The organism is Parabacteroides sp. AT13 (assembly GCF_002272965.1).
GTDB classification, from domain to species: Bacteria; Bacteroidota; Bacteroidia; order Bacteroidales; family Tannerellaceae; genus Parabacteroides; species Parabacteroides distasonis.
The window spans coordinates 2,635,172-2,691,372 of sequence record NZ_NQMH01000001.1; the positions used below are offsets into that span (position 1 = coordinate 2,635,172).

The following is a 56,201-nucleotide window of genomic DNA, read 5'->3' on the forward strand; positions in this document are numbered from 1 at the left end:
CGAGATCGTGCGCGAGAAATATTTGGGAAAAGACTTTGTGCTGCGTAAGAAAGACTTATAGCAGTCGTTTCAATCGCCTGTTTACCAGTATGAACAGCAGGAAAGATAAGGCGGCGATAAGACAAAAGTCCAAAAGATGCTCGGCGGGAATATCGCCTGTGATAAACTCGTTATCCTTGAGACGACTGTCCGACATCCCTATTACGGCGAAAGCATTATTGACAAAGTGGGCGAACACCGGTATCCAGATGCTCTTGCTCCAATAGAGTAGATAGCCGAAATAGGCTCCGAGTATCATCCGGGGCAAGAATCCGTAAAATTGTAAATGGAAGGCGCTAAATAGTATGGCGGCGACCCATATGATCGTATGAGGGTTGGAGGTCCATTTCCCGATCACTCGTTGCAAGGCTCCTCTGAACAGGAACTCCTCGGTTATCCCGGCCGTAACGGCGATAACGATAAGGTTGGCCAGGATTACCCAAACGCTATCGCTGGATAACAGGATCGTCGTCAGTTGTTCGGCGAGGGTTTCTTGCGCCCGCATCCATTCCTCGATAGGAGCCATAAACGCGGGTAACTCCATCTGCTTGTTGAGCAATCCTAGCAAATTGATAACCGGAGAAAATAAGAACACGCAAACTAAGGTGAGAATCCAGATCCTGCCGTCTGTGATTTTCTTGACTGATAGATAATGGCGGGGATTGTCACTACATATCCAAGCCATGGCGATAGATGGTAGCAAAAAGGTACAGATCGCCGAGATGAACTGAATGAGCCTCATTAAATTAGCGTCTTGGGTTATATCAGCCTGTAAACCGTGGGTCGCAAGTAATAAGCCCGTGGATATAATAGATGATAAAATGGCTCCAGCCAATAAGAATAGCAAGAGGATCAAAAGTTGGATTATCGCCGGACGGGTAGCATATATTCCTTTTATTCTCATAATGATTCATTCAAAGGGTAAATAATTGCCGCCAAATATAAACAAAAGAATAAAAACAGATCAAAATTTGCACGATTAAAAGAATAAGTCTAATTTTGCGACCTAAAATTCGATACGACTATTAATTAAATAAATCATTCAGAATGAACGTTTCGCTTAAAAACAATGATGCCGTAAGCGGTATCGTGAAATTAGAAATAGTGAAAGCTGACTATGCTGATCAGGTAGACAAGAGCCTGCGTAGCCTTCGTCAGAAAGCCAATGTACCGGGTTTCCGTAAGGGCATGGTTCCTATGGGCATGGTTAAAAAAATGTACGGAAAGCACGTGCTGGTAGAGGAGATAAACAAATTAGTTTCTGAGAATCTGTTCAAGTATATCCGTGAGAACGATTTGCATATCTTAGGCGAGCCGATGCCTAACGAGACTGAGCAAAAGCCGTTGGATTTCGATAAGGAAGAGGATTTCGAATTCTGTTTTGACGTGGCTTTGGCTCCGGAGATCAATATCGAGTTGAGCAAGAACGATAAACTTCCGTTCTATCAAGTCGCTATCGATGAAGAAATGCTAAATAACCAAGTAAACGCTTATCGCTCAAACTTCGGTTCTTACGACAAGGTAGACGAGGTTGAGGAAAAAGATATGGTAAAAGGTACGGTAGCCGAGCTTGAGAATGGTGCCCCGAAAGAAGGTGGTATCGTTGTTGAGGATGCTGTCTTGATGCCTATGTATATCAAGGATGAGGAAGAAAAAGCTAAATTTATCGGTGCTAAAGTAAATGCCGTAGTGGTATTCAACCCGAATAAGGCTTACGAGGGTGCTGAGGCAGAGATCGCTTCTTTCTTGAAGATCGATAAAGAGAAAGTGGCTGAGACTACAGGCGACTTTAGCTTTGAGATCAAGGAGATCACCCGTCATAAAGACGCAGAGATGAACCAAGAGTTGTTCGACAAGGTATTTGGCGAGAACGTGGTTACCAGCGAGGAAGAATTCAAGAACAAGATCAAGGAAGCTTTGGCAGAGCAATTCGCTCCTCAGAGTGACTTCAAGTTCTTGACGGATACTCGTGATATGTTGGTTGAGAGAGCTGGCGAGTTGAATTTCGCTGACGATTTATTGAAACGTTGGTTGCTTGCCGCTAACGAGAAGAATACGAAAGAGAAGATCGACGAGGACTTCCCTCAGATCCTTCAGGATTTGAAATATCAGTTGATCAAGGAGAACTTGGTTAAGAAGAACGGCTTGAAGGTTGAGGACGCTGACATCGAGAACTTCGCTAAACGTGTGGCTAAGGCTCAGTTCGCTCAATACGGCATGTTGTCTGTACCTGAGGACGTACTTGACAACTACGCTAAAGACATGTTGAAAAATAAGCAAACACTTCAGAACATCATCGACCGTGCGGTTGAGGAGAAATTGGCTGCTTGGTTGAAAGAGCAAGTGGAACTTGATGTTAAGGAGGTAACCGCTGACGAGTTCAACAAACTTTTTGAATAAAAAGATCTTTACTCGGCCTCTTAGGAGGTTGTTTTATATCAAAAAAGGGATTTCTCTCTAAAAATATCTTAGCGGATAGCGAAATAAATTGTTTCTTTCAGAAATTTATTTATAACTTTGTTTTTCCGTTAAGTCACAGAGGGAAATCCCTTTTTACGTCTTCTCGGTAAATAAAAGATAGGAGAAAATATGGAAGATTTTAGAAAGTATGCTACAAAGCATTTAGGTATGAGTGGTACGGCTCTGGATAGTTATATGAACATCTCCAGTAGCTATATCTCCCCGACAATTATAGAGGAACGACAGCTGAATGTCGCTCAAATGGATGTCTTCTCTCGGTTGATGATGGACCGTATTATTTTCTTGGGCACGCAAGTGGATGATTATACCGCTAACGTGATTCAAGCGCAGTTGTTGTATCTGGATTCCAGTGATCCCGGAAAGGATATCTCTATTTATATCAATTCGCCGGGTGGCTCTGTATATGCGGGCTACGGCATTTATGACACGATGCAGTTTATCTCCAGCGACGTATCTACGATTTGTACGGGTATGGCCGCCTCTATGGCGTCTGTCTTATTGGTGGCGGGAACCAAGGGAAAACGTTTCGGCTTGAAGCACTCCCGTGTAATGATCCATCAACCGCTTGGCGGCGTACAAGGACAGGCTTCAGACATCGAGATTACCGCTCGCGAGATCTTGAAGGTTAAGAAAGAACTGTACACCATAATCTCGGATCATTCAGGTAGACCCTATGAGGAGATCGAGCGCGATGGCGACCGTGATTTCTGGATGACCGCGGAGGAAGCGAAAAAGTATGGCATGATCGACGATGTTTTAACACGTAAATAACAAAAACAACAATAAGAAACTATGGCCAAAACAACAGGCGATACATGTACGTTTTGCGGCAGGAGTAGCCGTGATGTTAATTTGCTTATCAATGGGATCTCTGGTTGTATTTGCGATGATTGTGCCCGGCAGGCGTATGAGATCGTAAAGGAGCAGACAGGAGGTAAGAAAACTTCTTTTGGTTTGAAGCAGAAAGATCTGCCTAAACCGGAAGATATCAAGACTTTCTTGGATCAGTACGTGATCGGGCAGGATGACGCGAAGCGTTATCTGTCGGTATCGGTGTACAACCATTACAAGCGTTTACTTCAAAAGGTTACCGCCGATGATGTAGAGATTGAGAAATCTAATATTATCATGGTGGGCGCTACCGGTACGGGCAAGACTTTGTTAGCCCGTACGATCGCTAAGTTATTGCATGTCCCGTTCGCTATCGTGGACGCTACGGTACTTACCGAGGCAGGTTACGTGGGGGAGGATATTGAGAGTATCTTGACCCGGCTATTGCAAGCGGCGGATTATGATGTGGAGGCGGCCCAACGGGGTATCGTCTTCATCGATGAGATCGATAAGATCGCACGTAAGAGCGATAATCCGTCTATCACTCGGGATGTCAGCGGTGAGGGTGTACAGCAAGGTTTGCTGAAACTTCTAGAAGGATCGATCGTGAATGTGCCTCCTCAGGGGGGACGTAAGCATCCGGAGCAAAAGATGATTGCGGTGGATACGAAGAATATCCTGTTCGTTTGCGGTGGTGCTTTCGATGGAATCGAGAAGAAGATCGCTCAACGCTTAAATACCCGTGTGGTCGGTTATTCGGCTAGTTTGGATACGGCTACCGTAGACCGGAATAATTTACTGAAATACATCACCCCGACTGATTTGAAGTCGTTTGGCTTGATCCCGGAGATTATCGGTCGTTTACCTATCCTCACGTATCTGAATCCGCTGGATCGTGATACGCTTCGTAACATCTTGACCGAGCCGAAGAACTCCATTATCAAGCAATACGTCAAATTGTTCGAGATGGATGGCATTAAGCTGACGTTCGATGAGAAAGTCTATGAGTTTATCGTGGATAAGGCGCTTGAGTTTAAGCTGGGTGCCCGTGGGTTACGTTCAATCGTAGAAGCCGTGATGATGGACGCTATGTACAGTATGCCATCTCAAAAAGTAAAGGAACTCCATGTAACGTTGGAGTATGCGAAAGAGAAATTTGAAAAATCGGACGTGAACCGTTTACAGGTCGCGTAAACGTAGGCGGTTTACTATAAATAATACGAAGTATGGCAAAGAAGGATCATTTAACAGAAGAGCTAAATCGGCACTTTGGCTTCGGTACCTTTAAGGGGAACCAGAAGGCTATTATTGAGAACGTGCTGGCCGGGAAGGATACTTTTGTATTAATGCCGACGGGGGGAGGTAAATCTCTTTGTTATCAATTACCATCCATACTAATGGAAGGAACCGCGATCGTGATATCTCCGTTGATCGCTTTGATGAAGAATCAGGTGGACGCGATGCGGAATTTCAGTGAGGAAGATGGGGTCGCCCATTTTATCAATTCCTCTTTGAATAAGTCGGCTATCGACCAGGTGAAATCGGATATATTATCAGGACGTACCAAGTTGCTGTATGTAGCACCGGAGTCCTTGACCAAGGAAGAGAACGTGGATTTTCTGCGTCAGGTAAAGATCTCTTTCTATGCGGTGGACGAGGCGCATTGTATCTCGGAATGGGGACATGATTTCCGTCCGGAATATCGAAGAATCCGTCCGATTATCAATGAGATCGGTAAACGTCCGTTAATCGCTCTGACCGCTACCGCTACACCTAAGGTGCAGCACGATATCCAGAAGAATCTGGGTATGATAGACGCTACAGTCTTTAAATCATCCTTCAACCGCTCTAATTTGTATTATGAGGTTCGTCCGAAAGGAACGAATATAGACCGCGAGATCATTAAGTATATTAAAGCCAACGAGGGTAAATCGGGTATCGTATATTGTTTGAGCCGTAAAAAGGTGGAGGAATTTGCCGACATCTTGAAAGCCAACGGGATAAAGGCGTTGCCTTACCATGCGGGAATGGATTCGCAAGTACGTTCCGCCAATCAGGATGCCTTCCTGATGGAACAGGCGGATGTGATCGTGGCTACGATCGCTTTCGGTATGGGTATCGACAAGCCGGATGTCCGTTATGTGATTCATTACGATATCCCGAAGAGCCTAGAAGGTTATTACCAGGAAACCGGTCGTGCCGGTAGGGATGGCGGAGAAGGCCAATGTATCGCTTTCTATGCTTATAAGGACTTGCAAAAATTGGAGAAATTCATGCAAGGAAAGCCCGTGGCCGAACAGGAAATCGGCAAACAGTTGCTTTTAGAGACTGCAGCCTATGCCGAGACTTCCGTCTGCCGGAGAAAAGTGCTATTGCATTATTTCGGTGAGGAATACCTGGAAGATAATTGTGGTAATTGTGATAATTGTTTGAACCCAAAGAAGCAGGTGGAAGCGAAGGAATTGTTAAGCGCGGTACTGGAGGTTATCAGTACGTTGAAAGAAAAGTTTAAGGCAGATTATATCGTAAATATTTTGGTAGGTAACGAAACCTCCGAAATCCAAAATTACAAGCACAATGAATTAGAGGTCTTCGGTTCCGGACAGGACGAGGATGATAAAACTTGGAACGCCGTTATTCGTCAGGCTTTAATCGCTGGCTATTTAGCGAAGGATATTGAGAATTATGGTTTGCTGAAAATCACGGAAAAAGGTAAGGAGTTCATGAAGAAGCCGGTATCGTTCAAGATTACCGAGGACAATGAATTCGAGGAAGAGGAAGAGGAAGTTCCGGTTCGTGGGGGCGCCTCTTGTGCGGTAGACCCGGTTCTTTATTCCATGATGAAGGATTTGCGTAAGAAATTATCCAAGCGGTTGGAAGTTCCGCCTTTCGTGATTTTCCAAGATCCCTCTTTGGAGGCTATGGCTACTACTTATCCGATCACGTTGGACGAGTTGCAGAATATCCCGGGAGTGGGCGCTGGTAAGGCGAAACGTTATGGCAAGGAGTTCATTGAGTTGATCAAGAAACATGTAGAGGAGAACGAGATTGAGCGTCCGGAGGATTTGCGCGTACGTACGGTCGCTAATAAGTCCAAGTTGAAGGTCTCAATCATTCAGCGGATCGACCGTAAGGTGGCGCTGGACGAGATCGCGTTGACTAACGGACTTGAGTTCACCGAGCTTTTGGATGAGATCGAGGCGATCGTATATTCCGGTACACGTATCAATATCGATTATTTCTTGAATGATGTGATGGATGAGGATCATATCGAGGATATTTACGAGTATTTCAAGGATTCGGAGACCGACGGTCTGGAAGACGCCATTGAGGAATTAGGCGGTGACTATACGGAAGAGGAGATTCGCTTGGTCCGTATCAAGTTCTTGTCTGAAATGGCAAACTAATGGGAGGGTGGCCCGGTTCCACTCTAAAGAAAAAACAAATAAAGAAGCTTATTGTTCCTTCCGAAAGAGATTTATTTTTCCTTCGGAAGGAATTTTGTTTTCGTTCGGATGAAAGTTTATTTTCTTCCGAATCGAATTTTTAATTTCTCCCGTATCGATTTATTGCGTGAAAAGTCGTATATTTGCGCGCAATAATTTTTAAAGCATAAGTTCTATGTCATTTATTGCAGACAGGGTAGTTATGGATGGGTTAACGTTTGACGATGTATTGTTAATCCCAGCTTATTCGGAAGTTCTTCCTCGTAATGTCGATCTCACGACAAAGTTTTCACGTAATATCACATTGAATATACCGATGGTGTCGGCCGCTATGGATACGGTTACCGAGGCCAAGTTGGCTATCGCTATCGCCCGTGAGGGAGGTATTGGTGTGATTCATAAAAACATGACGATCGCCGAGCAGGCAAAGCAGGTCCAGACCGTTAAACGTGCGGAGAATGGAATGATCTATGATCCGGTGACTATCACGAAGGGCAAGCGTGTGGCGGATGCCTTGGCAATGATGGCTGAATATAAGATTGGCGGTATTCCCGTGGTGGATGAAGGCGGGTATTTGGTAGGTATCGTGACAAACCGTGACTTGCGTTTCGAGAAGGACATGAACCGTTCTATCGACGAGGTGATGACGAAAGAGAATTTGGTCGTAACCGGACAATCTACGGATATGGAGGCCGCCGCTCAGATCCTTCAGGAACATAAGATCGAGAAGTTACCGGTGGTCGATAGCCATAATAAGTTGATCGGCTTGATTACCTATAAAGATATAACGAAAGCGAAAGATAAACCGAAGGCTTGCAAGGATTCGAAAGGTCGTTTGCGTGTAGCTGCCGGTGTAGGCGTTACGTTCAATACCTTCGAGCGTGTAGCCGCTTTGGTGGATGCCGGGGTGGATGCTTTGGTGATCGACACGGCACATGGTCACTCAAAAGGTGTGGTGGATGTCTTGAAACAGATTAAGGCGCAATATCCGCATATTGATTGTGTGGTCGGTAATATCGCTACGGGCGAGGCTGCTAAATATTTAGTGGAAGCCGGGGCGGACGCCGTGAAGGTAGGTATCGGTCCGGGTTCGATTTGTACAACTCGTGTGATCGCTGGTGTGGGTGTTCCCCAGTTGTCGGCTATTTACGATGTGGCGAAGGCGTTGGAAGGAACTGGTGTGCCTTTGATCGCCGACGGTGGCTTGCGTTACTCCGGTGATATCGTGAAGGCGATCGCCGCTGGTGGATCTTCCGTGATGATGGGATCTCTGTTGGCGGGTGTAGAGGAGTCGCCGGGCGATACGATTATCTTCAATGGCCGAAAGTTTAAGTCTTACCGTGGAATGGGGTCGTTGGAAGCTATGCAAAAGGGGTCCAAGGATCGGTATTTCCAAGATGTGGAGGACGACGTGAAGAAGCTGGTTCCGGAGGGAATCGCTGCCCGTGTTCCGTTTAAGGGTTCTTTGTATGAGGTCATTTACCAAATGGTAGGTGGTTTACGTGCGGGAATGGGTTATTGCGGGGCTCATAATATCGAGGAGTTGCATAAAGCTCGTTTTACTCGAATCACCAACGCAGGTGTGCAAGAGAGCCATCCGCATGACGTAGCGATCACGCAAGAGGCTCCGAATTATAGCCGCGGTGAATAGTAATACAAGTTTTACGTTTTATAAAAAACACTAATTTAATGGGATAGCATACTTTTCTTGTCGGCTCTCCGTTAGATTAGTGTTATTTTTGTAATGTATATTCGTGCTATGGTAAAAGAATTTTTGATGAAAAAGTTACTTATTTCATTAGGGGTATTCGCTTGTGTGACAGTTAACGCTCAAACCGCATCCGATTCGGTCGTTATGACGGTCGCTGGAAAACAAGTGCCTTTATCTGAATTTATTTTTATCGCGGAGAAGAATGGAGAGGTGGATTTATCGAATACAAAGTCCGTCAAAAACTATGTCGAGCTATTTAAAAATTTTAAGCTAAAAGTAGCGGAGGCGGAATCTTTAGGGATCGACCAGACATCCTCATTCAAAAGTGAGCTGGATGGATACCGGGCTCAGTTGATCGATAGCTATATGTCGGATAAGGAGGGTGAGAAAGCGGCTGCCCGTGCGGTATATGACCGTGGGGATCACTCGGTAGAGTTGACCCACATCTTATTCCGTTTGCCGGAGAAGACGGTCTCCAAAGATACGGTAGCTGTATATCAAGAAGCCATGCGAGTATACGAACGTCTCCAGAAAGGAGAGGATATGGAAACAGTCGGAAAAGCTTTGGCCGAGAAGGATAAGGAGCATGTCGCTTGCGAATATGTACGTTGCTTGCTCCCGATGCAATCCCTAAAAGTGTTTGAGGATGCCGCCTATTCCTTGCCGATTGGCGTGGTGTCTGAACCGGTTCGCACGAAATTAGGATTTCATTTGATAAAAGTCCATAGTCGTAAACCCAATCCGGGGCGGATACATGTCGCTCATATCTTGATCGCCTTCCCGAAAGATTCCGCTATTCAGGACTCATCGGCTTTTCTGGCAAAAGCGCAAGCTATCTATAAGCAAGTACAAGAGGGAGCTGATTTTGGCGAGTTAGCGAAAGAATATTCTGGGGATGCTGCTTCCGCTAAGAAAGAGGGAGTATTACCTTGGTTTGGGGTAGGCGAGATGGTCCAGCCTTTTGAGCAAGCCGCTTTTGCGTTGAGCAAGCCGGGTGATTTATCCGAGGTGGTGGAAACTCGTTTTGGTTACCATATCATTAAGTTGATCGATAAGAAGGGACGCCCTTCGTTTGAGGAAGAGGAAAAAGCTTTGTCGAGACGTATGGGGCAGGGTGAACGTAACTTCGAGTTATATAAAGCTTTCGACGATCGTATGAAAAAAGAATACGGATACGTTTTCTATCCGGAAGCCTATGCGGAGCTGCAAGCGTTATGTAATGATTGTTTCCCCACGGACGAGGCGTTTTATGAGAAAGCGAAGGATATGAACAAGACGCTTATGCAATTGGATGGAAAGGATTTCCCGCAAGCGGAGTTCGCTTATTATATCCAACGTTGTCCGTTCTCGACAAAAACGTATGCGGGTGATTTTATGCAAGAGATCTATGATTTGTTTATCCGCGATATCGTAACGACCGCCGAGCGTAAGAATCTGGAGACAAAACATCCGGAGATCCCTCATTTGATGCAGGAGTACCGGGATGGGATTCTGTTGTTTGAGGTCAGCAACCGGGAGATCTGGAGCAAACCCTCCGCCCAGCAGAAGGTGTTGGAAGCGAAGTGGATTGCGGATTTGAATAAAAAATATCCGGTGACTGTCAACTGGAAATTATTGAAGAAACTAAAGAAATAAAATAAAGATAGATATGAGGATAGTCTTCATGTTCCTAACGTTCGTTGTGTTGTTGGGTGCCTGTAAAGGTTCTCAGCCAGCTGATACTACGGATGTCTTGGTTAGCGTGAAAGGACGTACCCTAAATCGTTCGGAGGTGAATAAGCTAATACCCCGGGGGATTTCCTCCGCAGATAGTCTGTTGCTGGCCGAGGGCTTTACCAAGAAATGGGTAAAGGATGTATTGGTGTACGATGTGGCTTTGCGTAACTTAGGGGATGAGAAAGAGGAGGTCGATAAATTGGTAGAGGAGTACAGGCGTTCCTTGGTTCGTTACCGTTATCAGGAACGATTGGTGGAGGAGAAGCTGAAAACTGATATCCGGGAAAGTGATAAATTAAACTATTACGAGGAAAACCAGAAAAAGTTTATCTTGGATAAAGGCTTGATCAAGGGATTATTCTTGAAAATCCCGGTTGATGCCCCGGGACTTACCGATGTCAAAAAGTGGTACAAATCCACAGATGTGGCCTCTTTAGAAAAAATTGAGAAGTATAGTGTGCAAAATGCCACGATTTATGAGTACTTTTACGACAAATGGGTTGATTTCGATGAGGTAATGGATAATATACCGATCCATGTGTCGAATCCGAATGCGTTTCTGAAGGCGAATAAGTATGTTGAGGTGGCGGATAGCAGTTATTGTTATCTGTTGAATATCAAGGAATATTTACCTTCCGGCAGTGTGGAGCCATATGATTATGCCAGTTCGCACGTCACGGAAATGCTGGTCAACCAACGAAAAGTTGAATTCTTGAAAAAATTTGAAGACGAGTTATATAACGATGCGATCCGGAGCGGTGACGTGGAATTCCATTCCGAGCCGTGATCTCTAATTTTATAAATGGGTAGACATGATGAAAAAGATTTTAAGTGTATTCTTTCTTGCCTGTTGTTCTTGCATTGTAATGGCGCAAGACAATGTGATCGATGAAATTGTGTGGGTGGTAGGAGATGACGCTATTTTACGTTCGGATATTGAGACGCAGCGTTTGTATAATCAAAACGAGGGGGTCCGTTTGGATGGCGACCCGTATTGCGTGATCCCGGAGCAGATGGCGATACAGAAACTATATCTGAATCAAGCTAAGATCGATAGTATTACCGTGAACGAGAACCAAGTGATCCAGAGCGTGGATCAATGGATGAACATGGCTGTGAACCAAATCGGGTCTCGCGAGAAATTGGAGGAATATTTCGGTAAGAAATTTTCCCAGATCAAGGATGAGCGTAAGGAGATGGTGCGGGAGCAGCAGGTAGTGCAACAGATGCAGCATCAATTGATCGGCGAGATCAAGCTGACACCTTCCGAGGTGCGTAAATATTTCAGCCAGTTGTCTCAGGATAGCCTGCCGAACATCCCTACGACTGTAGAGGTGCAAATCGTTACCTTGGAACCGAAGATTCCGTTTGAGGAAACAGACGCCATCAAGGCCCGCTTACGTGATTTCACGGAGCAAGTTAATTCCGGTAAGATGGAATTCTCTACGTTGGCTCGTTTGTACTCGGAAGATCCGGGTTCGGCGTCTCGAGGAGGGGAGTTAGGTTTCATGAGCAAGACACAGCTGTTGCCGGAGTTCGCGAACGTTGCGTTCAACTTGAAAGACCCGAAACGTGTCTCCCAGATCGTACAGACGGAGTATGGTTACCATATCATCCAATTGATCGAGAAGCGTGGAGACCGTATCAACTGCCGCCATATCTTATTGAAACCGAAGGTTTCCGATAAGGAGTTGGCGGATGCTACCACTCGTCTGGATTCATTGTACAATGATTTGCAGGCGAATAAGTTCACGTTTGAGGAAGCCGCTACATTCGTCTCTTATGACAAGGATACACGTAATAATAAGGGTTTGATGGTAAACCAAGATTACGAGAGCAGCAATATGGGAACCCCTAAGTTCGAGATGCAAGAACTTCCGCAGGAAATCGGTAAGGTGGTATATGGCATGAAAGTCGGAGAGATCTCCAAGCCTTTTACCATGTTGACGAACAAGCAGAAAGAGGTAGTAGCTATTGTTAAGCTGAAAGCTCGGACGGAAGGACATAAGGCGAATTTGGCCGATGACTTCCAAGCTTTGAAAGCGATCGTAGAGGCTAAGAAACGTGAGGAATTATTGAACGACTGGATCACGAAGAAACAAAAATCAACCTACGTGCGTATTAGTGACGGTTGGAGGAATTGTGATTTCAAATATCCGGGTTGGATTAAGGAATGAGACTAATTAACAGGTTATTTCTAGCGCTCTTATCGTGTGCTTTATCGGTTGGCGTATTTGCGCAAACGCAAGATAGCACGGTGGTAGCCGCCAAAGATAGTGTCGCTCCCAAGAAGACGAAGGTCTTTTTGGAGCATGCGAATACGCTTTCGTTCGATAAGGAGAGGAACGCCGAGGCTCAAGTACTGAATGGTGATGTTTGTTTTCGCCATGATAGTTCGTATATGTATTGCGATAGCGCATATTTCTTTGAGCAGACCAATTCCTTGGAAGCGTTTAGTAATGTCCGGATGGAACAAGGGGATACCTTGTTCGTGTATGGAAATTACCTGTTTTACGATGGAAATACCCAGATCGCTTATTTGCGGGAGAATGTCCGCATGGAGAATGGGCAGGTTACCCTGTTTACGGATAGCTTGAACTATGAGCGAATCCCGGATATCGGATATTATTTCGACGGAGGTCTGATTGTCGATTCCTTGAATCAGCTCTCTTCTTTTTATGGGCAATATTCGCCTAGTACGAAATTGGCTATCTTCAATGATAGCGTCCGTCTGGAGAATGAGCAATTCACGTTGTATTCCGATACCTTGCATTATAATACGGACTCGAAGATCGCCACGATCCTCGGACCATCCATAATCGTCTCGGATAGCGGCACGATCTATTCTTCCAGAGGTTGGTACGATACCGTGAATAATACCTCTTTGCTATTGGATCGTTCTCAGGTGGTTTCCGGCGACCGTATCTTGACGGGCGACTCTATCGCCTACAACCGGGAACTGGGTTTTGGGGAAGCGTTCGGTAATATGAGTCTGCAAGACACGGCGCAGCATGTCATGCTGGAAGGCCAATATGGCTTTTACAATGAGAAGAGCGAGTATGCTTTCGCTACGGATAGCGCCCGTTTCTTGGAATTCAGCCAAGGGGATACATTGTTTCTGCATGGTGATACCTTGAAGATGACTACGGTGGACTCCCTTTACCGGGAAGTAAAAGCTTATTACGGCGTCCGTTTCTATCGGACGGATATGCAAGGTGTTTGCGATTCGATGCAGTTTAATACAAGAGACTCTATATTATATATGTATACGGACCCTATCGTTTGGAATGAACAGTATCAGATCTATGGGGATACGATCTTGATATTTATGAATGATAGCTCGATCGATTTCGCTCACGTGAAGCAATTCGCTTTCGCAATACAGCAAATCGATTCTACCGCATTCAATCAATTAAAGGGAAATGACTTGAAGGCTTATTTCGAGGGACAGGTCGTGAATCAGATCGATGTGTCGGGCAACGCCGAATCTATATTTTTCCCCTTGGAGAAGGACGGTTCGATGGTCGGCATGAACGAGACCAAAAGCGGTTTCCTTACGATCTGGCTAAAAGACAATAAGTTGGATAAACTGAAAATCTGGCCGACTCCAACAGGTGCGATGACCCCTATTCCTGATTTGAAGCCCGACCAGAAATACTTGAAAGACTTTTATTGGTTTGATTATATCCGTCCTAAAGACAAGGATGATATTTATCAGGTCGTGAAAAGAAAAGCTCAAGATGCTCCGAAAAGAAGCAATAAATTCGTACATTAGCGTCGTATTCATAATTAATAGGTAAAGCTATGGCACTTTTCTCGTTTTATAACATGCGCAAGCCGCGTCAATTTGATCATAAGCCTATTTATTGGGACCCCCATAAGGAAGCCTTGGAGGAACGTATAAGCAAGGTCAAACGTGAAATGGGTGTAGAGGAGCCGTTGGAGGAATATAAGCCGCATATCAAGGGAACTTTCATTGAAGGTACCTCGCATCTGAAGAAAAGCGTGGGGCGAGGCGAGGATTCCCGGGCTCGTAGGTATAAGAATGTGAAACTGGCGGTGGCCTTGGCGGTCTTGGCTGCTTTCTTTTGGTATTTGTTCTGGTAATGAGCGATATCATTCATTTACTTCCGGACCATATCGCCAATCAAATTGCGGCGGGAGAGGTGATTCAACGTCCGGCCTCTGTCGTTAAAGAGTTGGTCGAGAATGCGGTGGACGCTGGCGCTTCCAATATCCAAGTGAACATTAAGGATGCGGGTAAGACATTGATACAGGTGATCGATGACGGGAAAGGTATGTCCGAGACGGATGCTCGCATGGCTTTTGAGCGGCACGCTACTTCTAAGATTTCTACGGCCGAGGATTTATTCTCTTTGCATACGATGGGTTTCCGAGGTGAGGCATTGGCCTCTATCGCCGCTGTCGCCCATATAGAGTTGCGTACCCGGGCTAGAGGGACCGAGCTTGGCACTTGCCTATCCATCGCGGGTTCCAATCTGGAGAGTATCGAGCCGGAGGCTTGTAACGAGGGAAGTATCTTCTCGGTAAAGAATCTTTTCTTTAATGTTCCCGCCCGCCGGAAATTCTTGAAGTCGAATGAGACGGAATTCCGGAATATCATCAATGAGTTCGAGCGAATCGCCTTGGTGAATCCGCAGGTGGGTATGTCTCTTTATCATAATGATGCGGAGATATTCAATCTGCCCGAGTCGGGGTTACGTCAGCGCATCATTAATATATATGGTAAGAGTTTAAACCAGAAGTTGCTCTCTCTGGATGCCCAAAGTTCCATGGTGACTATTTCCGGTTTCGTGGGGCGTCCGGACTCGGCGAAGAAGCGAGGGGCATTGCAGTTTTTTTTTGTGAATGGTCGTTATATGAAGCATCCTTATTTCCATAAGGCGATCATGCAGGCCTATGAGCAATTGATTCCTGCCGGGGATATGCCGAATTATTTTGTTTATTTCACGTTGGATCCCTCCTCGATCGATGTCAATATCCATCCGACAAAGACGGAGATTAAGTTTGAGAACGAGCAACCGATCTGGCAGATCTTGATGGCCGCTACCCGGGAGGCGTTGGCTAAATCGAGCGCTATCCCTACGATTGATTTCGATGTGGAGGACGCGATCGATATTCCTGTTTACAACCCGGTCAAGAAAAGTGAGCCTAGTACTTATAAGGCCCCGAAAGTGCAAGTGGATTCCAGTTATAATCCGTTTGACACTACTTCCTATAAAAAACCGGAATTCGATTGGTCTAAATTATATCAAGGGTTTGAGAACGACCGAGTGGCTGTCCAACGGGAGTCCGAGACTTTCGAGGATGCCCCGATCGAGGAATTGCCGGCCGAGGCTTCGGATCCGGAAAAACTGTTTACGGAGGTAAGCAATCCTTGCTATCAATATAAAGGGCGATATATCGTGACATCCTTGAAATCGGGTCTGGCGATTATTGACCAGCATCGTGCGCATGTGCGTATCTTGTTTGACCAATACCTGTCGAATATCCGTCAGCAACAAGGTGTATCCCAACAAGTCTTATTCCCGGAGATCGTAGAGTTTACCGCTGCCGAGGCGGCTGTACTGCCTTCCTTATTGGAGGATTTGTGCTTCGTCGGCTTTGATCTGAGCAATCTGGGAAATGACAATTACGCGATCAATGGCCTGCCCGCCGGTATAGAGAACCTTGATCCGGTAAATTTGGTAAAGGATATCGTGGACCGGGCGATCGAGACCGGATGCGCAGTGCATGAGAAAATCTGCGAGGCCATCGCCTTGTCTTTAGCCAAAGCCGCCGCTATCCGTCCCGGCAAATCCTTATCCTTGGAAGAGATGGATCATCTGATCGCCTCCCTGTTCTCTTGTTCGGACTCGAACCTGACCCCGGATGGAAAGACGATTATCTCCATGCTGACAGATGAGGAGCTGGAGAGAAGATTTAAGTGCTAGGGATGATTTCGATGACATAGGTTTCACGGCTGCATTTACATTTAGGTTTCCCGGACATGCGGCCCGGAAGCAGGCGTGGAACACATCTTCCTCGATCGGACGTTTATAGAAAGCCTCATTCGATCGCATGATCGCCTCCTCCTTTGCGGAGGTGAACCAATGGCGCTCTCCTTTTTGTAACTCGTTTTTCAGCTGGGCGTAGATTTGATCATGCTCGATACCTTCGCAATTAATCTTGCTTTGCACCTCCACGCATAGGAAACGGCGGCTTCCCGTGGGGTCGCTTAATAGGTTCTTCTGGTTCGTAGTGCCAATAAATGAGGCTAGGCGGGGTAGGGGGGGAATGCTTGGCGTGTGCCTTGCGTACGTTCATTCCGGCCATCTGCATCCAATTTTTCAGTAAAGCCATTTTACGGTCGGGCAACCGGTCGAACTCATCGAGGTTGATGAGTCCGAACAATCCAAGCTTCTGCTCCATTTGCGTCGAGGCGCTAAGGTCTACGCTATCCGTGTAATAGCGGACTAGCGAAGAAGGCATCAGCGACTTGCAAAAGGTAGACTTCTGACATCCTTGACGCTCGCTGACTAAAATGGGAGCCAAGCTATTTGCGTGCATTCGGTCCGAACCCATCCATTGCGAGGCCAAGGCGAGCATCCAGCGATGAAACCCCTCCACCCATAACGGTTCTGAGGAGACCCGTCGTGCCAGATCGCTTACCCGGTCTTTCCCGTCCCATTCGGGTAACCACTCCATATATTGCCGGAAAGGATGATACTCTTTTACTTCTTTTGAATATACGAAACGATTCACATCCCGATCCCTGCAATCGATCCCCGTCCGTCTTGCCTCCATGCAAATGCTATTTAGGTCACGTTGCGTCACCGGATAGAAGCGATCCGTTTCCAATTGTTTGTATCGATATTCAGTCTCCTCGCTCAACAAGTTGAAGTGGAATTCGATCCGTTCTTGGAGGAAAGTCTCCAGACTCTTTTGAAGGATAGAGTTGCTGTTGCTCGATCGTTTCGCTTTACCTTCGTTTGGGTGTGGTACGGTGATCGACCCGTCCGGTTTTAAGAAGCGAAGCCATAATTGGCCTAAAAAATCCAATACAGTTTTCATGACGCTATGTTTTAGAGGTTGTTTTTACTGTTTCATTTTGCGGATATAAGCTGTTAACTTGCGGTTTTCCAAATGTTTATATTGTCATTTGAAATAAAAGTAATCTGTGCGAAATACTAGGGAAAACTATTGTTTAAGTGGTATGGATGTAGTACCTTTGTTAAGTGCTTATAATCTTTTCACCTATGTGAAAAGAACGTATCACAATCATGAAACGATCGTTTCACATAGGTGAAAAGATCATATCACCCTTGTGAAATGACTAATAGCATACGATGTTTCGATGAATAACCTTTTAATCTCATACTAGATATATGGCAGCAAAATATGACTTTTACAAGACTCCGGTATCGAAGGACAGCACGAAGCGTCCTCGTTTTCACGCACGTATCGTATCATCCGGCACGATCGATACGGATGATCTGGCCAAACGTATCCATGGACGGTGTACCGTCACGCCGGCAGACGTAGCCGCCGTGCTTATCTCTTTAAGCGAGGTGACAGCGGAATATTTGCGTGAAGGAAAACGTGTACATATCGATGGGTTGGGGTATTTGCAAGTCACGTTGCAATGCCCGGCCGTACAATCCACGCACGAGATACGTGCGGAGTCCATCCGTTTCAAGTCCGTGGCTTTCCGTCCCGAGGTAGAGCTGAAAGATAGCTTGAAGACGATGACGCTGGAACGAGCCAAGTACAAATCCCATTCCCGCCAATTGGAGCCTGATCGTATCGACCAATTGCTCGCGAGTTATTTTGCCGAGCATGAATATATGACCCGTGTCGCCTTCCAGCGGCTTTGCGGCCTGACGAGCAGTACGGCCAGCCGCCGCCTGCATCAATTTGTCGAGGCGGGTAAATTGCGTGATATCGGCACCCGCCACCAGTCGCTTTACGTGCCAGTGAGGTAAATAGAGATAGTGAATGTTAAATATTAATAAATACGGCTAGGGCCTACCTTGCCAAACGGGAACAAATATGTACCTTTGCACCGTTTTTAGTGCGGAGTATACGAAAAAAACAGGCACAACTTATTGATTGTCCGAAAATAATGCGTAACTTTGCGGCTCGAAATAGGAAAAGATTAGATAAATAATAATAACACATTCAAAGTTTAAAAAAAGAAAGAAATGCCTACAATTCAGCAATTAGTTAGAAAAGGAAGGGAAACTTTGGTGGAGAAGGGTAAATCACCCGCATTGGACGCTTGTCCTCAAAGACGTGGCGTTTGCGTACGTGTTTACACTACGACTCCGAAGAAACCTAACTCTGCAATGCGTAAAGTAGCGAGAGTACGTTTGACAAATGGTAAGGAAGTTAACTCCTATATTCCGGGAGAAGGACACAACTTGCAAGAGCACTCTATCGTATTGGTACGTGGTGGTCGTGTAAAGGACCTTCCGGGTGTGCGTTATCACATCGTACGTGGTACGTTGGATACAGCGGGTGTTAACGGCCGTACGCAAAGACGTTCCAAATATGGAGCTAAGCGTCCGAAACCGGGTCAAGCAGCAGCTGCCGCAAAAGGTAAGAAGAAGTAATTAATTACATGCCTTCAAACTGAGATTTAAATTTAAGTATTAAAACAGGTTTGAGTTATTTGGATAGGCTATAAGGTTGAGTAAATGGTTCAGCGGAACCGTTGAAGACAAATTAAAGGCAACCAACGACAAGAACAAATTTTTGAAAACAAAATGAGAAAAGCAAAACCAAAGAAAAGACAGATCCTTCCGGATCCTGTTTTCGGTGATGTAAAGGTTACGAGATTCGTTAACCATTTGATGTATGATGGCAAGAAAAATACTGCCTTCGAAATTTTCTATTCCGCTTTGGAAACCGTTAAGGGCAAATTGCCTAACGAGGAAAAGTCCGCTCTCGAAATTTGGAAAGCTGCGCTTGATAACATTACTCCTCAAGTCGAAGTTAAGTCACGCCGTGTAGGTGGTGCTACATTCCAAGTCCCTACTGAAATCCGCCCGGATCGTAAAGAGTCAATTTCTATGAAGAACCTTATTATCTTCGCTCGTAAACGTGGAGGTAAGACTATGGCTGACAAGTTGTCTGCAGAGATTGTAGATGCTTTCAATAACCAAGGTGGCGCATTCAAAAGAAAAGAAGATATGCACCGTATGGCTGAGGCTAACCGTGCGTTCGCTCACTTCAGATTTTAATTTTTAAGGCAATAAAAAGAATATGGCAAACAACGATAAGCAATTGATGTTCACTAGGAACATCGGTATCATGGCTCACATTGACGCTGGTAAGACAACGACTTCTGAACGTATCTTGTTTTACACAGGTTTGACACACAAGATCGGTGAGACTCATGATGGTACTGCTACAATGGACTGGATGGCGCAGGAGCAGGAGCGTGGTATCACGATTACTTCCGCTGCTACGACTACATTCTGGAACTATTTGGGCAACCGTTATAAAATCAACTTGATTGACACTCCGGGACACGTTGACTTCACGGTTGAGGTTGAACGTTCTCTTCGTGTATTGGATGGTGCTGTTGCTACATTCTGTGCCGTAGGTGGTGTTGAGCCCCAGTCTGAGACTGTATGGCGTCAGGCTGATAAATATAATGTACCTCGTATCGGTTACGTTAACAAGATGGACCGCTCGGGTGCTAACTACTATGAGGTAGTACGCCAATTGAAGGACGTATTAGGAGCTAATCCTTGTCCGATCCAGATCCCTATCGGAGCTGAGGAGACTTTCAAGGGTGTTGTCGACTTGATCAAGATGAAGGCTATCTTCTGGCACGATGAGACTATGGGTGCCGAGTATAGCGTAGAGGAGATCCCGGCAGACTTGCAAGCTGAGGCTGAGGAGTGGCGCGACAAGATGCTTGAGGCTTTGGCTGAGTGCGACGACGCTATCATGGAGAAATACTTCGATGATCCTTCTACGATCACGGAAGAGGAGATCATGGTTGCTATCCGCAAGGGTACGTTGGCTATGCAGATCAACCCGATGACTTGTGGTTCTTCTTTCAAGAACAAAGGTGTACAGACTTTATTGGATGCAGTTTGCGCGTTTTTGCCTTCTCCTGAAGATACTCCGGCTATCGAGGGTACGGATCCTTCAGATCCTGATAAAATAATCACTCGTAAACCTTTGTTCGAGGAGCCATTGACGGCGTTGGCATTTAAGATCGCTACCGACCCGTATGTAGGTCGTTTGTGCTTCTTCCGTGTATACGCAGGTTCTATCAACGCTGGTTCTTATGTGTTGAACACTCGTTCCGGAAAGAAAGAGCGTATCTCCCGTTTGTTCCAGATGCACTCTAACAAACAGAACCCGATGGAGGTGATTGGTTGTGGTGATATCGGAGCAGGTGTTGGTTTCAAGGATATCCGTACAGGTGATACGCTTTGCGACGAAAACCATCCGATCACATTGGAGTCTATGGAATTCCCGGAACCGGTTATCGGTATCGCTGTAGAGCCTAAGACTCAGAAAGACATGGATAAGTTGGGTATGGGCTTGGCTAAGTTGGCCGAGGAGGATCCTACTTTCCGCGTACAGACAAACGAGGAGACAGGTCAGACCGTTATTAGCGGTATGGGTGAGCTTCACTTGGATATCATCATCGACCGTTTGCGTCGTGAGTTCAAGGTTGAATGTAACCAAGGCCGTCCGCAGGTTACTTATAAGGAGGCTATCACGCAGCCGGTTGAGCTTCGCGAGGTTTACAAAAAGCAATCTGGAGGTCGTGGTAAGTTCGCTGATATCATCGTTCGTATGGAGCCGGCTGACGAGAGCTTCGAGGGTACTTTGCAATTCATCGATGAGGTGAAGGGTGGTAACATTCCTAAGGAATTTATCCCGTCCGTACAGAAAGGTTTCGAGAAGGCTATGAAGAACGGTGTGTTGGCAGGTTATCCGCTTGACAAGCTGAAAGTGACTTTGATCGATGGTTCTTTCCACCCGGTAGACTCAGACCAGTTGTCTTTCGAGATCGCCGCTATCCAAGCGTTCAAGAACGCTTCCGCCAAGGCAGGTCCTGTATTGATGGAGCCGATCATGCAGATGGAGGTTGTTACTCCAGAAGAGAGCATGGGTGACGTTATCGGTGACTTGAACAAGCGTCGTGGACAAGTTGAGGGTATGGAGACTAGCCGTACGGGAGCCCGTATCGTGAAGGCTAAGGTTCCATTGGCTGAGACATTCGGTTATGTGACAGCTTTGCGTACGATTACTTCAGGTCGCGCTACATCTTCAATGCAGTTCTCACACTACGCTCAAGTATCCTCTTCTATCGCTAAGCAAGTATTGACAGAGGTGCAAGGTCGCGTTGATTTGATCAAATAATATTTAGAAACATATAATAAATATGAGCCAAAAGATCAGAATTAAATTGAAGTCTTACGATTATTCTCTGGTAGACAAGTCTGCCGAGAAGATCGTAAAGACGGTAAAGGCTACAGGTGCTATCGTTAGCGGTCCTATACCTCTTCCTACGCACAAACGTATCTTTACAGTGAACCGCTCTACTTTCGTTAACAAGAAATCTCGTGAGCAGTTCGAACTCTCTTCTTATAAGAGATTAATCGATATCTATAGCTCAACTGCGAAGACAGTTGACGCTTTGATGAAGCTAGAATTACCTAGCGGTGTAGAAGTAGAAATTAAAGTGTAAGTTTTTAACAATTAGTGAAATGCCAGGATTATTAGGAAAAAAAATCGGAATGACATCCGTTTTCAGTGCCGAGGGAAAAAATCTTCCATGCACTGTTATCGAAGTGGGTCCTTGTGTGGTTACACAGATCAAGACTTTGGAGAAAGATGGCTACGAAGCTGTACAGTTGGGTTTCCAAGAGAAGAAAGAGAAGCACACGACACAGCCTGAGATGGGTCACTTCAAGAAAGCCGGTGTAGCACCTCAAAGACACTTGGCCGAGTTCAAGAATTTCGAAACTGAGTACAAGTTGGGTGACGTGATCACTGTAGATTTCTTGGAAGACGCAGGTTTCGTGGATGTAGTGGGTACATCAAAAGGTAAAGGTTTCCAAGGTGTAGTAAAACGTCATGGTTTTGGTGGTGTAGGTCAGACTACTCACGGTCAGCATAACCGTGCTCGTAAGCCGGGTTCTATCGGTGCTTGTTCTTACCCCGCAAAGGTATTTAAGGGCATGCGAATGGGCGGCCAGATGGGTAACGAACGTGTAACCGTTCAGAATCTTCAAGTGATCAAGGTAATGCCGGAACACAACCTTTTATTGGTAAAGGGATCTGTTCCAGGAGCAAAAGGTTCAATCTTATTAATTGAAAAGTAATGGAACTGAGCGTATTTAATATTAAAGGTGAAGATACCGGAAGAAAGGTAACTTTGAACGATGCGATCTTCGGCATTGAACCCAACGATCATGCTATTTACTTGGACGTAAAGCAGTATTTGGCAAATCAACGTCAGGGAACGCATAAGTCTAAAGAGAGAAGCGAAGTATCTGGTAGTACACGTAAGCTGATCCGTCAGAAAGGTGGTGGTGGCGCACGTCGTGGTGATATTAACTCTCCGGTGTTGGTTGGTGGTGGCCGTGTATTCGGTCCGAAGCCTCGTGATTATGAGTTCAAGCTGAACAAGAAAGTAAAATCTTTGGCTCGTAAGTCAGCATTGAGCTACAAGGCAAAGAACAATGCGATTGTTGTCGTAGAGGATTTCACAATGGAAGCTCCTAAGACTAAAGAATTTATAACAATTGCTAAAAACTTGAAAGTGGCTGATAAAAAGTTACTTATGGTTTTACCGGAGAAGAATAATTTAGTATATTTGTCCGCTCGAAATTTAGAGAAGGCAAGTGTAATAACTGCTTCTGAACTAAATACATACGCTGTGTTAAACGCTGTTAATTTGGTTTTAACGGAAAGTTCAGTCGCTGTTGTTGAACAAAATTTTAAAGCATAAGGAGTAGAATAATGGGAATTATTATTAAGCCTATAGTAACTGAGAAACAAACAGCGATCACAGAGAAATTTCCGAATCGCTATGGTTTTCGTGTTTCTCCTGATGCCAACAAATTGGAGATTAAGAAAGCTGTAGAGGATATGTACAGTGTTACAGTAGTTGATGTTAACACCATCAACTACTCTGGAAAGCGTAAAAGCCGTTATACAAAATCAGGTATCATCAACGGCAAGCAAGCTGCTTTCAAGAAAGCGATCGTAACGTTGAAAGAAGGAGAAACAATTGATTTCTTTAGTAATATCTAAAAAGAGAAATGGGAATACGTAAATTAAAGCCCACGACACCGGGGCAGAGACACAAAGTTATTGGTGCATTTGATAAAATCACTGCAAGTACACCAGAGAAGTCTCTTGTAGTAGGTAAGAAGAGTACAGGTGGACGTAACAACACTGGTAAGATGACAATGCGTTATATCGGTGGCGGTCACAAACAAAAGTACAGAATTATCGATTTCAAGAGAAACAAAGATGGCATTCCTGCGACAGTAAAGTCTATCGAGTATGATCCTAACCGTTCATCTCGTATCGCTTTGTTGTATTATGCGGACGGAGCAAAGAGCTATATCATCGCTCCGAACGGATTGGAAGTTGGCCAAACAGTGGTTTCAGGTAGCGACGCCGCTCCTGAGGTAGGTAATACTTTGCCTATGGCAAATATTCCCGTTGGTACTATTATTCACAATATTGAGCTTCGTCCTGGACAGGGTGCCAAAATGGTACGTTCCGCAGGTGCATTCGCTCAGCTGACTTCAAAGGAAGGCGCTTATGCGATTATTAAGATGCCTTCTGGTGAAACTAGAAAGATTCTTGCGGCTTGTAAGGCTACAATTGGCGCAGTTGGCAACTCAGACCATGCTCTTGAAAAATCAGGTAAGGCCGGTCGCTCTAGATGGTTAGGTCGTCGTCCTCGCAACCGTGGTGTTGTTATGAACCCGGTTGATCACCCAATGGGTGGTGGTGAAGGTCGTTCTTCCGGAGGTCATCCTAGATCCCGTAATGGCTTATATGCTAAGGGCTTGAAGACTAGAGCTCCTAAGAAGCATTCTTCAAAGTATATTATTGAAAGAAGAAAGAAATAATCTGATTAATTAAGTAAACTATGAGTCGTTCGCTAAAAAAAGGCCCGTATATTAATGTAAAGCTTGAGAAGAAAGTTCTGGCAATGAATGAGTCAGGAAAGAAAGCCGTAGTTAAGACATGGGCAAGAGCTTCAATGATTTCGCCTGATTTCGTAGGCCATACTATTGCAGTTCATAATGGAAATAAATTTATTCCTGTTTTCGTAACCGAGAATATGGTAGGCCACAAGTTGGGAGAGTTCTCACCGACACGTACTTTCCGCGGTCACGCCGGTAACAAGAAGAAATAATATCGGTAGTAACAGGAATTCAGGAATCTGAAAATAAAAAGAATCGAATAAAATGGGTGCTAGAAAAAGAATATCAGCTGAAGCAAGAAAAGAAGCCCAAAAGACCATGTATTTCGCGAAGTTGAACAATGTTCCTACCTCTCCTCGTAAGATGCGTTTGGTAGCAGACATGATTCGCGGTATGGAAGTATTCCGTGCGCTTGGTGTTTTGAAGTTTTCTAACAAGGAAGCTGCAGCAAGAGTAGAAAAATTGCTTCGTTCAGCAATCGCAAACTGGGAACAGAAAAATGAACGTAAAGCAGAAGCAGGAGAGTTATGCGTATCTTCAATCAGCGTTGATTGCGCTACTACGTTGAAGAGAATGCGTCCGGCTCCTCAAGGAAGAGGTTACAGAATTCGTAAACGCTCGAACCACGTAACTCTGTTTGTTGATACACTTAGTAAAAACGATAGTCAAAATTAATTTGTAGATGGGACAAAAGGTTAATCCGATTAGTAATCGTTTAGGAATTATCCGTGGTTGGGATTCCAATTGGTATGGCGGTAAGAATTACGGGGATACTTTGCTGGAAGATAGCAAAATCCGTAAATATTTGAATGCCCGTCTTGCAAAAGCTAGTGTATCTCGTATCGTTATTGAACGTACGCTTAAGTTGATCACGATCACTGTTTGTACGTCACGTCCGGGTATCATCATCGGTAAAGGTGGTCAGGAAGTTGATAAGTTGAAGGAAGAGTTGAAGAAGATCACTGATAAAGAAGTGCAGATCAACATCTTCGAGGTGAAGAGACCTGAATTGGACGCTGTTATCGTAGCAAACAACATCGCACGTCAGCTTGAAGGTAAAATCGCATATCGTCGTGCGGTAAAGATGGCTATCGCCTCTACCATGAGAATGGGCGCCGAAGGTATAAAGATTCAAATCTCTGGTCGTTTGAATGGCGCTGAAATGGCTCGTTCGGAAATGTATAAGGAAGGAAGAACTCCGTTGCACACTCTTAGAGCAGATATCGACTATGCTTTGGCTGAGGCCTTGACAAAAGTTGGTTTGCTGGGTGTTAAGGTTTGGATCTGCCGTGGTGAGGTTTATGGCAAGCGCGATCTTGCTCCTTCTTTCACTGCTGCCAAGGAGACAGGCCGTAGAAACGACAATGCCGGTGGCAACAGAGACAAGAACTTCAAGAGAAAAAGAGCTAATCGTTAAACGTTAGAATTTAAGTAGAGATGTTACAACCAAAGAAAACCAAGTTCAGAAGACAGCAGAAAGGTCGCATGAAGGGCGAAGCTCAACGTGGCAACCAGCTGGCCTTCGGTTCTTTTGGAATAAAGTCATTAGAGAATAAATGGATTACCGGTCGTCAGATCGAGGCTGCCCGTATCGCCGTTACACGTTATATGCAACGTCAGGGGCAGGTTTGGGTTCGTATCTTCCCGGATAAGCCAATCACGAAGAAGCCTGCAGAGGTTCGTATGGGTAAAGGTAAAGGTAATCCTGAGGGATTTGTTGCGCCTGTTACTCCGGGTCGTCTGATTTTCGAGATCGAAGGTGTTCCCTTTGATATCGCTAAGGAAGCGTTGCGCCTTGCCGCACAAAAACTTCCGGTTACAACCAAGTTTGTTGTGAGACGTGATTATGACATGCAAAATCAAAATGCGTAATTGTTATGAAGATTGCAGAAATTAGAGAACTAAGCACGAAAGAGTTGCTAGAGAGAGTAGATGCAGAGGTTGCGGCCTATGATCAGAAGAAGATTAACCATAGCATCTCGCCTATGGATAATCCTTCTCAGATTAAACAGCAACGCAGATTGATTGCGCGCATGAAAACAGAATTGCGCCAGAGAGAACTTAACAACAAATAATTGAGCCTGATGGAAACTAGAAATTTAAGAAAAGAAAGAACGGGCGTGGTAACGAGCAACAAGATGGATAAAAGCATCACGGTTGCCATTAAATGGAAGGAAAAACACCCCATTTATGGAAAGTTCGTTAATAAGACGAAGAAATATCATGCTCACGACGAAAATAACGAATGCAACATTGGCGATACCGTAAAGATTATGGAGACTCGTCCTTTGAGCAAGACTAAAAGATGGAGATTAGTTCAAATAATCGAAAGGGCTAAGTAAGATGATACAACAAGAATCAAGACTAGTAGTAGCAGATAACAGTGGAGCTAAGGAAGCTTTGTGTATCCGTGTTTTGGGCGGAACGAGAAAGCGTTATGCCACTGTAGGTGATGTGATCGTAGTAGCAATCAAAAGCGTAATCCCAGCTAGCGACGTTAAGAAGGGTGCTGTTTCTAAGGCTATCATCGTTCGTACTAAGAAAGAGATCCGCCGTCCGGATGGTTCTTATATCCGTTTCGATGATAACGCTTGCGTATTATTGAATGCCGGTGGCGATATCCGTGGTAGCCGTATCTTCGGTCCGGTTGCCAGAGAGCTTCGTGCAACAAACATGAAAATTGTATCACTTGCACCTGAAGTGCTTTAATCTCGTAAAATTTAAAGTAATGAGTAAATTACATATCAAAAAAGGCGATATAGTATTTGTTAATGCCGGCGAGGACAAAGGTAAGACAGGTCGTGTTTTACAGGTACTTGTAAAAGATAATCGTGCGATTGTCGAAGGTATTAATGTGGTATCAAAGCATACCAAGCCTAATGCGAAGAATCCTCAAGGAGGAATCGAAAAGAAGGAAGCTCCTATTCATCTTTCTAACCTTAACGTGGTTGACCCGAAATCTGGTAAAGCTACACGTATCGGCCGTAAGTTGAATGAGAAGGGTGCTTTAGTGCGTTATTCTAAAAAATCAGGGGAGGAAATTAAGTAATGAGCAATACTGCCAGTCTTAAGAAAGAATACCAAGACAGAATTGTTCCTGCCTTAACGAAGGAGTTCGGTTACAAATCCGTGATGCAGGTACCTGTTTTGAAGAAAATCGTGATTAATCAGGGATTAGGTATGGCTACGGCTGACAAGAAGATCATCGATATCGCTATCAGCGAGTTGTCTACGATCACCGGTCAAAAAGCTGTCGCTACCGTATCTAAAAAGGATATCTCTAACTTTAAGTTGCGTAAGAAGATGCCGATCGGTGTGATGGTGACATTACGTCGTGAGCAGATGTACGAGTTCTTGGAGAGACTTGTTCGTGTCGCTCTTCCTCGTATCCGCGACTTCAAGGGAATTGAGAGTAAGTTAGACGGAAGAGGCAATTATACACTCGGTATTCAGGAACAAATCATTTTTCCTGAAATAAATATCGATAATATTACCAAAATATTGGGAATGAATATTACCTTTGTGACCTCTGCGAAAACAGACGAAGAAGGTTATGCTCTTTTGAGAGAATTTGGATTGCCTTTTAAAAACGGAAAAAAAGACTAAGTAGTTATGGCTAAGGAATCAATGAAGGCCCGTGAGGTTAAAAGAGCAAAGCTTGTTGCTAAGTATGCCGCTAAAAGAGCTCAGCTTAAGGCAGAAGGTAACTATGAGGCTTTGCAGGCTTTACCTAAAAATGCTTCTCCTGTACGTTTGCACAACCGTTGCAAGATTACAGGACGTCCGAAAGGGTATGTACGCCAGTTCGGTATTTCTCGTATCCAATTGCGTGAAATGGCATCTAATGGTTTAATCCCGGGTGTAAAGAAAGCAAGTTGGTAAGAGTTTTTTTAGTTTAAATATTGTCCGGGTGGCCGGATCAATTTAATTAATTATTTATATGACAGATCCTATTGCAGATTATTTGACAAGATTGCGTAACGCAATCAAAGCGAAGCACAGAGTTGTTGAGGTGCCGGCGTCAAATTTAAAGAAAGAGATCACTAAGATCCTTTTCGACAAGGGCTACATTCTTAATTTTAAGTTTGTAGAGGATGGTCCTCAAGGTACGATCAAGATCGCCTTGAAGTATGACCTAGTAAACAAAGTTAATGCGATTAAGAAACTTGAGAGAGTTTCTACGCCCGGTTTGCGTAAGTACACTGGTTACAAAGAAATGCCGAGAGTATTGAATGGTTTAGGTATTGCTGTTCTTTCTACTTCTAAAGGTGTGATGACTGACAAAGAGGCCCGCGATCTGAAGATCGGTGGCGAGGTATTATGTTACGTTTATTAATTAGGAGGGAAGAAGAATGTCAAGAATAGGAAAATTACCAATTCATGTACCGGCTGGTGTTACAGTTACAATTAAGGATAATGTAGTAACAGTTAAAGGCCCTAAAGGTGAACTTGTACAGGAAGTGAATCCTGATATTAACGTTACTTTGGAAGACGGAGTTATCCATTTAACAAGACCTACTGATGATAAGAATCATCGTGCGTTACACGGTTTGTATCGTTCTTTGATCAACAACATGGTTGTTGGCTGCTCAGAGGGATATAAGAAGGAGCTTGAGTTAGTAGGTGTTGGTTACCGTGTTTCAAATACAGGTCAGTTATTGGATCTTTCTTTAGGTTATACTCACAATATCTATTTGCAGTTGCCGAAGGAAGTGAAAGTTGAGACGAAGTCTGAGAGAAATAAGAACCCTCTTATTATCCTTGAATCGGCTGACAAACAATTATTAGGTCAGATTTGTGCGAAGATCCGTTCATTCAGAATGCCTGAACCGTATAAAGGTAAGGGTATTAAGTTCGTGGGTGAAGAGATTCGCAGAAAGTCTGGTAAGTCAGCAGGTAAGTAATCTACGTAAACTGAAATTATCATGACAACGAAGCTAGAAAGAAGATTAAAAATAAAAGCAGGCGTACGCGGCAAAATCTCAGGAACTACTGAGCGTCCGCGCCTGACTGTGTTTAGAAGCAACAAGCAAATCTACGCACAGGTGATAGATGATACTACAGGCAAGACTTTAGCCGCTGCTTCATCTTTGAAATTAGATGTTAAGGCTCCGAAAAAGGAGATCGCTGCTAAGGTTGGTGAATTAATCGCTAAAGGCGCTCAGGAAGCTGGCGTTCAGACAGTGGTTTTCGACCGTAATGGTTACCTGTATCACGGGAGAATTAAAGAATTAGCAGATGCTGCACGTAACGGCGGCCTTAAATTTTAATGAAGATGGCAAATAATAGAGTTAAATCGACCAACGACTTAGAGTTGAAGGACAGACTGGTTGCAATCAACCGTGTAACTAAGGTTACAAAAGGTGGACGTACATTCAGTTTTGCTGCTATCGTTGTAGTAGGAAACGAGGATGGTATCGTTGGCTGGGGATTAGGTAAAGCTGGTGAGGTAACGACAGCTATCGCTAAAGGTGTAGAAGCTGCTAAGAAGAACTTGATCAAGGTTCCGGTACACAAAGGTACGATCCCTCACGAACAATTAGCTAAATTCGGTGGTGCTCAAGTGCTGATTAGACCGGCATCTCACGGTACCGGTGTTAAGGCTGGTGGTGCTATGCGTGCCGTATTGGAGAGCGTAGGTATTACAGACGTTTTGGCAAAATCTAAAGGTTCTTCCAACCCTCATAACTTGGTGAAAGCTACTATCGCTGCGCTAGGTGAGTTGAGAAGCCCGTTCGATGTTGCTCAGAACAGAGGTGTTGCTGTTGAAAAAGTATTTAGAGGTTAATTAGGGGGGGATAAGTTTATGGCGACTATTAAAGTAAAGCAAGTTAAAAGTAGAATTAAATGCCCGAAAGACCAAAAGAGAACGCTTGACGCACTAGGGCTGAGAAAGATGAACCAGATTGTAGAGCATGAAGCTAATCCGGCGATCTTAGGTATGGTTGAGAAAGTGAAACATTTGGTTTCTGTAGAAAAGTAATAATTGGTTGAAAAAATAAATTATACGATATGAATTTATCAAATTTAAAACCGGCTGAAGGATCTACCAAGACCAGAAAAAGAATCGGACGTGGTCCGGGTTCAGGATTAGGCGGAACTTCAACAAGAGGTCATAAAGGTGCCAAGTCTAGATCTGGCTACAAGAACAAGATTGGTTTCGAAGGTGGTCAGATGCCTATTCAAAGACGTTTGCCTAAATTCGGTTTCAAGAATATTAACCGTGTAGAATATAAAGCTATTAATATCGATACTTTGCAACAAATGGCAGAGGCTAAGCAATTGACTAAGATTGGTATTAATGAATTGATGGAGGCTGGTTTCATCTCTTCTTCTCAAGTGGTTAAAATTCTTGGTAACGGTAGCTTGACCGCTAAGTTAGAGGTTGAGGCTCACGCTTTCTCTAAGAGCGCAGAGGCAGCTATCCAAGCCGCAGGTGGAACAGTCGTTAAACTCTAAGTCATGAGAGCTGTTGAAACAATCAAGAATATCTGGAAGATTGAGGATCTGAGAAATCGGATCCTCACCACTCTTTTATTGGTGGCTATATACCGTTTTGGTACGTATGTAGTGCTTCCGGGTATCGATCCCAAAGCGTTAACCGCTTTACAGGAGCAGACAAGAGGCGGATTGCTTGCACTGTTGGATATGTTCTCAGGTGGAGCCTTTTCTAACGCATCTATTTTTGCGTTGGGAATCATGCCATATATCTCCGCTTCAATTGTTATGCAGTTGTTAGCCATCGCAGTTCCTTCTTTCCAAAAATTGCAGAGAGAGGGTGAGAGTGGCCGTAGAAAAATCAATCAGTGGACTCGTTACTTGACGATAGCGATCTTGTTATTCCAAGGTCCTACTTACTTGGTGAATTTAAGCGTTCAGCTTAAGGCTGCCGGCGCTGCTTTACCGGGTGGTATTTGGTTCACGATCTCATCTACGATCATCTTGGCTGCGGGAAGTATGTTTATCTTATGGCTAGGTGAAAGAATTACAGATAAAGGTGTTGGAAATGGTATTTCATTTATCATTTTAGTTGGTATTATAGCCCGTCTGCCGCACTCTTTGTTCCAAGAATTCGTTTCTAGAACAAGTGAGAAAACCGGTGGTCTGGTTATGTTCTTATTTGAGATGTTGTTCCTTTTGCTTGTTATCGCTGGTGCGATCTTATTGGTACAAGGTACTCGTAAGGTCCCCGTGCAATATGCGAAAAGAATTATCGGTAATAAACAATATGGTGGCGCGCGTCAGTATATCCCTCTGAAGGTGAATGCCGCTAACGTAATGCCTATCATCTTCGCTCAGGCGATCATGTTTATTCCTATCTCAATTGTAGGTTTCTCTAGTACGGGAGAGCAGAGCGGTTTTTGGGCTGCTTTCATGGATAATACGGGATTTTGGTACAACTTCGTGTTTGCGGTGTTGATTATCCTGTTTACGTATTTCTATACGGCTATTACGATCAATCCGACCCAGATGTCAGATGATTTGAAGAGAAACAATGGTTTTATTCCGGGTGTGAAACCGGGTAAGAATACCAAAGACTATCTGGATACCATTATGGACCGTATTACTTTGCCGGGTGCTTTTTTCCTTGCGTTGGTTGCTATCATGCCCGCTTTCGCTAGAATTGCCGGTGTAAGTATGGAGTTCTCCCAATTCTTTGGTGGTACATCTTTGTTGATTTTGGTTGGTGTGGTGTTGGATACATTGCAGCAAGTTGAAAGTCATTTGCTAATGCGTCATTATGACGGTTTGTTGAAGTCAGGAAGAATTAAAGGCCGTACAGGCTCTGTTGCCGCTTATTAATAGAATGATCTATTTAAAGACAGATGAAGAGATTGAGTTGATGCGTGAGGCTAATCAACTGGTAGGTAAGACACTTGGCGAGGTAGCTAAGCATATTGTCCCCGGAGTCTCCACACTTCAACTTGATAAGATTGCGGAAGAGTTCATTAGAGATAATGGTGCTGTTCCGGCTTTTTTGGGATATGGTGGTTTCCCTAATTCAATATGTGCCTCAGTGAATGATCAGGTGGTGCATGGTATTCCTTCTTCTAAGATGATCTTGAAAGAGGGTGACGTGATCTCTGTGGATTGTGGGACGATATTGAATGGTTTTGTCGGTGACTCCGCTTACACTTTCTGTGTAGGTGAGGTTGCGCCGGAAGTGAAGAAATTGTTGAAAGCGACGAAGGATTCACTTTATTTAGGTATCCAATGTGCTGTTGAAGGTCACCGTTTGGGTGATATCAGTAATGCGATTCAGACTTATTGCGAGTCTCAAGGTTACTCTGTCGTAAGAGAGCTGGTGGGACATGGTATAGGTCGGAAAATGCATGAGGAACCGGAAGTGCCTAATTATGGCAGACGTGGATGCGGACCGTTATTGCGTAACGGAATGTGTATCTGCATCGAGCCGATGATCAACATGGGAAGCAAGAACGTTGCATTTGAGAAAGACGGATGGACGGTTCGCACAAAGGACAGAAAGCCTTCTGCTCATTTCGAGCATTGTATCGCTATACGTCCGGATGGTCCCCAGATCTTATCTTCATTTAAGTTTTTAGAGGAAGTTCTAGGAGAAAACGCAATTTAATTGGATTTATATGGCTAAACAATCAGCAATAGAGAAAGATGGAGTAATTGTAGAAGCATTGTCAAACGCGATGTTTCGTGTAGAATTGGAGAACGGACATGAAATTACCGCTCATATCTCAGGAAAGATGCGTATGCATTACATTAAGATCCTTCCGGGGGATAAGGTAAGAGTAGAAATGTCTCCGTATGATCTATCGAAAGGTAGAATTGCTTTTAGATACAAATAAAATTAAACACGATATGAAAGTAAGAGCATCTTTAAAGAAGCGTACACCTGAGTGCAAGATAGTAAGAAGAAAGGGTCGCTTATACGTAATTAACAAGAAAAATCCTAAGTATAAACAACGTCAAGGATAATTTATTATTTTTGCAAAATAATCTAAGTAAGTAATATGGCTATAAGAATAGTTGGTGTAGACTTGCCACAAAATAAAAGAGGAGAAATCGCTTTGACTTATATCTATGGTATTGGTCGTAGCGCTGCAAAATCCGTATTAGATAAGGCTGGGGTTGATCGTGATATCAAAGTTAAGGATTGGACAGACGATCAAGCCGCAAAAGTTCGTGAAGTCATTGGCGCTGAGTACAAGGTTGAAGGTGACCTTCGTTCAGAAGTTCAGTTGAACATCAAGCGTCTGATGGATATTGGTTGCTACAGAGGTGTTCGTCACCGTGTTGGTCTGCCTTTGAGAGGCCAAAGCACAAAGAACAACGCTCGTACTCGTAAGGGTAAGAAGAAAACTGTTGCAAATAAGAAAAAAGCTACTAAATAATAAGAGTTAATATGGCAAAGAAAACAGTCGCAGCAAAGAAGAGAAACGTAAAAGTTGACGCTTACGGTCAAGCTCATATTCATTCTTCTTTTAACAACATTATTGTGTCTTTAGCGAATAGCGAAGGACAAGTAATCAGCTGGTCTTCCGCTGGTAAGATGGGATTCAGAAGCTCTAAGAAGAATACTCCTTATGCAGCTCAGATGGCAGCACAGGATTGCGCTAAAGTAGCTTATGATCTTGGTTTAAGAAAGGTGAAAGTATTCGTTAAGGGTCCGGGTAACGGTCGTGAGTCTGCTATCAGAACGATCCATGGCGCAGGTATCGAGGTAACAGAAATCGTTGATGTTACACCGCTTCCTCATAACGGATGTCGTCCTCCGAAAAAGAGAAGAGTATAATTAATTATAGTTTCTTAAACATTGAATCCGGAATTGTGAATAGATTGCATATTGACCTTATCCTCTCTGTAATCGCGGCTGCACGGTTCCAGATTCAAACAGAACATTTAAAAAAATAAAAAAATGGCAAGATATACTGGACCAAGAACAAGAATTGCCCGTAAGTTTGGTGAGGCAATATTCGGTGCGGATAAAGTTCTTTCTAAGAAGAACTATCCTCCTGGACAACATGGTAACTCCAGAAAAAGAAAGACTTCTGAATACGGTATCCAGCTTCGTGAGAAGCAAAAAGCAAAATACACTTATGGCGTATTGGAGAAGCAATTTAGAAACTTATTCGAAAAAGCTTCACGCTCTAAAGGTATTACCGGTGAGGTGCTTCTTCAATTGTTAGAAGGCCGTCTTGACAATGTGGTTTATCGTTTGGGTATAGCCCCGACAAGAGCCGCAGCTCGTCAGTTGGTTTCTCATCGTCACATTACAGTAGACGGAAGTGTTGTAAACATTCCTTCTTACTCTGTAAAACCCGGTCAGGTTATTGGTGTTAGAGAAAAATCTAAATCCATGGAGGTTATTGCCGACGCATTGTCAGGTTTCAATCACAGCAAATATCCTTGGATTGAGTGGGATCAGTCCTCAATGAGCGGAAAATTACTGCATCTGCCGGAAAGAGCTGACATTCCTGAAAACATTAAAGAGCAGTTGATCGTAGAATTGTATTCTAAATAATAATTGATTTCCATGGCGATATTAGCATTTCAAAAACCCGATAAAGTATTAATGTTGGAAGCGGACAATTTCTTCGGAAAGTTTGAATTTCGTCCGTTGGAACCCGGCTATGGTATTACAATAGGTAATGCTTTACGTCGTATTCTCCTGTCGTCACTTGAAGGTTTTGCTATTACATCCATTAAGATCGACGGGGTTGACCATGAATTTGGTACAATCCCGGGTGTTATCGAGGATGTGACAAACATTATCTTGAATCTGAAGCAAGTTCGTTTCAAGCATATCGTAGACGACATCGAGAATGAAAAAGTGAGTATTACTGTTTCGGGTTCGGAAGTGTTCAAAGCCGGTGATATTGGTAAGCAACTGACTGGATTCGAGATATTGAATCCTGATTTGGTTATTTGCCGCTTGGATCCGACCGCAAGTTTCCAGATTGAATTGACTATTAATAAAGGTCGCGGTTATGTACCCGCAGATGAGAACAGAGACCCGAACGCAGATATACATGTGATCGCTATCGACTCTATCTTCACTCCGATACGTAACGTAAAATATTCAATCGAGAACTTCCGTGTTGAACAGAAGACGGACTACGAGAAGTTGGTTCTTGAAATAGCCACAGATGGTTCTATTCATCCGAAGGAAGCGTTGAAGGAAGCAGCGAAGATTCTGATTCATCATTTCATGTTGTTCTCAGATGAAAAGATTGCGATCGAGACAGCGGATACTGAAGGCAATGAAGAGTTCGATGAAGAAGTACTTCATATGCGTCAGTTGCTTAAGAGCAAGCTGGCTGATATGGACCTTTCCGTTCGTGCATTGAATTGCTTAAAGGCCGCAGATGTTGAAACACTAGGTGAGTTGGTTAAGTTCAATAAGAATGATTTGTTGAAATTCCGTAACTTCGGTAAAAAGTCGCTCACTGAACTTGATGAACTGCTTGAGAGCTTGAACCTTTCATTCGGTATGGATATCACAAAATATAAATTAGATAAAGAGTAAGTAAACGATGAGACATAATAAGAAATTCAATCATTTAGGTCGTACAAATACTCACCGTGACGCAATGCTTTCGAATATGGCTTGTTCTTTGATCAAGCATAAGAGAATCTTTACTACGACAGCAAAGGCAAAAGCGCTACGTAAGTATGTAGAACCACTTATCACGAAGTCTAAGGAGGATACAACTCACTCTAGACGTGTGGTATTTAGCAATTTGCAAGACAAATTTGCTGTAACAGAGTTGTTCAAGGAAATTGCTCAGAAGATCGGTGATCGTCCGGGTGGTTATACCAGAATTATCAAGACTGGTAACCGTTTAGGTGACAACGCAGCTATGTGCTTTATTGAGTTAGTAGACTATAACGAAAATATGTTGAAGGATACAGCCGCTAAGAAAGCTCCTAAAACAAGACGTTCTCGTAAAAAAGCAACAGCATCGGTTGCAGAAGCTCCTACAGCTGAAGCAGCTAGCGAGGAAAAAGCAGCTGAATAAGCAAGTTTTTTATAATCATATAAGAAAAGCGATTCGTACACACGGATCGCTTTTTTTGTTGAGGTATAGTGCAAATATAGCAGTGTAAAGAAATATGAAGTTTATAATTGTTTTTATTGTATGCTTTGAAGAGCCTCCTGCGCTACCTTATTAGAAGGATCGATCTCTAAGACCTTATTCCAGTATATTTTTGAATTGTCCAGATCTTTTTGAGGTAATAGAAATAGCCCAGATAACGATAGTATTCGGCTAGTTTCACTGCTTTTGAGAGATTCTCTAAAGATGGTTCATATTGCTGAGTCGCATTTAATAAGCGGTCTTGGTATAAATAATCTTGCCAAATGAACTTTCCATTAGGCGTGTTGAAAAATCCAGAGGTTTGTTGTATGCCATTATCATAATCTTTCGTCTCGAAAGCGTTGTACAAATTCAGACGTTGCGGTAAGAAATTATCCGGTTCAGTGGAAAGCCCTTTTGCGATGACTTCTCCATCCTCTTGATCAAAAGAGTATCCGGTATGGTGATTATCATCAATATGATCTTCACAAGAAGAGCACAGGCAAGCTTTATATTCCGGAGGGACAGATGCGGTATCCGCATAAATGAACTCCCCTTTGCCAAACAGCAGGAATAAATCTAGAAGAGTCAATAGTGGTAAGTACCTTTTTCATCTTAGTATGAGTATATTCTTTCATAAACAACAAAAGCTTTTTTTGAAAGGTTTAGGCAAATAGTAAAAATCATCTATTAAAAGATTGAAAAACTCGATAGGCTTCCGCAAACATTCCTTGCTTGGCTATTGTTATATTTGTGAAAAAGAAAAGTAAGACATCATTGAACAACTAATAAAACAAATATAGTAATATGGAAATTGTAAAAGTAGTAGGTAGAGAGATACTTGATTCACGTGGTAACCCGACAGTAGAAGTAGACGTACATTTGGCTTCCGGCGCATTCGGTCGTGCGGCTGTACCTTCTGGCGCCTCTACCGGTGAGAACGAGGCTATCGAGTTACGCGATGGCGATAAGAATCGCTACGGTGGCAAAGGCGTTCTCCGTGCCGTGGATAATGTAAATAAGGTAATCGCTCCCGCCATTTTAGGAATGAGCGCCTTGAATCAAAGAGAGATAGACCATAAGTTGCTGGATTTGGATGGTACAAAGACAAAATCAAATCTAGGAGCTAACGCTATGTTAGGTGTATCGCTTGCCGTAGCGAAGGCAGCGGCTAATTATCTGGATCTGCCTTTATATCGTTATATCGGTGGAACAAATACCTACGTGTTGCCGGTTCCTATGATGAACATTATCAATGGAGGTTCTCACTCCGACGCTCCGATCGCTTTTCAGGAATTCATGATTCGTCCGGTAGGTGCGAAGAGTTTCCGTGAGGGGCTTCGTATGGGCGCAGAGGTTTTCCATGCGTTGAAGAAAGTATTGCACGATCGTGGCTTGAGCACGGCTGTAGGTGATGAGGGCGGTTTCGCTCCGGCATTGGATGGTACGGAAGATGCCTTGAATTCTATTATGGCCGCTATCAAAGCCGCTGGATATGAGCCGGGCAAGGATGTGACGATAGCCATGGATTGCGCTGCTTCCGAGTTTTATCACGATGGTGTTTATGATTATACGGAATTCGAGGGTGAGAAAGGCGCTAAGCGTAACGCCCAGCAACAAGTCGCTTATCTGAGTGAGTTGGTGAACAAATACCCGATTGATTCTATCGAGGATGGTATGGACGAGAATGACTGGGCCGGTTGGCAAATGCTAACCTCCACGCTAGGCGGAAAATGCCAGTTGGTAGGTGATGACCTATTCGTTACAAACGTAGAGTTCTTGAAGAAAGGTATCGAGAAGGGTTGCGCGAACTCCATCTTGATCAAGGTAAACCAGATCGGTACATTGAGCGAGACATTAGACGCTATCGAGATGGCCCACCGTAATGGCTATACATCCGTGACTTCCCACCGTTCCGGTGAGACAGAGGATGCTACGATCGCCGATATCGCCGTAGCTACCAACAGCGGACAAATCAAGACCGGCTCCTTAAGCCGTTCCGATCGTATGGCGAAATACAACCAGTTGCTTCGTATCGAGGAGGAATTGGGTTCCTTGGCTGTTTATGGTTATAAGACTTATAAGAAGTAATTTTCATTATTTGCTTGAGAAATGGGGGAGTTCACCTATCAAGGTGGACTCCCTTTTTCTTTTTAGTGGAAAAAACGAAGCAAACCTACTAATCAATAGCCAGCCTGCTCCAAACATTTAATGATTATAAATCTATTGCCCTAAATAAGAGAGTGAATGTTGTATCTCTTCTCTAGAGACCGAGAAGTTCCTGTTCCCGGCCAATTTATTTAATACGAGTGTGCCTATGTTTTCTGCGCTTTCCTTATCCGGGAACGCAATTACCGTATCAATAGAGGGAATGGTGGGTTGGTAAATCAACACCTTTCCGTTCATCCTAATCTGGTACCCCCAGCCATCCCCCGATTGAAATGTTTGCAACTCCAGTTGCCGCCCGGGAGAAGACCCCATTTCTTCACCCCGGAAAAAAGATAAATAAAACAGTAATACCGGCAGTACCACTAGGCCCGGTACGAACCAAGCCCGTCCTTTCTTAGTATTCATCATCGTCATATTCATTCGGGTGAAATTCCCAAATATCATCAAATTGAGTGGTACCACTTTTGCCGGATACTACGAATCCTTTCTCGCCAGAGGAGAAAGATGCTGTCGCCGTACGGGCAGTTCCCTTGAATTTAGCTACGTTTTCCCATAGATCGGTGGCCGGATAATATTTCCAAGTGTCGCTACGTAGGCTTCCGCTCTCACCGCAAGTCAGATAAGCGGCTCCATCAATCACGAAAGCAACCCCGTTCGTACGTGTGATCGTATAATCATCGTCATAATCCTCGTCCGAGGAATCCGATATATCCCTAAGTTGGGTCCATGATTCCGTGCTGGGATCGAATTTCCAGAAATCGTCTACATATTCGCCGTTATTTTGTCCGCAACATACATAAGCGATTCCATTTATCACGAAGCTGGTAGCGCCCTGACGCTTTGTCCCGCCGATACTGATCGTTTGCGTCCAGCTATTTGCCACCGGATTAAAGGCATAAAAGTCTTTTAGGTAATTCCCGTCGTATCCGCATCCGATATACGCTTTACCGTTTACCCCGAAGGCCACGGCTCCATATCGGCCCGAGCCGGGGAAATCCGCTTTCTGTGCCCACGTATTGGTGGTCGGGTTAAATTCCCAGAAGTCGTTCAAGTAATTGGTACCGTCGTATCCGGTTCCCAGATATCCCTTTTCATCTACCGCCATAGCTACGGCCGAATTGCGGGCGGTTCCGGGAAAGTCCGCCTTTTGCGTCCAAGTATCTCGTTCCATATCATATTCCCAACAATCCGATAAACGATTTTTTCCGTCGTTTCCGCAAATCAGATATCCTTTGTTACCGATCGTGAAAGAGGAGGCGTAATTTCGCGCCAATCCGTCCATGTCAGAGACACGGTACCACTTACCGATCAAATCATCGTCATCGTCATCACTGCAAGCGCTGATGATGACAGGAAGAAAAGCGATCAAGAATACAAGAATCCTTTTGTGTATCATTCTAACTACGTATTTTGTTTTTACGGAAGCAAAAGAACGAGGGTTTTACGAGACCCACAAATTAAATCGGTAAACATACGGTTTTTATCGGTGAATAAGCCGGATTGATAGGTTAGGGCCTCGAATGGTTTTGAAATCGGTTTCATCTTCAGTATCGGGCCGTTTACAGAGGAAACCGGTGGGTTCATGGGTTTATCTTGCCGGGTTTTGCACTAAATACGTTCTTTGCCATCGGATTGATAAAAGATTATTCGCTTATTAAATAAGAAGTATGGTTAGAACATTCTTTGCTTTGGGGGGCTTGATGCTCTGTCTGGGACTGTTTTCCTGTTATGACGAGAACGGTACGTATGGCAGCGATCTGGTGGACTCCGCTTTCCGTAACGTTCGTATAGATACCAGCACGGTCGTAGTGACCTCGGTATTGATCGACTCGTTGGAGACATCTGGTAAGAACGTCGCTTTGGTAGGCCGGTACAAACATTCATTATGGGGAGTCGTCTCGTCGCATAGCTTTATCGCTTATGAAAGACCTAGCTATGGGACTGATCCGGACGAGACGGTCGTACTGGACTCGCTAGTCCTGTCTCTCGCTTTCGACGGTCGCTTTGTAGGAGACACGACCCTCCAACAAACCCTCTCGATTTATCAGCTAACGGAGAAGATCGTCTTAAACGATAACGGGTATTTATATAATAATAGCAGTGTCTCTTACGCTCCCGAGGCTTTGGCGGTCTGCTCATTTAAACCGAAGCCGAAGGGGGGGGAGAAACTGGAAGTCCGTCTTCCCGATGCGCTAGGGCAAGACCTCTTGTCCCGTTTTCATGCGCAGGATCAAGCGGTGTCCGAGGAGCGCTTTGAGGATTATTTCAAAGGGGTGGCGATCGTGCCGGACTTGGCGGGAAGCGAGTCTCTGCTGACTTTCACGGTAGCCGATTCCTCCGCCGCTTTAGTCCTGCATTATCATTTGTCCGATGAGCTTTCCACAGAGAAGGAATTATGGTTCTTCCCGAATACGGATACCCAGTTCAATCATATTGACCATGACCGTAGTGGAACGGATATGGCAGGATATCCGATGAAAGGAGTGGAGATACCTTCGGCCGAGCTTGGTAACCGGGGCGTATTATTCGGAGGCTTGGGTTGGTATACCCGTCTGGAATTCCCGTATTTGAATAATCTGATGCAACAAGGCACGCAAGTGGAGATTGAGAGCGCTTTACTTAAGATTTATCCCGAGCAAGGCACTTATTCGGATTACAATACCTTGCCGGACAGCCTCTACCTATATATCGCCGATGAGAATAATGTAGTGACGGATGCCGTGACCGATTATCTCGGTTCCGAGGTTCAACGAGGTACGCTATCGGAAGACAATACGTTTAACGAGAACACCTATTATTATTTCGACGTGACTCAATTCATGCAAGAGGAGCTAGGTGCCTTTGGCATGTATAAGCATAATCTTCAGTTGGTTTTTAATAGTGATGATTACACCGGTACGTTCAAGAACTTGACGTTTAACGATCAGGGAGGACGTAACCCGGTCACTCTACAACTCATTTATAAGGTCTATGAAAGTTACTAGATACCTTCTTTACCCTTGCCTCTTGATGGCGGCAAGCGCATCCGCGCAGAATACGATGACTTCCTCGCCTTACTCGATGTTTGGACTGGGTGAGATGGCTTCCGGTTTATATGGTCAAAATACCTCGATGGCGGGTGTCACTGTCGGCATGCGGGAAGGGATGCTGATGAATATAGAGAATCCAGCCGGATTGACGGCGTTGGATAGTTGTAAGTTGTTCGCTGAGGCATCTGCCTTCGTGAAGAATGAACGATACCGCTCAGACGGGAGCTCTAGCAGCGCATTCACCGGGAATTTCTCCGCTTTCTCATTGGGAGGGCGTATCATGCGACGGTGGTATATGTCCGTCGGGGTAACTCCTTATAGTTTCGTTGGGTATTATTTTAAGTCCTCGCAAGAGTTGGAAGGATCTCCCGGAACCTTTGTAACCAGTACGTTTTCGGGGACAGGCGGGCTTTCCAAGGCTTTCCTTTCTCAGGGATTTTTATTGACCAAGCATCTATCGGTCGGTATGAATCTTAATTTTATCTTTGGAAATATGACGCAGAATGAGATACAAAGTGCGATGACAGTGTCAAGGGAGATGTCCGGCCGCTCTTTTTACGCCGATTTCGGTTTACAATATCATCGTCCGATCGCCCGGGAAACCTTTCTAACGGTCGGCGCCATTTACGGCTATAAGCAACGGATCTCATTGAAAAACACGGTGACGGTGACGGGAAGCAGCACGGAAACCCCCTATAACCAGAAAAGGGTGACACAATATCTACCTCAATATATAGGTATCGGTAGCTCATTGGCGCATAAGAAATGGACGTATGCGTTGGACTATCTGTTCCGGCAATACGGGGTATTGAACTCGGGCGATAGCCGGGTAAAGTTCCGGGATTCGCATGAGCTACGCTTGGGCGTATGCTATTTCCCGAATGGATTTAGCTCCAGCAGTTATTGGAAACGGATGTCTTATAAAGCGGGTGTTTCCGTTTCCACGCCTTACCTGCGGTTGAAAGGGCAATCCGGCGGGGCGTATCGGGTAAGCGTCGGCTTGGGGTTACCCGTCTTGAATGGCCGTATCAATACGGCGTTTTATTACGATCGTCTCCAATTGCAAGGGAATGCGTTGCGAAGGGATATCATGGGCTTTACGGTGACCTATACATTAAGCGAGAAGTTTTATCAAGTGAAACTTTAGTTACTCTTGAAGAGACAGTTTATTCATCAAGGCTGGCAGGTACGAGTCGCTGATAGGGATCAGTTCCTCGCCGATACGTATCCGCTTGCGCTCGATATAATTAATGTGGGAGAGGGATACGATGTAAGAGCGATGTACCCGGCAAAAACGATTCCTGTCCAGAAACTCCTCGAACCGCTTCAAGCTGACTTGCGTGAGCAGGGGCTTGCCATTGATACGGTGTACCTTTACATAATCGCCGTACCCCTCGAGGAAAAGGATCTCTTCCCGGCGGAGGCGGATGATCTTGCTGCCCTCCCGGACGAAGATGGGGCGTTCTGTTTGCTCCTTGCTCAGCGCTTGGTGGACATCGGCCAAAGCCTTGTCCAGTTTCTCGAAATATCCCATGAGCGTGTTCAGGGTCGAGGTGTCTCCGTCGAAAGTGATACATTTCAGCATAGTGTTTTTATCTTTATTTGTTGTACCGCAAAATAACAGGAAAGTTCGGTAAAGAAAGGTTAAGCGCCGATTAGTGGTATAATCGGGTCGGTGAATCGCCTTACGGGAGGGGGTGAAAAGACATTATTCCTCTTCCCTCAGAATCCATTTCTTGAAGACCGGGGTCTTGGTTTTGCTAATGATAATACGTTCGGGGACAGGTAAAGTGAGGTTGACGGACAGGCGGCTCCCGAACCAAAGATCTATATCCTTGATGGCATTGCGTGAAATGATGAATTGACGGTTGGCCCGGAAGAAAAGCCTCTCGTCCAGTTGCTCTCCCAACGCGTCGAGGGTACGGTCTACGGGATGTTGTTTTCCGTCGAAGGTATAGGCGGTAACTTTCTCGTTGGCCGTATAGAAATAAAGGATCTCCTCAACTGGTAACGGATAGAATTTATCGGCCAGCATGATCAATAAGCTCTTGATCGTGTGGCGACTCTGGATTGTACGGTTCGTTTGCCGGATATGCGCCAGCCTTTCCTCGGTATCGAACAGCCGTAATTTATTCAAGGCCCTTTCCAGCGAGGCCAGCGTGACAGGTTTCAGTAAATAATCGATACTGCTTACTTGAAAAGCCTGTAACGCATACTCATCGTAAGCGGTCGTGAAGACTACCGGGGCATCTATCTCCACCTGCTCGAATATCTTGAACGCCGATCCATCCGCTAAATGGATATCCATGAAGATGATATCCGGATGAGGCGATGTCCGGAAAAACTCCACGCTCTCTTCGATACTCTCCAGCTCGGCGATCACCTCGATCGGGGTAACCGTATTTTGCGCTAGGATCGCCTTTAAGCTATTAACGGCGGTAGTCTCATCTTCTATAATAACTGCTTTCATGAGTGAATGGGTTTATTAAGTAAAGGAAGCGTGACCTTGAAATATTCCTTGCGGTTGGAGATCTGGATGTCCTTTCCGGTAAGCATCCGGTAGCGCCCCCATAGGTTCTTCAATCCGATACCGCTACCTTTGCTATCTTCCGACTTAGGATGTATTTTATTGGATATGATTAGTTTGTCCTCATGGGTGGTATAGATATCGATCTGTAGCGGGTATTGCTTGCTGATAACGTTGTGCTTTACGGCGTTCTCGATCAAGGGGAGTACGCTCAATATCGGCAGATACCAAAGTAAGTAAGGGGTATCCGCTTGGATGGAGAAGAATAGTTTTCCCTCGTAGCGCACGCTCAGCAGATAGGTATACGCCTTTACGAATTGAAGTTCTTCCGCTAGCGTAACCAGCTCTTTCTTGTTGCTTTGCAAGATATACCGGAAGACGTTGGATAGCTCATCCAGATAAGCCAACGTCTGTTGTTTTTCTCCGCTCTGTATCAAGGCGTTCAATCCATTTAAGGAGTTGAAGAAGAAATGTGGGTTGATTTGTCCCATCAAGGCGTTATAGGAATTCTGTAACTTCTCGGTCTTCAATTGTTCATATTCCAGTTTCATTTGTTGCTTGCTGCTTAACAGGCGGATTAGTACGGAACTTAGCATAACCGTAAGGAAGACGAAAAGATGCTCCGTCATGAAAGAGTTAGGGACCGTGAAAGGCTTGGGAGGTACCGGTATGCCCCGGCGTTCGGCAGACCTGATGGTTTGCGTAGCCATCCTGCCCCGGTCGATGCGGATCATGATATCCTGGGTAGCTGGCTGGGGCCCATCTTCCCCAAGCCATTCTACGAAAATGGCCGTGTACAAAACCGGCGATAGATGAAACATGCCGTAGGCGATGCTGATACAAGTTACGCAAACCAGCAATACCCTTTTATACTCTTTCCTGCGGAAAAGCTTGTCCCCGAGCTTATACATCAAGCTGTTGACAATAAATAAGATGAAGGAGAACACGAAGAACCAGATTAGCAAATAATACATGGTGCGATCCGGAGGCTGGATACCCATGCTCGGGTTTCCGGTCTCGAACTCATATTTACGCATCAGAAGGGCGAAGTTCACGAAAATACTAAGCAAGACGGATATCGTGAAGCCGATCAATAAGTCGTTTCTTTTTAATTGTAACATAGATAAACCCTTTGTCTGCTTACAAAGATAGGGCTTCCTTATCCGAGCGGGAAAAGGAATCGACGAAACGGATAAAAATATCGGTGAATCGCCCGGGCTTCCGAAAATAATGTACCTTTGCCGGAAATTAGGATCTCTGTCGCTATGACGAAATGGTTTGTCTACATATTTCTGGCCAGTGTCTGCCTGTTGCTTTCCTGTGGCGGTAAATCCGTCCGGGAAAAATTTGCGGAGGCGGACCGGTTGGTAAACGAGAATAACTTAGATAGCGCTGCCTGGCTGCTGGAGGAACAAATAACGCTTTCCGCTCTTTCGGATAGCGATAAGGCAGAGTATGGACGGAGGCTCGCTTGGCTTCATCTCTTGCAGGGGCGCAGCTTAGTGAACGACTCGCTCATCGACTACTCAGTGGATTATTATAAGGAGCATGCCTCGGAGCCTTTACTTTCCGCTTATTTCGTAAAGGCTATTTATATGGGTGATTCCCGGAAGGGGTTGGAACAAAGACGTGCTTTGTACCGAGAGGCGATAGATTCCGCTTATTCCCGTTCGGATTCGACCTACCTTGTACGTTTTTATGACCGATTGACTTCCTTGAGCTTTGGTGAGGGGTTGTATCGGGAAACGATCGCAGACTCGAAGGAATGGGAAGCCTCGCCAAAAGCTGGATTTAAGGAGATGGCCTATTATATGGCCGGGTTGAGTTATAGCCGCTTGCGAATGAGGGACTCGGCGGATTATTATCTTCGTTTGGCCGCGGACTCGGCCTTGGCTAAGAATATCGAATGGTATGCCCATCATTTTGCCCGTAATTATGCGGATTTCTTGTATGATTTTAATCCCAAGGCTTCTATCAGCTATTTACGTTTGTTGGAAGAACGATATCCGGAGCGAGAGACCCCGGGATCCTATGTTATGCCTTGGATCAATCTAGGGGAATTGGATTCTGCCCGGAAGTATATCGAGAAGAATACGTTAGGCTTGGAACTTAGTCACAGTGATGATATAGCCTCGCATGCGCTGAATTATGCCTATCAATTTATATTGGGCGTAAAGGAAAATAAACCGGTGGATATTTCCCGATTAGGGCAATATTGCGATTCTTTGTATACCGTGAAATCCCAAACGGAGAAGGCTGAGCGGGAACGATTGGTCGATCAAAATCGTTTACGCCGAGAAAATCTTCGCTTGGAGATGAGCCGGCAGCATACGTTCTCTATCTTGGTGATCGTTTCTTTGCTTTCCATATTGGTAGCTGGTGGAGTTTTCTTATATATCCGTAACCGAAGGAACCGTTTGATTGATATGGAGGAGCGTTTGGAAGCCTTGCGTCAGCTCTTGAACGAGTCCAAGCAATCCGTAGCGGAGGAGGAGAAACCCGATAGTGCCTTTTTCCGTAAGGTCTTGTTGCAGCAATTGGGTGTTATCCGCTTGATGGCGACTACTCCCACGCAACAAAATAAGGAATTGCTCCAGCAAATGACTCGTATCACGAATGAGGATGTCCCGGTAGATACGCTTTTGGTATGGGATGACCTGTATCCGATTATCGATGCGGTCTATGATAATTTCCATACGCATCTGGTCCGATTGTCTGATGGGCGTTTGCTGGAAAAAGAAATCCAGCTTTGTTGCTTGCTATGCGCCGGCTTCTCTACCAAGGAAATCAGTGTAGTCACCCAACAAAGCGTCCGTACGATCTATCAGCGCAAGACGGACATCCGCCATAAGCTGGGTATGGACGAGAAAGAGGATATCATCGGCAATATAAGTGCTCAAACGGCAAATATAAACTTTTCTCTCTAAGTCGTTTGCTAATACTTTGTAAATCAGTGTATATGCATAATGCCTTGCACTTTAGTTTCTTGCCTGTATAAATCGATTTTAGCTGTTTCCCTCCTTACATTTGTCTCGAATCAAATTTGAATTTTATGAGAAGACAAGTATTATTTGTGGGATTGATTTGCGTTGCCTTTTTGGTAAACGCACAAGAGGAGAAAACGATCGATTTGGATGAGGTTACCATTCAAGCCTCTTCGATTATAAGGAAGAAAGACCGTCAACTTATATTCCCCTCTAAAGACCAAGTGCAGCGCTCGATGGATGGCTTGGATTTGACAAGGCGGATGTCCTTACCTCGTCTATGGGTAGATCCGAATACGAAAAGTATCTCTATGGCGAATGGAAACGTTCAGTTGCGTATAAATGGCGTGTTGGCTTCTTCCTTAGAAGTCGCAGCCCTCTCGCCGGAGGATATCAAACGGGTGGAATATCACGATAACCCCGGCTTGCGATATGGGGAAGGAATCGATATCGTCTTGGATTATATAACGATCAAGCGGACTTCCGGAGGAAATCTCGGCGTGGATTTAAGCCATCAATTAAACACGTTTTGGATGGCAGATTATATATATGGTAAGTATAACCGAGGACGTTCGGAGTTCTCTTTATCCAGCTTTGCGAACGGACACCGGTATAAAGAGGCATGGCAAGACCGGAAGGAAATCTTTCATACCCCAGATGGTACCTTCCAGCGAACACAGGAAGGAATCCCCGGGAGGGATTATGAGATGTATTGGACTACGACGGCGAATTATAACTACACGAAGGATGATGATTATTTCTTGAACGCTAAGCTGAATTTTTATTATTATGACTATCCGCATAACTATAGCAGTGCCCTTTTAAGGAATAGCGAGAGCAAGATGACGACCGATCTTATCGATAATAATAAATCCTTGAATACCCGTCCCTCGCTCGACTTGTATTATTTCCGGAAATTACCACGTAAACAATCATTGGCTGTCAATGTCGTGGGAACTTATTCGAATACCGATAGCCGTCATACCTACCGGGAAGAACTGGAAAGTATTCCTTTGACAGATATTTATACGAAAGTAGATGGAAAGCGCTATTCGGTAATCGGAGAGGGTATCTACGAGAAAGAGCTAGAGACCGGTCGCATTTCCGCCGGTTTGAAACATACGCAGGCTTATACGGACAACGTATATTCCGGTTCCGGTGATTATACGACCCATATGACGGAATCTGAATCGTATATGTATGCGCAATACGTAGGAACTTGGAAGAAGTTGGTTTATAACGTAGGTTTGGGCGCCTCCCGTAATTATCTATCGCAAGAAAACTCGGGCTCTTATAATCGGTGGTATTTCCGCCCGCAGGTAACACTTACTTATACTATCAATGAGGTATTATCCGCTCGTTATCGGTATACCCTGCGCAATGTAAACCCATCCTTGTCTGAGTTGAGTAACGTGGAGCAATGGATTGATTCCTTACAGGTTCGTAGAGGTAATCCGGGTCTATCCCCTTTCTTATATCATAACAACGCCGTGGAATTTCATGTGAATACGGCAAAGGTCAAGGCCGGCTTTACTTTCTCTTACCAATACCAGCCCCGCATAGTCATGGAAGAGACCCTGTATGACGTTAGCCGGGGACTTTTTATCCGTACCTACGATAACCAACGGAGTTTCCATCGTTTTACGCCGGAACTGTATTTGAATTATTCACCCTTCGGCGATTATCTGCGCATGAATATCTCCGGAGGCTTGAACCATTTCCAATCGAATGGAAATAGCTATTCGCATACATACACGGATCCCTTCTATGTGATCTCTTTGAATAGCGATGTGAAGAACTTTAATTTTAACCTGTTGATTTATAAGAGAAGCTATAGTTTTTCGGGTGAGACCAGTCGTGAGGCCGATCGTTTTAATAGGTTGGGTATCGGTTATAGAATCGGGAAGGTTCAGTTAAGCGCTTCTTTCTCTACCCAATTTACCTCATCCGCCCGTTACCGGAGTAAGAACCATTCAGCGATCGCTCCCTATGTGACCGATCAGCGTTTTGGTGATATTTATCCGGGCTTCGAGATTGGATTCTCTTACCACTTAGATTTCGGTCGCAAATACAAATCCGTGGATCGTAAGTTGTATAATTCAGATAATGAATCGGGTATATTGAATAGTCGGAAGTAAGTTACATCTATATTGTCGATTACGTGTTCGCGGCTTTCAGTATGCAATATATTATAATTGGGTAGGATATAGTTCTCTATCATTCCTACCCGTTTCATGCGTGCGAACACCTCTTGGTAAGGCTGCCCCAATTTGCGTGCGGTTCCTTCTATACAAAAGGAAGCGAACGCTAGCTCTATTTCTGTTTGCGATAGTTCGATTTGTTTATCCATTTTTCCATGTCGCTTAGGTGGATTTGCTTCAAATGTACGTAAAAAGCGGCTCATGCGATAAAATCCGTGGATGAAATTATCTATAAATGGGAATTTCGTAGAGGTAGTACTTACTTTACCGATGAAGTATATCTCCTGTGGAACTTGAAGTATATCTCTTATAGGGAAGGGAGTGGTATCTCGTGAAAATGACTTTTGATGAACCCTTGTTTTAGAGCATATCCAAATTATCTGTCAGCGATATTCATTCATGAATCGTGGGCGACTTGGATATATGATTTCTTTCAATGCCCATTCTAAGGTTCTTATAATGCCCATCGTAAGCTCCTTTGAATGGGCATTGTTAGATGCTTACGATAGGCATTGTAAGAAACGATAAACAAAAAGCCATCCGGCATTCCGCTGGATGGCTTTTCGTATGGCAATAGAATCGGAGAGATTAGACTCTCTTTTCTTTGATTCTTGCTTTCTTACCGGTAAGGGCACGCAAGTAGTACAATTTAGCACGACGTACTTTACCGACTTTGTTAACCGTGATGCTTTCGATAAACGGAGATTCGATCGGGAAAATTCTCTCTACACCTACGTTCTCAGACATCTTACGAACTGTGAAACGTTTTTTGTCGCCGTGACCGGAGATACGGATAACAACACCGCGATACTGCTGGATACGCTCTTTGTTACCCTCTTTGATACGGTAAGCTACCGTGATCGTATCACCACTCTTGAATGAAGGAAGTTCCTTCTTCGTAGCGAACGCTTCTTCTGCAATCTTAATTAAATCCATTGTTTATAGCTTTTTAATTGTAATTTATAATGAAACGCAATTTAACGGGCTACATTTCCCGACAGAGATTACGTAAAGCGGGTGCAAAGTAACGAAATAAATATTTGATTCGCAATAGATATATGCTTTTTTGCTCGCTATTTGATCAAATCTTTTATGTCTACCAAGGATTCAAACCATTGACATCCACCAGCGATTCCCGTTCCTCCTTCCACATTGCTGTAGATCTGGACAGGCTCGGCCAGACCTACATTCGTAAGTCCGCCCATGATACCTTCATTCTCGATGTTTTGTAAAGATAGCAGATATTGGTAATAGGGTTCGGACAGGGAATATAAACGAATATGGCGTTTGGTATAATATTTAGTATCGGACCTAAGTTGTTCTTTTACTTGCAACGTGTATTCCTTCCCGTCGAACAGCTCGTCGGAAAATACCCGTCCCCGCCAATTTACCATCGAAGGGCCGAAAACCTCATCCAAGATACCTTGTTGTTGCGTGAATACGGGATCTACGGAGAAGTCCAACAGGACACCAAGATGGTCGTCATCTCCCCATATCTGTAGAGAATAGTAATTTGATTTACCCGGGGTATCTTGGAAAGTGATTTGATAGATAAGCACATCGTTTTCTTCTATGTAGGAGATATTCCCATCTCCATCGACAAGGGTACCGCCGTTGCCGGTAGCTTCTTTACGGGGAATTATGCGCAGGCCTTTGATTTCGGTCTTGGAAGGAATCTTATCTTCCGCCGAGGCTGTTCCATATTCCGGGGTAGAAGCTACTATCTTTACGGTTTGTCCGGGCAGTGGAACCGTATTCGATATATAAAGCGTATCTGTTACCCATCCACCTCGATCCTCTCCGAACCAACGAGAAGATTTCCAATAGGAATATTCTTTCCAAGGCATCTCCTCCTTGAAGATCCCGTCTATATATAATTCCACCTTGGCGTTTCGAATCGTCACGTCCGGCTTGCTCTCTGAGTGAAACCATGTGCGGGATATGCTGGCCATTACGACTGTATCCGGCGAGAAGGCCGAGTTGATCACCATTTTCGGTGTAGTACGATATTCCTCTAGGTCAAACTTCCTGTAGCAGGAGGTTAGGAGCAGGCTGGATAATAAGATTGATAAATAGAATATAGGTTTCATGTTCTTTAGAATTTATAAGTATATGATATAGACGGAATGATCGGTAAGAGCGATAACGTCTCGAAATAATGGCTGTAGTTTATCCAAGACCGCTTATGGATAGTTATCGGGTTCATCTGGCAATAAGCGTTATATACGCTGATATTCCAGATACCGAGATGGCCGTTCTTTTTAGGTCGATAAATATTAATCCCCAGATCTAAGCGGTGGTAAGCGGGGAGACGTACGTTATTACGCTCCGTGAAATAGTCCAAGCCTCCTTCCGGTAAGAGCGGAGGGACAGGAGTGAGGCCCAAATCCTCGTAATTCTCGAATGCCACCGTAACCCGGTTTCCGGTCATGAAAGTCCAGCTTCCGGTCAGTTCCAATTTCTCGTTGATCTTCCAGTTTGCGACGATATTCAGCTTATGGCGGTTATCGTATTTCGCGGGGAAACGTTTGCCATTATTAATCTCGTCGAACTGCCGGTCGCTCCACATTAGTCCGTATCCGATCCATCCTGTTATACGCCCCGTCTCTTTCCGGGCGATAAACTCCGCTCCGTAGGCCCACCCCTTACCGGCGGCCAGTTTCTCCTCCCAACCGACGAACGAGGGTAAGAAGTTGTAACCATCTTTATAATCCAGTAGGTGATTCATCCATTTATGATAACCTTCCACCGAGAAGGAATAGTCTTTGTGTAAATTGTAATAAGCGCCGACGGATACTTGATCACTCTCCAATGGCTTCAGCTTCTTGCTGACCGGCATCCACATATCGGTAGGGAGACTCATATAACTTTCGCTGATCTGATGTACGTATTGATTCATCCGGGCGTATGAGGTCTTAAGGCTTAGATTCCTCGTGAGCAGAAAGCGTACGGATAAACGAGGGTCTAAGGAGACATATGTCTTCTTTTGTATATTATACATGTTCAGGCGTAATCCGGCGTTAACCCGGACAATGGAAGATATCGCCCAGTCATCTTCGGCGAAAACAGCCAACTCATTCGCTGAAAGGCGCTCGTCTCCGGTAGTTCGTTTGGTCGGAGACAAATTCTCGGAGGTCTTTTCCTCGATATATTCCGGGCTGAAACGATGATAAAGATAGTCGGTGCCATAACGGATATGATGTGCCGGGGTAGGAATATAGTCGAAGTTCGCATGGACTCCGAAATCATTGATACCGTTTCGGGTTGAGGTCTCGATAAAACGTGAAGAATAATCTTTGTCACCCTCGGTTCCGTAGTATTGTGAAGTCTCTTGTTTTAGTTTGGATTGATAATGGGAATAAGCCAAGGTGACGGTACCGAACATCTTGTTGTTAAACACATGCGACCAGCCGGAAGATAATGCGATGTTACCCCAGCGCATCTTTCCAAAGTCCTTGTTCTCGAAAGGGGTTATATCATCACCTACGGAGAACTCGGAACTTCCTCCTTTTAGGAAATCCTGTCCGAAATAGAAATTAACGTAAGCTTGGCTCCGGTCATTGATATGGTGGTTTACTTTTAGGTTCAGATCGGTAAAAGCATAGCGTGCGCTGAATTTCTCCCCATTCTTTTTCTGAATTTTATTGTAGATCGCCAAACCCGGTGCGGATAAGGCATCCAGCCAAGAGCGACGGAAGGAGGCGTTGAACGAAGTCCGGTCTTTAATGATCGGCCCTTCGAAATTTAAGTTACCGGAGGTCAATCCTAGCATAGCGCTACCATGGTACTCTTTCATATTGCCATCTTTAGTATGCACATCCACTACGCTGGAAAGCCTTCCCCCATAGCGGGCGGGGAAAGCGGATTTATAAAAATCCACATCTTTCAAAGCCTCGGCGTTGAAAGCGGAGAAAAGTCCTCCGAGATGATTGACCTGATACAGTTGGATTCCGTCTATCATATACAGGTTCTCGTCTCCATTCCCCCCACGGACATACATCCCGGCTAATCCTTCCGTTCCGGCTGATACGCCGGGTTGGGTTTGCAGGGCTTTGATCACATCAGCCTCACCGAATAAGGTCGGGATGGTCTTGATCATCTTCCGGGTTATTTTAATCGTTCCCATCTGAGGGGCTTGTATCGGGTTTTGTGTGTCATTACTACCGGTAACGACAACTTCGGCCAATGCCTCACCGCTTTCCAGCAGAATTTCCATCACGGTATCCCGTTCGAGCGGTTGGAATGTATGTGAGAAACGTCCGTATCCGATGTAGGAAGTCTCCAGACGGACTACCCCGACCGGTAAGGTTAGACTGAAGAAACCGTGGTTATTGGTAGCTGTGCCCCTTTGTGTGCGAGAGTCATAAACGGAGGCCCCGATTAGATATTCTGTAGTCGCTTTATCCCGTACGAATCCGCTGATGGTTACTGAGCGGGGGCGTTTCTTCAAGATGATGTGGGTACCGTTTATCTGATAAGACAGAGGGAGCTTTTGGAATAGCCGGGTAAGGCATTCCGATATGGATTGGTTATCAGATTTGAATGTAATCCGGGAAATGCCTTTGAGAATAGAAGGATCGTAGGAGAATGTCATGCCTGTTTGATGCTCTATTTTTTTCATGATTTCTTGGATCGGCTCTTGTTTAGCCTCGATACTGAGAGTCGGCGCCTGTCCCCAAGCGCTTGATTGAAAGCCGAAGATAATCAAGATTATGAGTAGTATTAGCTTCATGAAGTACTTCCTTTTTTATTACGAGACAGGAAAGATAGTAAAAACCCCTATCACAATTCACGTTACTATTGCGATATTTTCTTATTTTTGGAGAGTAATAATGATAATGTTGTGATGAGACAGATTGGTATCTTGCTTTTGTGTTGTATTTCCCTTTTATCGAGTGGGGCGCAAACAGTCCCGAACCTTTATCGTGCGGTGGATCAGGAAAAGATGAATCATTGGGTTGATTCCGTGTTTGACGCTATGAGTTATGATGAACGGATCGGGCAGTTATTTATGGTTATAGCGAATCCTAAATCCGATAACCGGAATATGCAACGGCTCATGCGTTACGTGAACGATATCAAGATCGGGGGCATCTTATTCCATAAAGGGGATCCGGTGACGCAGGCGGAGGTGACCAATCGTTTGCAAAAGGCTTCCCGGATTCCGATGTTGGTCTCTTTGGATGGGGAGTGGGGACTTTCCATGCGATTAAGTGGAACCACCCGTTTCCCGAAAAACATGATGCTAGGCGCTATCGAGGACAATGCCTTGATCGAGGAATATGGAAAAGAGGTGGGACGGCAGTGCCGGGAAATGGGAATTCATATAAATTTCGCTCCGGATATGGACGTGAATAGCAATGTGGATAATCCCGTGATCGGCCTGCGTTCGTTTGGCGAGAATCCGGAGGCTGTGGCGGAGAAGGGTATTGCTTACGCAAGAGGATTGGAAAGTACGGGCATCTTGTCTGTCTCCAAACATTTCCCCGGACATGGAGATACTTCCGAGGACTCGCACGAGACATTACCCGTTGTGCGCCATAACCGGGCCCGCTTGGATAGCGTGGAACTTCTTCCTTTTAAACGTTATATATATGATGGGTTCGCCGGGATAATGACGGGACATCTTTATGTTCCGGCATTGGACAAAAGTCATAAGCCGGCTTCTTTTTCTAAGGCGGTAGTGACGGATCTATTACAGAAAGAACTCGGTTTTCAAGGTCTGTGCTTTACGGATGCTTTAGCGATGAAAGGGGCTTCCACAAAGAAAACGGATAATCCTTCGGTGAAGGCTTTGCTTGCGGGGAATGATATCTTGCTCGCTCCGGCCGCTCCAATCAATGATTTTACGGCCGTGAAAGAGGCTATCGAGGAAGGGGTATTGGATCTGGAAGCGATCGAGGCCAAGTGCTTGAAAATATTAAGGTACAAATATATCGCTGGATTGAATGCCTATAAGCCGGTCGAAACAAAAGGCTTATCGAAACGTTTGAACTCTCCGCATGCGGCATGGATGGCGGCGAAGTTGAATTCGGAGGCTATTACCGTTTTGAAGAATGAGGATACGATCTTACCTCTTAAACAGTTGAATAAGAAAAAGATCGCAGCACTCTCGATTGGAGACGGGGTTGGTAATGAATTCCAGAAAATGCTGGGCGAATATGATTCGATCGCTTGCTTTAGCATCGGACGGCGTTCTACGGCTGCCCAAGTCCAGCAGGTTTATAATAAATTGCAAAAATACGACGTGATCATTTGTGGCGTACATACGATTCGCATTCCCGAGAGTTTAGCGTTGAGGCAGTTGGCCGCGAAGAAAGAGTTGGTCTATGCTTTCTTTACCTTGCCATATGCTTGTAAGGAATATAAGAAGTCGATCGAGAAGGCGAAGGCGGTCGTGTTGGCTTACGAGGGCACTCCCTTAGCGCAGGAATATGCGGCCCAAGTGATATTCGGTGGTATTGCGGCGAAAGGGAAACTTCCGGTTTCGATTCCGGGATTGTATTATGCGGGTACCGGTGTTTTTACGGAGAAGACTCGTTTGGGGTATCACCAGCCGGAAGAGGTAGGAGCGAACCCGGACCGTTTGGATGTAATTGAGTCGATCGTTAAAGAGGGATTGGATGAGAAGGCTTATCCCGGATGCCAAGTGTTGGTTGCGAAGGACGGCATGATTATCTATAATAAATCGTTTGGTTATTTTGATTACGAAAGTAGGCAGCCGGTCACGGAGGCGTCAGTTTATGACTTGGCTTCGGCATCGAAGGCGGCGGGGACTTTATTGGCAGTCATGAAAGCGTATGATGAGAA

64 protein-coding genes and 1 pseudogene (2 of these 65 running past the window's edge) are annotated in these 56,201 nt (G+C 44.7%); 52 read left to right on the forward strand and 13 right to left on the reverse strand.

What is annotated here, in order from left to right:
• Positions 1–61, forward strand: the 3' portion of a protein-coding gene (lptB, locus tag CI959_RS10910; RefSeq protein ID WP_008779931.1) for an LPS export ABC transporter ATP-binding protein. Its footprint begins 692 nt before the window's first position; only the last 61 of its 753 coding nucleotides appear in the window; its start codon lies beyond the left edge, outside the window; its stop codon occupies positions 59–61.
• Here lptB and CI959_RS10915 read toward each other — a convergent pair.
• The gene (locus CI959_RS10915; RefSeq protein ID WP_057317374.1) at positions 56–943 is read right to left on the reverse strand and encodes a CPBP family intramembrane glutamic endopeptidase; all 888 of its coding nucleotides are present in this window, start codon (positions 941–943) and stop codon (positions 56–58) included. The two genes, lptB and CI959_RS10915, sit on opposite strands and share 6 nt — an antisense overlap.
• Positions 944–1,086: 143 nt before the next feature.
• On the opposite strand from CI959_RS10915, the gene tig reads away from it, so the two are divergent.
• The 11 genes from tig to mutL all read left to right on the forward strand — a co-directional run bounded on the left by tig (position 1,087) and on the right by mutL (position 16,178).
• Entirely contained in the window at positions 1,087–2,439 is a 1,353-nt protein-coding gene (tig, locus tag CI959_RS10920; RefSeq protein ID WP_005853929.1) for a trigger factor, read from the forward strand.
• A 189-nt stretch (positions 2,440–2,628) separates the two neighbouring features.
• Positions 2,629–3,291: an ATP-dependent Clp endopeptidase proteolytic subunit ClpP gene (gene clpP, locus CI959_RS10925; protein ID WP_005853931.1), complete on the forward strand. Its 663-nt coding sequence runs from the start codon at positions 2,629–2,631 to the stop codon at positions 3,289–3,291.
• A gap of 21 nt (positions 3,292–3,312) precedes the next feature.
• The gene (gene clpX / locus CI959_RS10930; protein WP_005853934.1) at positions 3,313–4,545 is read left to right on the forward strand and encodes an ATP-dependent Clp protease ATP-binding subunit ClpX; all 1,233 of its coding nucleotides are present in this window, start codon (positions 3,313–3,315) and stop codon (positions 4,543–4,545) included.
• Positions 4,546–4,577: 32 nt separating this feature from the next.
• Complete coding sequence (gene recQ, locus CI959_RS10935; RefSeq protein WP_005853936.1) at positions 4,578–6,758, forward strand: DNA helicase RecQ; 2,181 nt, start codon at positions 4,578–4,580, stop codon at positions 6,756–6,758.
• Between the two features lie 214 nt (positions 6,759–6,972).
• Positions 6,973–8,448: an IMP dehydrogenase gene (gene guaB / locus CI959_RS10940; RefSeq protein ID WP_005853938.1), complete on the forward strand. Its 1,476-nt coding sequence runs from the start codon at positions 6,973–6,975 to the stop codon at positions 8,446–8,448.
• 108 nt (positions 8,449–8,556) lie between these two features.
• Complete coding sequence (locus CI959_RS22015; protein WP_022192248.1) at positions 8,557–10,143, forward strand: peptidylprolyl isomerase; 1,587 nt, start codon at positions 8,557–8,559, stop codon at positions 10,141–10,143.
• Positions 10,144–10,156: 13 nt separating this feature from the next.
• Entirely contained in the window at positions 10,157–11,011 is an 855-nt protein-coding gene (locus CI959_RS10950; RefSeq protein ID WP_022192247.1) for a hypothetical protein, read from the forward strand.
• A 25-nt stretch (positions 11,012–11,036) separates the two neighbouring features.
• Positions 11,037–12,401 (forward strand): peptidylprolyl isomerase, encoded by a 1,365-nt coding sequence (locus tag CI959_RS10955; protein WP_008778716.1) that lies wholly within the window; start codon positions 11,037–11,039, stop codon positions 12,399–12,401.
• A complete protein-coding gene (locus CI959_RS10960; protein ID WP_057317375.1) occupies positions 12,398–13,999 on the forward strand; it encodes an OstA-like protein in 1,602 nt (533 codons plus the stop codon). Before CI959_RS10955 ends, CI959_RS10960 begins: the two co-directional genes overlap by 4 nt.
• Before the next feature lie 29 nt (positions 14,000–14,028).
• The gene (locus CI959_RS10965; protein ID WP_005853948.1) at positions 14,029–14,331 is read left to right on the forward strand and encodes a hypothetical protein; all 303 of its coding nucleotides are present in this window, start codon (positions 14,029–14,031) and stop codon (positions 14,329–14,331) included.
• Positions 14,331–16,178, forward strand: coding sequence for a DNA mismatch repair endonuclease MutL (mutL, locus tag CI959_RS10970; protein WP_005853950.1), 1,848 nt, complete (start codon positions 14,331–14,333; stop codon positions 16,176–16,178). Before CI959_RS10965 ends, mutL begins: the two co-directional genes overlap by 1 nt.
• 168 nt (positions 16,179–16,346) lie before the next feature.
• On the opposite strand, the pseudogene CI959_RS21820 reads toward mutL, so the two are convergent.
• A pseudogene (locus CI959_RS21820) lies at positions 16,347–16,454 on the reverse strand (hypothetical protein); the annotation flags it as partial.
• Positions 16,408–17,298 (reverse strand): VapE domain-containing protein, encoded by an 891-nt coding sequence (locus CI959_RS21520; RefSeq protein ID WP_011966834.1) that lies wholly within the window; start codon positions 17,296–17,298, stop codon positions 16,408–16,410. The gene CI959_RS21520 and the pseudogene CI959_RS21820, both read right to left, overlap by 47 nt.
• A 314-nt stretch (positions 17,299–17,612) precedes the next feature.
• Here CI959_RS21520 and CI959_RS10985 point away from each other — a divergent pair, with 314 nt between their 5' ends.
• The 34 genes from CI959_RS10985 (at position 17,613) to rplQ (ending at position 36,424) form a co-directional block, all read left to right on the forward strand.
• Positions 17,613–18,209 carry an HU family DNA-binding protein gene (locus CI959_RS10985; RefSeq protein WP_008779936.1) on the forward strand — a complete coding sequence of 199 codons (597 nt, stop codon included), beginning with the start codon at positions 17,613–17,615 and terminating at the stop codon, positions 18,207–18,209.
• A gap of 219 nt (positions 18,210–18,428) precedes the next feature.
• On the forward strand, positions 18,429–18,839 hold the full coding sequence (gene rpsL, locus CI959_RS10990) for a 30S ribosomal protein S12 (protein WP_005853956.1): 411 nt from the start codon (positions 18,429–18,431) through the stop codon (positions 18,837–18,839).
• Between the two features lie 153 nt (positions 18,840–18,992).
• Positions 18,993–19,469: a 30S ribosomal protein S7 gene (rpsG, locus tag CI959_RS10995; RefSeq protein ID WP_005853957.1), complete on the forward strand. Its 477-nt coding sequence runs from the start codon at positions 18,993–18,995 to the stop codon at positions 19,467–19,469.
• Between the two features lie 22 nt (positions 19,470–19,491).
• Entirely contained in the window at positions 19,492–21,618 is a 2,127-nt protein-coding gene (fusA, locus tag CI959_RS11000; RefSeq protein WP_005853959.1) for an elongation factor G, read from the forward strand.
• Positions 21,619–21,640: 22 nt separating this feature from the next.
• Entirely contained in the window at positions 21,641–21,946 is a 306-nt protein-coding gene (gene rpsJ, locus CI959_RS11005; RefSeq protein WP_005853961.1) for a 30S ribosomal protein S10, read from the forward strand.
• A 19-nt stretch (positions 21,947–21,965) separates the two neighbouring features.
• Entirely contained in the window at positions 21,966–22,583 is a 618-nt protein-coding gene (gene rplC / locus CI959_RS11010; protein ID WP_005853963.1) for a 50S ribosomal protein L3, read from the forward strand.
• Positions 22,583–23,212, forward strand: a complete 630-nt coding sequence (gene rplD / locus CI959_RS11015) for a 50S ribosomal protein L4 (protein WP_005853966.1) — start codon at positions 22,583–22,585, stop codon at positions 23,210–23,212. The genes rplC and rplD overlap by 1 nt, the downstream gene beginning before the upstream one ends.
• A gap of 11 nt (positions 23,213–23,223) precedes the next feature.
• Positions 23,224–23,517 carry a 50S ribosomal protein L23 gene (gene rplW / locus CI959_RS11020; protein WP_005853968.1) on the forward strand — a complete coding sequence of 98 codons (294 nt, stop codon included), beginning with the start codon at positions 23,224–23,226 and terminating at the stop codon, positions 23,515–23,517.
• 8 nt (positions 23,518–23,525) lie between these two features.
• Positions 23,526–24,350, forward strand: coding sequence for a 50S ribosomal protein L2 (gene rplB, locus CI959_RS11025; RefSeq protein WP_005853970.1), 825 nt, complete (start codon positions 23,526–23,528; stop codon positions 24,348–24,350).
• Between the two features lie 20 nt (positions 24,351–24,370).
• A complete protein-coding gene (rpsS, locus tag CI959_RS11030) occupies positions 24,371–24,640 on the forward strand; it encodes a 30S ribosomal protein S19 (RefSeq protein WP_005634738.1) in 270 nt (89 codons plus the stop codon).
• Between the two features lie 52 nt (positions 24,641–24,692).
• Complete coding sequence (gene rplV, locus CI959_RS11035) at positions 24,693–25,103, forward strand: 50S ribosomal protein L22 (protein WP_005853972.1); 411 nt, start codon at positions 24,693–24,695, stop codon at positions 25,101–25,103.
• Positions 25,104–25,110: 7 nt separating this feature from the next.
• Positions 25,111–25,845, forward strand: coding sequence for a 30S ribosomal protein S3 (rpsC, locus tag CI959_RS11040; RefSeq protein WP_005853974.1), 735 nt, complete (start codon positions 25,111–25,113; stop codon positions 25,843–25,845).
• Positions 25,846–25,865: 20 nt separating this feature from the next.
• On the forward strand, positions 25,866–26,300 hold the full coding sequence (gene rplP / locus CI959_RS11045; RefSeq protein WP_005853976.1) for a 50S ribosomal protein L16: 435 nt from the start codon (positions 25,866–25,868) through the stop codon (positions 26,298–26,300).
• Between the two features lie 5 nt (positions 26,301–26,305).
• Complete coding sequence (gene rpmC / locus CI959_RS11050) at positions 26,306–26,503, forward strand: 50S ribosomal protein L29 (RefSeq protein WP_005853979.1); 198 nt, start codon at positions 26,306–26,308, stop codon at positions 26,501–26,503.
• Between the two features lie 9 nt (positions 26,504–26,512).
• Positions 26,513–26,770, forward strand: a complete 258-nt coding sequence (rpsQ, locus tag CI959_RS11055; protein WP_005853980.1) for a 30S ribosomal protein S17 — start codon at positions 26,513–26,515, stop codon at positions 26,768–26,770.
• A gap of 1 nt (position 26,771) precedes the next feature.
• Positions 26,772–27,137, forward strand: coding sequence for a 50S ribosomal protein L14 (gene rplN / locus CI959_RS11060; protein ID WP_005853982.1), 366 nt, complete (start codon positions 26,772–26,774; stop codon positions 27,135–27,137).
• Between the two features lie 19 nt (positions 27,138–27,156).
• Positions 27,157–27,477, forward strand: a complete 321-nt coding sequence (gene rplX, locus CI959_RS11065; protein ID WP_005853984.1) for a 50S ribosomal protein L24 — start codon at positions 27,157–27,159, stop codon at positions 27,475–27,477.
• Entirely contained in the window at positions 27,477–28,034 is a 558-nt protein-coding gene (gene rplE / locus CI959_RS11070) for a 50S ribosomal protein L5 (RefSeq protein WP_005853986.1), read from the forward strand. Before rplX ends, rplE begins: the two co-directional genes overlap by 1 nt.
• 6 nt (positions 28,035–28,040) lie before the next feature.
• Entirely contained in the window at positions 28,041–28,310 is a 270-nt protein-coding gene (gene rpsN, locus CI959_RS11075) for a 30S ribosomal protein S14 (protein WP_005853988.1), read from the forward strand.
• Between the two features lie 58 nt (positions 28,311–28,368).
• A complete protein-coding gene (gene rpsH / locus CI959_RS11080; protein WP_005634758.1) occupies positions 28,369–28,764 on the forward strand; it encodes a 30S ribosomal protein S8 in 396 nt (131 codons plus the stop codon).
• A gap of 16 nt (positions 28,765–28,780) precedes the next feature.
• The gene (gene rplF, locus CI959_RS11085; RefSeq protein ID WP_005853990.1) at positions 28,781–29,332 is read left to right on the forward strand and encodes a 50S ribosomal protein L6; all 552 of its coding nucleotides are present in this window, start codon (positions 28,781–28,783) and stop codon (positions 29,330–29,332) included.
• Positions 29,333–29,353: 21 nt separating this feature from the next.
• Positions 29,354–29,698 (forward strand): 50S ribosomal protein L18, encoded by a 345-nt coding sequence (gene rplR / locus CI959_RS11090; protein WP_005853992.1) that lies wholly within the window; start codon positions 29,354–29,356, stop codon positions 29,696–29,698.
• Positions 29,698–30,216, forward strand: a complete 519-nt coding sequence (gene rpsE / locus CI959_RS11095; protein ID WP_008773758.1) for a 30S ribosomal protein S5 — start codon at positions 29,698–29,700, stop codon at positions 30,214–30,216. Before rplR ends, rpsE begins: the two co-directional genes overlap by 1 nt.
• 18 nt (positions 30,217–30,234) lie before the next feature.
• Positions 30,235–30,411, forward strand: coding sequence for a 50S ribosomal protein L30 (gene rpmD, locus CI959_RS11100; protein ID WP_005853996.1), 177 nt, complete (start codon positions 30,235–30,237; stop codon positions 30,409–30,411).
• Positions 30,412–30,440: 29 nt separating this feature from the next.
• Positions 30,441–30,887, forward strand: coding sequence for a 50S ribosomal protein L15 (gene rplO / locus CI959_RS11105; protein ID WP_005853999.1), 447 nt, complete (start codon positions 30,441–30,443; stop codon positions 30,885–30,887).
• Positions 30,888–30,890: 3 nt separating this feature from the next.
• Positions 30,891–32,231 (forward strand): preprotein translocase subunit SecY, encoded by a 1,341-nt coding sequence (secY, locus tag CI959_RS11110; RefSeq protein WP_005854004.1) that lies wholly within the window; start codon positions 30,891–30,893, stop codon positions 32,229–32,231.
• Positions 32,232–32,235: 4 nt separating this feature from the next.
• Positions 32,236–33,021, forward strand: a complete 786-nt coding sequence (map, locus tag CI959_RS11115; RefSeq protein ID WP_005867121.1) for a type I methionyl aminopeptidase — start codon at positions 32,236–32,238, stop codon at positions 33,019–33,021.
• A 10-nt stretch (positions 33,022–33,031) separates the two neighbouring features.
• The gene (gene infA, locus CI959_RS11120) at positions 33,032–33,250 is read left to right on the forward strand and encodes a translation initiation factor IF-1 (RefSeq protein WP_005854007.1); all 219 of its coding nucleotides are present in this window, start codon (positions 33,032–33,034) and stop codon (positions 33,248–33,250) included.
• A gap of 13 nt (positions 33,251–33,263) precedes the next feature.
• Complete coding sequence (ykgO, locus tag CI959_RS11125; RefSeq protein ID WP_005645768.1) at positions 33,264–33,380, forward strand: type B 50S ribosomal protein L36; 117 nt, start codon at positions 33,264–33,266, stop codon at positions 33,378–33,380.
• A gap of 35 nt (positions 33,381–33,415) precedes the next feature.
• Positions 33,416–33,796, forward strand: coding sequence for a 30S ribosomal protein S13 (gene rpsM / locus CI959_RS11130; protein ID WP_008779937.1), 381 nt, complete (start codon positions 33,416–33,418; stop codon positions 33,794–33,796).
• A gap of 11 nt (positions 33,797–33,807) precedes the next feature.
• A complete protein-coding gene (gene rpsK / locus CI959_RS11135; RefSeq protein WP_005634781.1) occupies positions 33,808–34,197 on the forward strand; it encodes a 30S ribosomal protein S11 in 390 nt (129 codons plus the stop codon).
• A gap of 123 nt (positions 34,198–34,320) precedes the next feature.
• Entirely contained in the window at positions 34,321–34,926 is a 606-nt protein-coding gene (gene rpsD / locus CI959_RS11140; RefSeq protein ID WP_005854012.1) for a 30S ribosomal protein S4, read from the forward strand.
• Positions 34,927–34,938: 12 nt separating this feature from the next.
• Entirely contained in the window at positions 34,939–35,931 is a 993-nt protein-coding gene (locus CI959_RS11145) for a DNA-directed RNA polymerase subunit alpha (RefSeq protein WP_005854014.1), read from the forward strand.
• 7 nt (positions 35,932–35,938) lie between these two features.
• On the forward strand, positions 35,939–36,424 hold the full coding sequence (gene rplQ, locus CI959_RS11150; protein ID WP_005854016.1) for a 50S ribosomal protein L17: 486 nt from the start codon (positions 35,939–35,941) through the stop codon (positions 36,422–36,424).
• A gap of 166 nt (positions 36,425–36,590) precedes the next feature.
• Here rplQ and CI959_RS11155 read toward each other — a convergent pair whose 3' ends face one another.
• Positions 36,591–37,073, reverse strand: a complete 483-nt coding sequence (locus CI959_RS11155) for a hypothetical protein (RefSeq protein ID WP_005854018.1) — start codon at positions 37,071–37,073, stop codon at positions 36,591–36,593.
• A 215-nt stretch (positions 37,074–37,288) separates the two neighbouring features.
• Here CI959_RS11155 and eno point away from each other — a divergent pair, with 215 nt between their 5' ends.
• Positions 37,289–38,572 (forward strand): phosphopyruvate hydratase, encoded by a 1,284-nt coding sequence (eno, locus tag CI959_RS11160; RefSeq protein ID WP_009275567.1) that lies wholly within the window; start codon positions 37,289–37,291, stop codon positions 38,570–38,572.
• A 132-nt stretch (positions 38,573–38,704) separates the two neighbouring features.
• Here eno and CI959_RS11165 read toward each other — a convergent pair whose 3' ends face one another.
• Entirely contained in the window at positions 38,705–39,058 is a 354-nt protein-coding gene (locus CI959_RS11165; RefSeq protein ID WP_008779938.1) for a DUF4907 domain-containing protein, read from the reverse strand.
• Positions 39,045–40,046, reverse strand: a complete 1,002-nt coding sequence (locus tag CI959_RS11170) for a kelch repeat-containing protein (RefSeq protein ID WP_005854023.1) — start codon at positions 40,044–40,046, stop codon at positions 39,045–39,047. The genes CI959_RS11165 and CI959_RS11170 overlap by 14 nt, the downstream gene beginning before the upstream one ends.
• A gap of 271 nt (positions 40,047–40,317) precedes the next feature.
• Between CI959_RS11170 and CI959_RS11175 the strand changes: the two genes are divergently transcribed.
• Both CI959_RS11175 and CI959_RS11180 read left to right on the forward strand, forming a co-directional pair.
• Positions 40,318–41,634: a DUF4270 family protein gene (locus CI959_RS11175; protein WP_009017973.1), complete on the forward strand. Its 1,317-nt coding sequence runs from the start codon at positions 40,318–40,320 to the stop codon at positions 41,632–41,634.
• Positions 41,621–42,826: a hypothetical protein gene (locus CI959_RS11180; protein WP_057317376.1), complete on the forward strand. Its 1,206-nt coding sequence runs from the start codon at positions 41,621–41,623 to the stop codon at positions 42,824–42,826. Before CI959_RS11175 ends, CI959_RS11180 begins: the two co-directional genes overlap by 14 nt.
• On the opposite strand, the gene CI959_RS11185 is transcribed toward CI959_RS11180, so the two are convergent.
• The 3 genes from CI959_RS11185 to CI959_RS11195 form a co-directional block, all read right to left on the reverse strand.
• Entirely contained in the window at positions 42,827–43,264 is a 438-nt protein-coding gene (locus tag CI959_RS11185) for a LytTR family DNA-binding domain-containing protein (RefSeq protein WP_008773747.1), read from the reverse strand.
• 123 nt (positions 43,265–43,387) lie between these two features.
• Positions 43,388–44,149 carry a LytTR family DNA-binding domain-containing protein gene (locus CI959_RS11190; protein WP_036618389.1) on the reverse strand — a complete coding sequence of 254 codons (762 nt, stop codon included), beginning with the start codon at positions 44,147–44,149 and terminating at the stop codon, positions 43,388–43,390.
• Positions 44,146–45,327 carry a sensor histidine kinase gene (locus CI959_RS11195; protein WP_005867144.1) on the reverse strand — a complete coding sequence of 394 codons (1,182 nt, stop codon included), beginning with the start codon at positions 45,325–45,327 and terminating at the stop codon, positions 44,146–44,148. Before CI959_RS11195 ends, CI959_RS11190 begins: the two co-directional genes overlap by 4 nt.
• A gap of 117 nt (positions 45,328–45,444) precedes the next feature.
• Between CI959_RS11195 and CI959_RS11200 the strand changes: the two genes are divergently transcribed.
• A complete protein-coding gene (locus CI959_RS11200) occupies positions 45,445–47,133 on the forward strand; it encodes a LuxR family transcriptional regulator (RefSeq protein WP_253282339.1) in 1,689 nt (562 codons plus the stop codon).
• Between the two features lie 125 nt (positions 47,134–47,258).
• Positions 47,259–49,328, forward strand: coding sequence for an outer membrane beta-barrel protein (locus CI959_RS11205; protein WP_057317378.1), 2,070 nt, complete (start codon positions 47,259–47,261; stop codon positions 49,326–49,328).
• Here the strand turns inward: CI959_RS11205 and CI959_RS11210 are convergent.
• The 4 genes from CI959_RS11210 to CI959_RS11225 form a co-directional block, all read right to left on the reverse strand.
• Positions 49,235–49,594, reverse strand: a complete 360-nt coding sequence (locus tag CI959_RS11210) for a DUF3791 domain-containing protein (protein WP_008779946.1) — start codon at positions 49,592–49,594, stop codon at positions 49,235–49,237. The genes CI959_RS11205 and CI959_RS11210 overlap by 94 nt on opposite strands.
• A gap of 385 nt (positions 49,595–49,979) precedes the next feature.
• A complete protein-coding gene (gene rplS, locus CI959_RS11215; protein WP_005854040.1) occupies positions 49,980–50,327 on the reverse strand; it encodes a 50S ribosomal protein L19 in 348 nt (115 codons plus the stop codon).
• A 137-nt stretch (positions 50,328–50,464) separates the two neighbouring features.
• Positions 50,465–51,481: a DUF4249 domain-containing protein gene (locus CI959_RS11220; protein WP_057317379.1), complete on the reverse strand. Its 1,017-nt coding sequence runs from the start codon at positions 51,479–51,481 to the stop codon at positions 50,465–50,467.
• 5 nt (positions 51,482–51,486) lie between these two features.
• Positions 51,487–54,123: a TonB-dependent receptor gene (locus tag CI959_RS11225; protein WP_057317380.1), complete on the reverse strand. Its 2,637-nt coding sequence runs from the start codon at positions 54,121–54,123 to the stop codon at positions 51,487–51,489.
• 114 nt (positions 54,124–54,237) lie between these two features.
• On the opposite strand from CI959_RS11225, the gene CI959_RS11230 reads away from it, so the two are divergent.
• Positions 54,238–56,201, forward strand: partial view of a glycoside hydrolase family 3 N-terminal domain-containing protein gene (locus tag CI959_RS11230; RefSeq protein WP_057317381.1) — the 5' portion only. 1,036 nt of this gene lie beyond the right edge of the window; only the first 1,964 of its 3,000 coding nucleotides appear in the window; the start codon lies at positions 54,238–54,240; its stop codon lies off the right edge, out of view.

What these genes read in the sequence shown, in the direction of transcription:
- rpsN (WP_005853988.1), top strand. Translation starts at nt 28,041, where the DNA reads ATGGCTAAGGAATCAATGAAGGCCCGTGAGGTTAAAAGAGCAAAGCTT.
- fusA (WP_005853959.1), top strand. Translation starts at nt 19,492, where the DNA reads ATGGCAAACAACGATAAGCAATTGATGTTCACTAGGAACATCGGTATC.
- CI959_RS10955 (WP_008778716.1), top strand. Translation starts at nt 11,037, where the DNA reads ATGATGAAAAAGATTTTAAGTGTATTCTTTCTTGCCTGTTGTTCTTGC.
- rpsQ (WP_005853980.1), top strand. Translation starts at nt 26,513, where the DNA reads ATGGAAACTAGAAATTTAAGAAAAGAAAGAACGGGCGTGGTAACGAGC.
- CI959_RS22015 (WP_022192248.1), top strand. Translation starts at nt 8,557, where the DNA reads ATGGTAAAAGAATTTTTGATGAAAAAGTTACTTATTTCATTAGGGGTA.
- CI959_RS11180 (WP_057317376.1), top strand. Translation starts at nt 41,621, where the DNA reads ATGAAAGTTACTAGATACCTTCTTTACCCTTGCCTCTTGATGGCGGCA.
- rplR (WP_005853992.1), top strand. Translation starts at nt 29,354, where the DNA reads ATGACAACGAAGCTAGAAAGAAGATTAAAAATAAAAGCAGGCGTACGC.
- CI959_RS11205 (WP_057317378.1), top strand. Translation starts at nt 47,259, where the DNA reads ATGAGAAGACAAGTATTATTTGTGGGATTGATTTGCGTTGCCTTTTTG.
- rplQ (WP_005854016.1), top strand. Translation starts at nt 35,939, where the DNA reads ATGAGACATAATAAGAAATTCAATCATTTAGGTCGTACAAATACTCAC.
- CI959_RS11190 (WP_036618389.1), bottom strand. Translation starts at nt 44,149, where the DNA reads ATGAAAGCAGTTATTATAGAAGATGAGACTACCGCCGTTAATAGCTTA.
- rpsM (WP_008779937.1), top strand. Translation starts at nt 33,416, where the DNA reads ATGGCTATAAGAATAGTTGGTGTAGACTTGCCACAAAATAAAAGAGGA.
- rplV (WP_005853972.1), top strand. Translation starts at nt 24,693, where the DNA reads ATGGGTGCTAGAAAAAGAATATCAGCTGAAGCAAGAAAAGAAGCCCAA.
- CI959_RS11165 (WP_008779938.1), bottom strand. Translation starts at nt 39,058, where the DNA reads ATGATGAATACTAAGAAAGGACGGGCTTGGTTCGTACCGGGCCTAGTG.
- rplP (WP_005853976.1), top strand. Translation starts at nt 25,866, where the DNA reads ATGTTACAACCAAAGAAAACCAAGTTCAGAAGACAGCAGAAAGGTCGC.
- CI959_RS11210 (WP_008779946.1), bottom strand. Translation starts at nt 49,594, where the DNA reads ATGAGCCGCTTTTTACGTACATTTGAAGCAAATCCACCTAAGCGACAT.
- clpP (WP_005853931.1), top strand. Translation starts at nt 2,629, where the DNA reads ATGGAAGATTTTAGAAAGTATGCTACAAAGCATTTAGGTATGAGTGGT.
- rpsK (WP_005634781.1), top strand. Translation starts at nt 33,808, where the DNA reads ATGGCAAAGAAAACAGTCGCAGCAAAGAAGAGAAACGTAAAAGTTGAC.
- CI959_RS11145 (WP_005854014.1), top strand. Translation starts at nt 34,939, where the DNA reads ATGGCGATATTAGCATTTCAAAAACCCGATAAAGTATTAATGTTGGAA.
- CI959_RS10950 (WP_022192247.1), top strand. Translation starts at nt 10,157, where the DNA reads ATGAGGATAGTCTTCATGTTCCTAACGTTCGTTGTGTTGTTGGGTGCC.
- rpsC (WP_005853974.1), top strand. Translation starts at nt 25,111, where the DNA reads ATGGGACAAAAGGTTAATCCGATTAGTAATCGTTTAGGAATTATCCGT.
- rplE (WP_005853986.1), top strand. Translation starts at nt 27,477, where the DNA reads ATGAGCAATACTGCCAGTCTTAAGAAAGAATACCAAGACAGAATTGTT.
- rplW (WP_005853968.1), top strand. Translation starts at nt 23,224, where the DNA reads ATGGGAATTATTATTAAGCCTATAGTAACTGAGAAACAAACAGCGATC.
- rpsD (WP_005854012.1), top strand. Translation starts at nt 34,321, where the DNA reads ATGGCAAGATATACTGGACCAAGAACAAGAATTGCCCGTAAGTTTGGT.
- map (WP_005867121.1), top strand. Translation starts at nt 32,236, where the DNA reads ATGATCTATTTAAAGACAGATGAAGAGATTGAGTTGATGCGTGAGGCT.
- CI959_RS10960 (WP_057317375.1), top strand. Translation starts at nt 12,398, where the DNA reads ATGAGACTAATTAACAGGTTATTTCTAGCGCTCTTATCGTGTGCTTTA.
- mutL (WP_005853950.1), top strand. Translation starts at nt 14,331, where the DNA reads ATGAGCGATATCATTCATTTACTTCCGGACCATATCGCCAATCAAATT.
- recQ (WP_005853936.1), top strand. Translation starts at nt 4,578, where the DNA reads ATGGCAAAGAAGGATCATTTAACAGAAGAGCTAAATCGGCACTTTGGC.
- rpsS (WP_005634738.1), top strand. Translation starts at nt 24,371, where the DNA reads ATGAGTCGTTCGCTAAAAAAAGGCCCGTATATTAATGTAAAGCTTGAG.
- infA (WP_005854007.1), top strand. Translation starts at nt 33,032, where the DNA reads ATGGCTAAACAATCAGCAATAGAGAAAGATGGAGTAATTGTAGAAGCA.
- rpmD (WP_005853996.1), top strand. Translation starts at nt 30,235, where the DNA reads ATGGCGACTATTAAAGTAAAGCAAGTTAAAAGTAGAATTAAATGCCCG.
- clpX (WP_005853934.1), top strand. Translation starts at nt 3,313, where the DNA reads ATGGCCAAAACAACAGGCGATACATGTACGTTTTGCGGCAGGAGTAGC.
- rpsG (WP_005853957.1), top strand. Translation starts at nt 18,993, where the DNA reads ATGAGAAAAGCAAAACCAAAGAAAAGACAGATCCTTCCGGATCCTGTT.
- rplD (WP_005853966.1), top strand. Translation starts at nt 22,583, where the DNA reads ATGGAACTGAGCGTATTTAATATTAAAGGTGAAGATACCGGAAGAAAG.
- rplF (WP_005853990.1), top strand. Translation starts at nt 28,781, where the DNA reads ATGTCAAGAATAGGAAAATTACCAATTCATGTACCGGCTGGTGTTACA.
- CI959_RS11195 (WP_005867144.1), bottom strand. Translation starts at nt 45,327, where the DNA reads ATGTTACAATTAAAAAGAAACGACTTATTGATCGGCTTCACGATATCC.
- CI959_RS11175 (WP_009017973.1), top strand. Translation starts at nt 40,318, where the DNA reads ATGGTTAGAACATTCTTTGCTTTGGGGGGCTTGATGCTCTGTCTGGGA.
- rpsH (WP_005634758.1), top strand. Translation starts at nt 28,369, where the DNA reads ATGACAGATCCTATTGCAGATTATTTGACAAGATTGCGTAACGCAATC.
- rplX (WP_005853984.1), top strand. Translation starts at nt 27,157, where the DNA reads ATGAGTAAATTACATATCAAAAAAGGCGATATAGTATTTGTTAATGCC.
- CI959_RS10985 (WP_008779936.1), top strand. Translation starts at nt 17,613, where the DNA reads ATGGCAGCAAAATATGACTTTTACAAGACTCCGGTATCGAAGGACAGC.
- rplB (WP_005853970.1), top strand. Translation starts at nt 23,526, where the DNA reads ATGGGAATACGTAAATTAAAGCCCACGACACCGGGGCAGAGACACAAA.
- rplO (WP_005853999.1), top strand. Translation starts at nt 30,441, where the DNA reads ATGAATTTATCAAATTTAAAACCGGCTGAAGGATCTACCAAGACCAGA.
- rpsJ (WP_005853961.1), top strand. Translation starts at nt 21,641, where the DNA reads ATGAGCCAAAAGATCAGAATTAAATTGAAGTCTTACGATTATTCTCTG.
- CI959_RS11225 (WP_057317380.1), bottom strand. Translation starts at nt 54,123, where the DNA reads ATGAAGCTAATACTACTCATAATCTTGATTATCTTCGGCTTTCAATCA.
- CI959_RS10965 (WP_005853948.1), top strand. Translation starts at nt 14,029, where the DNA reads ATGGCACTTTTCTCGTTTTATAACATGCGCAAGCCGCGTCAATTTGAT.
- CI959_RS11170 (WP_005854023.1), bottom strand. Translation starts at nt 40,046, where the DNA reads ATGATACACAAAAGGATTCTTGTATTCTTGATCGCTTTTCTTCCTGTC.
- rpsE (WP_008773758.1), top strand. Translation starts at nt 29,698, where the DNA reads ATGAAGATGGCAAATAATAGAGTTAAATCGACCAACGACTTAGAGTTG.
- CI959_RS21520 (WP_011966834.1), bottom strand. Translation starts at nt 17,298, where the DNA reads ATGAAAACTGTATTGGATTTTTTAGGCCAATTATGGCTTCGCTTCTTA.
- CI959_RS11185 (WP_008773747.1), bottom strand. Translation starts at nt 43,264, where the DNA reads ATGCTGAAATGTATCACTTTCGACGGAGACACCTCGACCCTGAACACG.
- rplC (WP_005853963.1), top strand. Translation starts at nt 21,966, where the DNA reads ATGCCAGGATTATTAGGAAAAAAAATCGGAATGACATCCGTTTTCAGT.
- CI959_RS10915 (WP_057317374.1), bottom strand. Translation starts at nt 943, where the DNA reads ATGAGAATAAAAGGAATATATGCTACCCGTCCGGCGATAATCCAACTT.
- ykgO (WP_005645768.1), top strand. Translation starts at nt 33,264, where the DNA reads ATGAAAGTAAGAGCATCTTTAAAGAAGCGTACACCTGAGTGCAAGATA.
- guaB (WP_005853938.1), top strand. Translation starts at nt 6,973, where the DNA reads ATGTCATTTATTGCAGACAGGGTAGTTATGGATGGGTTAACGTTTGAC.
- eno (WP_009275567.1), top strand. Translation starts at nt 37,289, where the DNA reads ATGGAAATTGTAAAAGTAGTAGGTAGAGAGATACTTGATTCACGTGGT.
- secY (WP_005854004.1), top strand. Translation starts at nt 30,891, where the DNA reads ATGAGAGCTGTTGAAACAATCAAGAATATCTGGAAGATTGAGGATCTG.
- rpmC (WP_005853979.1), top strand. Translation starts at nt 26,306, where the DNA reads ATGAAGATTGCAGAAATTAGAGAACTAAGCACGAAAGAGTTGCTAGAG.
- CI959_RS11220 (WP_057317379.1), bottom strand. Translation starts at nt 51,481, where the DNA reads ATGAAACCTATATTCTATTTATCAATCTTATTATCCAGCCTGCTCCTA.
- tig (WP_005853929.1), top strand. Translation starts at nt 1,087, where the DNA reads ATGAACGTTTCGCTTAAAAACAATGATGCCGTAAGCGGTATCGTGAAA.
- rpsL (WP_005853956.1), top strand. Translation starts at nt 18,429, where the DNA reads ATGCCTACAATTCAGCAATTAGTTAGAAAAGGAAGGGAAACTTTGGTG.
- rplS (WP_005854040.1), bottom strand. Translation starts at nt 50,327, where the DNA reads ATGGATTTAATTAAGATTGCAGAAGAAGCGTTCGCTACGAAGAAGGAA.
- rplN (WP_005853982.1), top strand. Translation starts at nt 26,772, where the DNA reads ATGATACAACAAGAATCAAGACTAGTAGTAGCAGATAACAGTGGAGCT.